50 protein-coding genes (1 of these 50 cut by a window edge) are annotated in these 57671 nt (G+C 48.2%); 15 read left to right on the top strand and 35 right to left on the bottom strand.

Translation table 11 applies throughout. From position 1 onward, the window contains the following. Nucleotides 1–132: 132 nt before the first annotated feature. From GQF01_RS09875 to GQF01_RS09890, 4 genes are all read left to right on the top strand, one after another. Nucleotides 133–828, top strand: coding sequence for a response regulator transcription factor (locus GQF01_RS09875; RefSeq protein WP_161406626.1), 696 nt, complete (start codon nt 133–135; stop codon nt 826–828). Then, nucleotides 821–1831 (top strand): sensor histidine kinase, encoded by a 1011-nt coding sequence (locus GQF01_RS09880; RefSeq protein WP_161406627.1) that lies wholly within the window; start codon nt 821–823, stop codon nt 1829–1831. The genes GQF01_RS09875 and GQF01_RS09880 overlap by 8 nt, the downstream gene beginning before the upstream one ends. A gap of 98 nt (nt 1832–1929) precedes the next feature. Further along, nucleotides 1930–2691, top strand: a complete 762-nt coding sequence (locus GQF01_RS09885) for an ABC transporter ATP-binding protein (protein WP_161406628.1) — start codon at nt 1930–1932, stop codon at nt 2689–2691. Then, on the top strand, nt 2681–4627 hold the full coding sequence (locus GQF01_RS09890) for an ABC transporter permease (RefSeq protein WP_161406629.1): 1947 nt from the start codon (nt 2681–2683) through the stop codon (nt 4625–4627). Before GQF01_RS09885 ends, GQF01_RS09890 begins: the two co-directional genes overlap by 11 nt. 20 nt (nt 4628–4647) lie before the next feature. Here the strand turns inward: GQF01_RS09890 and GQF01_RS09895 are convergent, their stop codons facing one another. The 5 genes from GQF01_RS09895 to GQF01_RS09915 form a co-directional block, all read right to left on the bottom strand. Further along, nucleotides 4648–5574: an RNA polymerase sigma-70 factor gene (locus GQF01_RS09895; protein ID WP_161406630.1), complete on the bottom strand. Its 927-nt coding sequence runs from the start codon at nt 5572–5574 to the stop codon at nt 4648–4650. A 26-nt stretch (nt 5575–5600) separates the two neighbouring features. Next, nucleotides 5601–6905, bottom strand: coding sequence for a phytoene desaturase family protein (locus GQF01_RS09900; RefSeq protein ID WP_161406631.1), 1305 nt, complete (start codon nt 6903–6905; stop codon nt 5601–5603). Nucleotides 6906–7071: 166 nt separating this feature from the next. Then, on the bottom strand, nt 7072–7860 hold the full coding sequence (locus tag GQF01_RS09905; protein ID WP_161406632.1) for an ABC transporter permease: 789 nt from the start codon (nt 7858–7860) through the stop codon (nt 7072–7074). Nucleotides 7861–7863: 3 nt separating this feature from the next. Next, complete coding sequence (locus GQF01_RS09910) at nt 7864–8658, bottom strand: ABC transporter permease (protein WP_161406633.1); 795 nt, start codon at nt 8656–8658, stop codon at nt 7864–7866. Further along, on the bottom strand, nt 8651–9706 hold the full coding sequence (locus tag GQF01_RS09915; RefSeq protein WP_161406634.1) for an ABC transporter ATP-binding protein: 1056 nt from the start codon (nt 9704–9706) through the stop codon (nt 8651–8653). The genes GQF01_RS09910 and GQF01_RS09915 overlap by 8 nt, the downstream gene beginning before the upstream one ends. A 206-nt stretch (nt 9707–9912) precedes the next feature. On the opposite strand from GQF01_RS09915, the gene GQF01_RS09920 reads away from it, so the two are divergent. The 4 genes from GQF01_RS09920 to GQF01_RS36260 all read left to right on the top strand — a co-directional run bounded on the left by GQF01_RS09920 (nt 9913) and on the right by GQF01_RS36260 (nt 18145). Then, nucleotides 9913–10950 carry an LCP family protein gene (locus GQF01_RS09920; RefSeq protein WP_161406635.1) on the top strand — a complete coding sequence of 346 codons (1038 nt, stop codon included), beginning with the start codon at nt 9913–9915 and terminating at the stop codon, nt 10948–10950. 398 nt (nt 10951–11348) lie between these two features. Then, nucleotides 11349–12695 (top strand): glutamate-1-semialdehyde 2,1-aminomutase, encoded by a 1347-nt coding sequence (locus GQF01_RS09925; RefSeq protein ID WP_161406636.1) that lies wholly within the window; start codon nt 11349–11351, stop codon nt 12693–12695. Nucleotides 12696–13318: 623 nt separating this feature from the next. Beyond that, entirely contained in the window at nt 13319–17869 is a 4551-nt protein-coding gene (locus tag GQF01_RS09930) for a glutamate synthase-related protein (protein ID WP_235959358.1), read from the top strand. A 150-nt stretch (nt 17870–18019) separates the two neighbouring features. Continuing rightward, a complete protein-coding gene (locus GQF01_RS36260) occupies nt 18020–18145 on the top strand; it encodes a DUF6254 family protein (protein ID WP_235959360.1) in 126 nt (41 codons plus the stop codon). A 62-nt stretch (nt 18146–18207) separates the two neighbouring features. On the opposite strand, the gene GQF01_RS36605 is transcribed toward GQF01_RS36260, so the two are convergent. The 12 genes from GQF01_RS36605 to GQF01_RS09985 form a co-directional block, all read right to left on the bottom strand. Continuing rightward, nucleotides 18208–18336, bottom strand: a complete 129-nt coding sequence (locus GQF01_RS36605) for a hypothetical protein (protein ID WP_268894341.1) — start codon at nt 18334–18336, stop codon at nt 18208–18210. A gap of 493 nt (nt 18337–18829) precedes the next feature. Next, the gene (helD, locus tag GQF01_RS09935; protein ID WP_161406637.1) at nt 18830–21247 is read right to left on the bottom strand and encodes an RNA polymerase recycling motor HelD; all 2418 of its coding nucleotides are present in this window, start codon (nt 21245–21247) and stop codon (nt 18830–18832) included. 221 nt (nt 21248–21468) lie between these two features. Then, nucleotides 21469–22353, bottom strand: a complete 885-nt coding sequence (locus GQF01_RS09940; RefSeq protein ID WP_161406638.1) for a DinB family protein — start codon at nt 22351–22353, stop codon at nt 21469–21471. A gap of 4 nt (nt 22354–22357) precedes the next feature. Next, entirely contained in the window at nt 22358–23020 is a 663-nt protein-coding gene (locus GQF01_RS09945; RefSeq protein ID WP_161406639.1) for a bifunctional 2-keto-4-hydroxyglutarate aldolase/2-keto-3-deoxy-6-phosphogluconate aldolase, read from the bottom strand. Between the two features lie 32 nt (nt 23021–23052). Then, complete coding sequence (locus GQF01_RS09950; protein WP_161406640.1) at nt 23053–24030, bottom strand: sugar kinase; 978 nt, start codon at nt 24028–24030, stop codon at nt 23053–23055. A 202-nt stretch (nt 24031–24232) separates the two neighbouring features. After that, the gene (locus GQF01_RS09955) at nt 24233–25093 is read right to left on the bottom strand and encodes an inositol monophosphatase family protein (RefSeq protein WP_161406641.1); all 861 of its coding nucleotides are present in this window, start codon (nt 25091–25093) and stop codon (nt 24233–24235) included. A gap of 216 nt (nt 25094–25309) precedes the next feature. Further along, nucleotides 25310–26080, bottom strand: a complete 771-nt coding sequence (gene fabI / locus GQF01_RS09960) for an enoyl-ACP reductase FabI (protein WP_127455090.1) — start codon at nt 26078–26080, stop codon at nt 25310–25312. Nucleotides 26081–26181: 101 nt separating this feature from the next. Continuing rightward, nucleotides 26182–27138 carry a UV DNA damage repair endonuclease UvsE gene (gene uvsE, locus GQF01_RS09965; RefSeq protein ID WP_161406642.1) on the bottom strand — a complete coding sequence of 319 codons (957 nt, stop codon included), beginning with the start codon at nt 27136–27138 and terminating at the stop codon, nt 26182–26184. Between the two features lie 82 nt (nt 27139–27220). Then, on the bottom strand, nt 27221–27511 hold the full coding sequence (locus GQF01_RS09970) for a hypothetical protein (RefSeq protein WP_161406643.1): 291 nt from the start codon (nt 27509–27511) through the stop codon (nt 27221–27223). A 584-nt stretch (nt 27512–28095) separates the two neighbouring features. Next, on the bottom strand, nt 28096–28413 hold the full coding sequence (locus tag GQF01_RS09975; protein WP_161406644.1) for a hypothetical protein: 318 nt from the start codon (nt 28411–28413) through the stop codon (nt 28096–28098). 6 nt (nt 28414–28419) lie between these two features. Next, on the bottom strand, nt 28420–29562 hold the full coding sequence (locus tag GQF01_RS09980; RefSeq protein ID WP_161406645.1) for a D-alanine--D-alanine ligase: 1143 nt from the start codon (nt 29560–29562) through the stop codon (nt 28420–28422). 43 nt (nt 29563–29605) lie between these two features. Next, nucleotides 29606–30625: an amidase domain-containing protein gene (locus GQF01_RS09985; RefSeq protein ID WP_161406646.1), complete on the bottom strand. Its 1020-nt coding sequence runs from the start codon at nt 30623–30625 to the stop codon at nt 29606–29608. Between the two features lie 291 nt (nt 30626–30916). On the opposite strand from GQF01_RS09985, the gene acnA reads away from it, so the two are divergent. Together acnA and sleB are read left to right on the top strand one after the other, a co-directional pair. Further along, nucleotides 30917–33634, top strand: coding sequence for an aconitate hydratase AcnA (acnA, locus tag GQF01_RS09990; RefSeq protein ID WP_161406647.1), 2718 nt, complete (start codon nt 30917–30919; stop codon nt 33632–33634). 195 nt (nt 33635–33829) lie between these two features. After that, nucleotides 33830–34492 (top strand): spore cortex-lytic enzyme, encoded by a 663-nt coding sequence (gene sleB / locus GQF01_RS09995; protein ID WP_161406648.1) that lies wholly within the window; start codon nt 33830–33832, stop codon nt 34490–34492. A gap of 74 nt (nt 34493–34566) precedes the next feature. Here the strand turns inward: sleB and GQF01_RS10000 are convergent, their stop codons facing one another. Both GQF01_RS10000 and GQF01_RS10005 read right to left on the bottom strand, forming a co-directional pair. Then, nucleotides 34567–35457, bottom strand: a complete 891-nt coding sequence (locus GQF01_RS10000; protein WP_161406649.1) for a cation diffusion facilitator family transporter — start codon at nt 35455–35457, stop codon at nt 34567–34569. Between the two features lie 94 nt (nt 35458–35551). Beyond that, on the bottom strand, nt 35552–36295 hold the full coding sequence (locus GQF01_RS10005; protein ID WP_161406850.1) for an IclR family transcriptional regulator: 744 nt from the start codon (nt 36293–36295) through the stop codon (nt 35552–35554). Nucleotides 36296–36619: 324 nt separating this feature from the next. Between GQF01_RS10005 and GQF01_RS10010 the strand changes: the two genes are divergently transcribed. Beyond that, nucleotides 36620–37621, top strand: a complete 1002-nt coding sequence (locus tag GQF01_RS10010; RefSeq protein WP_161406650.1) for an alpha/beta hydrolase — start codon at nt 36620–36622, stop codon at nt 37619–37621. A 324-nt stretch (nt 37622–37945) separates the two neighbouring features. Here GQF01_RS10010 and GQF01_RS10015 read toward each other — a convergent pair whose 3' ends face one another. The 12 genes from GQF01_RS10015 to GQF01_RS10070 all read right to left on the bottom strand — a co-directional run bounded on the left by GQF01_RS10015 (nt 37946) and on the right by GQF01_RS10070 (nt 49141). Then, on the bottom strand, nt 37946–39265 hold the full coding sequence (locus GQF01_RS10015) for a deoxyguanosinetriphosphate triphosphohydrolase family protein (protein ID WP_161406651.1): 1320 nt from the start codon (nt 39263–39265) through the stop codon (nt 37946–37948). 235 nt (nt 39266–39500) lie between these two features. Next, complete coding sequence (folE, locus tag GQF01_RS10020; protein WP_161406652.1) at nt 39501–40091, bottom strand: GTP cyclohydrolase I FolE; 591 nt, start codon at nt 40089–40091, stop codon at nt 39501–39503. Between the two features lie 27 nt (nt 40092–40118). Then, on the bottom strand, nt 40119–40697 hold the full coding sequence (locus tag GQF01_RS10025; RefSeq protein WP_161406653.1) for a TetR/AcrR family transcriptional regulator: 579 nt from the start codon (nt 40695–40697) through the stop codon (nt 40119–40121). Between the two features lie 136 nt (nt 40698–40833). After that, nucleotides 40834–41043 (bottom strand): YneF family protein, encoded by a 210-nt coding sequence (locus GQF01_RS10030; protein WP_161406654.1) that lies wholly within the window; start codon nt 41041–41043, stop codon nt 40834–40836. A gap of 90 nt (nt 41044–41133) precedes the next feature. Next, nucleotides 41134–42165: an HD-GYP domain-containing protein gene (locus GQF01_RS10035; RefSeq protein ID WP_161406655.1), complete on the bottom strand. Its 1032-nt coding sequence runs from the start codon at nt 42163–42165 to the stop codon at nt 41134–41136. A 66-nt stretch (nt 42166–42231) separates the two neighbouring features. After that, entirely contained in the window at nt 42232–42786 is a 555-nt protein-coding gene (locus tag GQF01_RS10040; protein ID WP_161406656.1) for a methylated-DNA--[protein]-cysteine S-methyltransferase, read from the bottom strand. Beyond that, complete coding sequence (gene queG / locus GQF01_RS10045) at nt 42783–43907, bottom strand: tRNA epoxyqueuosine(34) reductase QueG (RefSeq protein ID WP_328803437.1); 1125 nt, start codon at nt 43905–43907, stop codon at nt 42783–42785. The genes GQF01_RS10040 and queG overlap by 4 nt, the downstream gene beginning before the upstream one ends. Before the next feature lie 91 nt (nt 43908–43998). Further along, a complete protein-coding gene (lepB, locus tag GQF01_RS10050; RefSeq protein WP_161406658.1) occupies nt 43999–44604 on the bottom strand; it encodes a signal peptidase I in 606 nt (201 codons plus the stop codon). Next, entirely contained in the window at nt 44605–45159 is a 555-nt protein-coding gene (locus GQF01_RS10055; protein WP_161406659.1) for a DUF402 domain-containing protein, read from the bottom strand. It abuts the gene before it with no gap. Nucleotides 45160–45300: 141 nt separating this feature from the next. Beyond that, nucleotides 45301–45732, bottom strand: a complete 432-nt coding sequence (locus tag GQF01_RS10060) for a GNAT family N-acetyltransferase (protein ID WP_161406660.1) — start codon at nt 45730–45732, stop codon at nt 45301–45303. Between the two features lie 643 nt (nt 45733–46375). After that, nucleotides 46376–47578, bottom strand: a complete 1203-nt coding sequence (locus GQF01_RS10065) for an MFS transporter (protein ID WP_161406661.1) — start codon at nt 47576–47578, stop codon at nt 46376–46378. Nucleotides 47579–47785: 207 nt separating this feature from the next. Beyond that, the gene (locus GQF01_RS10070; RefSeq protein ID WP_161406662.1) at nt 47786–49141 is read right to left on the bottom strand and encodes a TrkH family potassium uptake protein; all 1356 of its coding nucleotides are present in this window, start codon (nt 49139–49141) and stop codon (nt 47786–47788) included. Nucleotides 49142–49354: 213 nt separating this feature from the next. Here GQF01_RS10070 and GQF01_RS10075 point away from each other — a divergent pair, with 213 nt between their 5' ends. Further along, a complete protein-coding gene (locus GQF01_RS10075) occupies nt 49355–51229 on the top strand; it encodes a PAS domain S-box protein (protein WP_161406663.1) in 1875 nt (624 codons plus the stop codon). 358 nt (nt 51230–51587) lie between these two features. Here the strand turns inward: GQF01_RS10075 and GQF01_RS10080 are convergent, their stop codons facing one another. Genes GQF01_RS10080 through GQF01_RS10090 form a run of 3 tightly spaced genes read right to left on the bottom strand, consistent with a single transcriptional unit; the run spans nt 51588 to nt 55371 of the window. Beyond that, nucleotides 51588–52751 carry a Ger(x)C family spore germination protein gene (locus GQF01_RS10080; RefSeq protein WP_161406664.1) on the bottom strand — a complete coding sequence of 388 codons (1164 nt, stop codon included), beginning with the start codon at nt 52749–52751 and terminating at the stop codon, nt 51588–51590. After that, nucleotides 52703–53812: a GerAB/ArcD/ProY family transporter gene (locus GQF01_RS10085; RefSeq protein ID WP_161406665.1), complete on the bottom strand. Its 1110-nt coding sequence runs from the start codon at nt 53810–53812 to the stop codon at nt 52703–52705. The genes GQF01_RS10080 and GQF01_RS10085 overlap by 49 nt, the downstream gene beginning before the upstream one ends. Next, complete coding sequence (locus GQF01_RS10090) at nt 53812–55371, bottom strand: spore germination protein (RefSeq protein ID WP_235959362.1); 1560 nt, start codon at nt 55369–55371, stop codon at nt 53812–53814. The genes GQF01_RS10085 and GQF01_RS10090 overlap by 1 nt, the downstream gene beginning before the upstream one ends. 151 nt (nt 55372–55522) lie before the next feature. Here GQF01_RS10090 and GQF01_RS35895 point away from each other — a divergent pair, with 151 nt between their 5' ends. From GQF01_RS35895 to GQF01_RS36840, 3 genes are all read left to right on the top strand, one after another. Further along, the gene (locus GQF01_RS35895) at nt 55523–55744 is read left to right on the top strand and encodes a hypothetical protein (protein ID WP_145669027.1); all 222 of its coding nucleotides are present in this window, start codon (nt 55523–55525) and stop codon (nt 55742–55744) included. 87 nt (nt 55745–55831) lie between these two features. Continuing rightward, nucleotides 55832–56443 (top strand): superoxide dismutase, encoded by a 612-nt coding sequence (locus GQF01_RS10095; protein ID WP_145669030.1) that lies wholly within the window; start codon nt 55832–55834, stop codon nt 56441–56443. A gap of 194 nt (nt 56444–56637) precedes the next feature. Beyond that, nucleotides 56638–57321, top strand: a complete 684-nt coding sequence (locus GQF01_RS36840; RefSeq protein ID WP_161406666.1) for a Crp/Fnr family transcriptional regulator — start codon at nt 56638–56640, stop codon at nt 57319–57321. Between the two features lie 81 nt (nt 57322–57402). Here the strand turns inward: GQF01_RS36840 and mutY are convergent, their stop codons facing one another. Then, a protein-coding gene (gene mutY / locus GQF01_RS10105) for an A/G-specific adenine glycosylase (RefSeq protein WP_161406667.1) crosses the window boundary here: on the bottom strand, nt 57403–57671 show its final stretch. 853 nt of this gene lie beyond the right edge of the window; only the last 269 of its 1122 coding nucleotides appear in the window; its start codon lies off the right edge, out of view — the gene reads right to left on this strand; its stop codon occupies nt 57403–57405.

A 57671-nucleotide genomic window follows, 5' to 3' on the forward strand; every position in this document is an offset into this window, starting at 1 on the left:
TTGATTCCCACATTCCGTGGAGATTAAGGTTCTTTTGCACTCGGCGCCCGAGGCTGTCCGTTCGCATTCGCACTTACCGCTTTTTTCCATTAGAATGAATGTTAGAAATTTATCGCAAGCAGGTGACTCCTTATGTTTAAAATATTGCTGATCGAAGATGATGCCACTCTCTTCACGGAAGTGAAGGACCGCCTTGCTCAGTGGTCTTACGATGTGCATGGCATAACAGATTTTGGCCGGGTCATTGAAACGTTCGCAGCCATGAAGCCGGATCTCGTAATTATTGATATTCAACTCCCGAAATTCGACGGCTTCCATTGGTGCCGAATGATTCGAACTCACTCCAATGTCCCCATTGTTTTCTTGTCCTCACGCGATCATCCAACGGACATGGTGATGTCGATGCAGCTTGGCGCTGATGATTTCATCCAGAAGCCGTTTCATTTCGACGTGCTTATCGCCAAAATTCATGCCATTCTTCGCCGGGTCTATAACTACAACACAGAGCCGCTCAAGCTGAAAACCTGGTGTGGTGCTACGATCGATTACGAAAAAAATACGGTGACTAACGAGGCTGGTACGATCGAATTAACGAAAAATGAAATTTTCATTCTTAGATTCCTAATTGAACGTAAGAATACAATCGTTACCCGGGACATCATCATTAACAGCCTCTGGGACGACCAGCGGTTCGTCAGCGACAACACCTTAACTGTGAATGTTAATCGTCTTCGGAAAACGCTGGACGAGCTCGGGTTAGGCCGTTTTATCGAAACAAAGGTCGGACAAGGCTATATGGCCACGGAAGAGGCTCATTTCCATGATTAGACGCTATCTCGTCGAAAGAAGAAGCTGGCTCCTTTTCTTTTTATCCGTACAGACCCTTGTTCTCCTTATTGCCTTTCTGGATAAAGCCATTCCATTTGGACCTATTCTCTACATTGTCTTTCTGACCACAACGTTATTTCTGATCTTTTTCGTTTTTCGCTATAACAAAGAAACTCACTTCTATAAGCAGCTTGAGCAGCGAAATAACAACCTGGACCTTACCAGTATCGAAGGTGCGGATACTCCCTTGGAGTCTATCGTAGAGACCAGCATGAGGAATCTGTCCGAACATCTCCGTCAATCCGCGTCTTGGCATCAGGTGGCGTTGGAACAAGAGAAGGACGATTTGCTCGCATGGATTCATGAAGTCAAAACACCGCTAACAGCCATGCGGCTAATGATGGACCGTCTGGAAGATGAGACGATGAAAACCGCATTAACCTACGAATGGCTAAGGATTCACCTTCTCTTGGACAGGCAGCTTCATCAGAAACGACTCCCGTTCATGGAGAACGACCTGTATATCGAGCAGGTGAATTTGGAATCATTGACCTATGCAGAAATTAAGACGCTCAAGACATGGTGCATCCAAAAAGGCATCGGCTTCGATGTTGATTTCGAAGTGACGGAAGTGCTGAGCGATGCCAAATGGCTCGCTTTCATTCTGCGTCAGTTGGTGACGAACGCCGTGAAGTACAGTGATCCTCATGCTGCGGAGATCATTATCCGGAGCCGGCGCGACAACGAACGGACGATCCTTGAGGTCATCGACCATGGCCGCGGGATCGAGCCTAAGGATCTGTCGCGCATCTTCGACAAGGGCTTCACCTCCACAGCTTGGCATCAAGATAGCGCCGCTACGGGGATGGGCCTCTATTTGGCGAAGAAAGCTGCCGAGTCGATGCTTATTCAGATCACCGTAAGCTCGGAGCCTGGCTCCGGCACAACCTTCACCCTCACCTTCCCACAGCCGAATGAGGTCATGCGCATAACAGGCATGTGACAGCTTTGTCACATGCCCTTCTTCTTTGTTCGCCCAATCGAGGGAATAATGGGTCAGCTCTTTTTATAATAAAGCTAACGAATAAAGGAGTGTGTGTAATGACAATTCTCGAAGCAGTGAAAGTTCATAAAAGCTACGGCAACAAATACAACAAGCAAGAAGTGCTGAAAGGTCTCGATATCCGTATTGAAAAAGGGGAGTTCGTCAGTATTATGGGGGCGTCAGGCTCGGGGAAAACCACCTTGCTGAATGTGCTTTCCTCTATTGATAAGGTTAGCCAGGGCTCCATTCAAATCGAGGGCAAAGAGATTACGACTTTGAAGGAAAAGCAGCTAGCCGAGTTTCGCAAACGGCATTTGGGATTTATTTTCCAGGATTATAATCTGCTCGATACCTTGACCGTCAAAGAAAACATTCTTCTGCCGCTTTCCATTACCAAAACTTCGAAACAGGACGCCGAGACCAAATTTCATATAGTCGCGACTGAGTTGGGCATTTATGAAATCAAGGATAAGTACCCGAATGAGATTTCGGGCGGGCAGAAACAGCGGACCTCCGCGGCCAGAGCGTTCGTTCATGAGCCAGGCCTTATTTTCGCAGACGAACCGACGGGGGCACTCGACTCCAAATCCGCATCGGATTTACTGCATAAGCTGAGTAATATGAACGAGAAGCGGAAGGCGACCATCGTCATGGTCACGCACGACTCCGTCGCTGCCAGCTACGGGAGCCGGGTTATTTTCATCAAAGACGGGCAAATGTACACGCAGCTTTATAAAGGGCAGGAGTCCAGACAAACTTTCTTTCAAGATATTATGAAAACTCAGGCAGTTCTAGGCGGTGTTCAGAATGAGCATTAACCAGCTGATTTTTCAAAATTTGAAAGCGAACATCAAGCATTACTATTTGTATATATTTGCTTTGATGTTCAGCGTCGCCCTTTACTTTGCATTCGTCACTTTGCAATACGATCCCGCTTTGGATCAGACCAGGGGCTCCATTAAAGGAGCAGCCGCCATCAAATCAGCATCAGTCCTGCTAATCGCGATTGTCGCCATCTTCAACCTGTATGCCAACAACATCTTCGTCAAAAGGCGCAGCAAAGAAATCGGCTTGTTACAGCTGATCGGCATGACGAAAACGTCGATTTTCCGTATCCTCAGCACAGAAAATTTCATCCTGTATTTCAGTTCCCTGCTTATAGGAAGCTTCATCGGGTTCTCCGTGTCGAAGTTGATTCTGATGGTTTTATTCCAAATTACAGGTGTTAATGCGATCGCAACGCTCCACTTCTCGACTCAGGCGTTAGTCCAGACACTTGTTGTGTTCGTTGCCGTCTATTTGCTTATCATGCTAGTTAACTATGTGTTCATTAAAAGACAAACCATTCTGTCATTGTTCCGAGCTTCCACCTCAACAGAGATCAAAGTAAAGCGGATGTCCTATACAGAAGCCGTCCTTGGTTTGATTGGCCTTGCACTCATTCTGCTAGGGTATTACGTTTCGTCTAAGTTGTTCGGTGGTGATTTCACCACGATGGTCGAGCTGTTCTCAGCGATGATCTTTATTTTGGCTTCGGTTATTATCGGCTCTTATCTATTTTATAGAGGCTCTGTTCGCATGCTGCTTAATGTCATTCGCAAGAAGAGAAACGGTTATTTGAATGTTCGTGAAGTCCTTTCACTCTCTTCCATTATGTTTCGGATGAAATCCAATGCCCTGCTGCTAACCGTCATTACAACCGTATCCGCATTAGCCATCGCTTTGCTGTCTTTAAGCTACATTGCCTACTATTCTGCGGAAAAAACAGCAAAAAACGATGTACCGGCCCATTTCTCCATCATTCAAAAGGAAGATGCCGACAAGTTCAAGGCAGCGCTGGATGGCCGCCACATTTCGCATAGCGATACGAACATTGAAGTGATACAAACAAAAGCTAACATAAAGGGCATTCTCGCGGGAAATATGAACGGGCTTATGGTTGATCCGAGCAGCATGATGCTTTCCGTAATCAGCGATGTAAATACACCTTTCTACAACGTGACACCCGAACAAACTATATTCACTGGAACCAATGATCTGTTGAGTAAATTTATGAGCTTTAAAGAAGCCGGGCAAATCGAGTTAGCCGGACAGCAACGCACTACCCCGCTCACCTATTTAGGCTCGAAGAAGACGTCCCTGGTCTCTTGGTACTTCACAAATGGCGGCATGCCCGTTGCCATCGTAGACGACTCCGTCTTTCAGCGGCTAAAACAGGATCTAGTTCCCTCGCTGCAAAAAAAGTCCGCAACGTATCAGGGCATCGATATTGTGAACGGGGCTGAGCTGCAAACAGCTAACCAGATTTTCGGAGAATTAGGCTTAGATATAGATGATCGCGGAGATTCCCGCTTAACTAGCATGCTTAACCAGAAGAATAGAATGGGACTTACGATGTTCATCGTTGGCTTTCTGGGTCTTACTTTCCTGATCACATCAGGCTGCATCCTCTATTTCAAACAGATGGATGAGAGCGAAGACGAAAAACCGACCTACACCATTTTACGAAAACTCGGCTACACGCAGGAGGATTTATTAAAGGGAATTCGCCGCAAGCAGCTATTTAACTTCGGAATCCCGCTTGTTGTAGGCCTTTCTCATAGTTACTTCGCCGTTCAATCCGGCTGGTTCATGTTCGGAGCTGAACTGTGGACACCCATGATATTGGTCATGGTGCTGTATACCGCCTTATACTCCGTCTTCGGATTCCTTTCCGTACAGCATTATAAGAAAGTTATCCGCAGAGCGCTTTGATAGACGATTTATCCAATTATTTAAACAGTTTCATCCGCTACATGTCTTAACTTATCAGGGTTCACAACCAAATAGACAGCCGCAATCTGGCCATCTTCAATATGGAAAGTCATCACATTGTTCGGCTGTCTATCCTGATATGCAACGACACCCAATTGTCCATTGACAGTCGCCAACTCAAAGCTAAAGCCACTCGGAACTTTGGACAATACGCCTGATAGAAACATCGCAATACGTTCTGCTCCCTCAATAGGCCGAATTGCCGCTCTAACCTTGCCCCCACCGTCGGAATATAGGACAGCTTCTGTTTTCACGATGCTTAGCAATTGAGCCATATTGCCGGAAATTAAGGCATGGACGAATTGCTCAACGATAGCGTTAGCCTGATCCTCCACTGGCTGTTTAAGCCTTATGCTCCCCATCCCCATATTCTCGTCATCCTGATTGGCGAAGGCGCTAATTGCGCTTTTGGCTCTGCGGAAAATCTGACGGCAGTTCACGCTGCTTTTTTCAACAATGTCAGCAATTTCCTCATAGTCATATTGCAGTACTTCCCTTAATAGGAAGACTGCTCTCTCTACCCAAGTTAGCTGCTGCAGCAGTAACAGGTAAGCGGTGGATAAGGACTCTTTTTGCGTATAAAATAGTTCTGGCGCATCGCGCGCTCTCTCCGTCCCCACAAGTGGTTCCGGCAGCCACGGGCCTACATAGACTTCGCGAATTTTGCTCGCGGAACGCAGGTTGTCGATGCAGCGGTTGGTCACCATTTTGCATAGATAAGCTTTAGGATTCTGGATACCCTGCGGATTTCTCTCATTCATATATAGAAAAGTTTCTTGGACGATATCCTCGGCATCCATAACGCTACCCAGCATCCGATAAGCTAACGTGAACAAAAGCGGTTTATACGCTGTATACATCTGCTCGGCATTCCCAGCAGTTTCCATAGCTCACACCTCCTGCTATTGCCATTTTACGCCATGCGGCTGCTCTTTAAAATAGCGGCCGCAGCCCGCTTGGCGCTTGCTGCCGATGCATCGGCGAGCATTTCGCCGTGCGTGACCCAATCTCCGGCCACATAGAGGCCGCCGACCCCCTCAACTGCCGGCCCCGTGAACCGGCTCGACCTTCCTCGATGCAGCGTGTCGTGGACAACGGTGATATTAGGAAGGAATTGCCGTGCCACTACCTCATCTTCCCAACCGGGATGGAGGGTATTCATCGCTGCGGTGAGCATGCGCTCATCAGCTTTCGGATCACTTTCGCCTGGACCATTATACTTGACCAAATGCACAACCAAGGTGCCATTGTCGCTTAATTGCGCGTTCAACGTATGGTGAGAGAAGAAAATTGGTTGATCAAGACCCATAGCAACGTCTCGCCCGCCTTCAGGCAATTTCCTCAATCCAAGATCCAAGCATGCCGCCATGGATGGACGAGCTTCATCCTTCCACTGTTTGAGCAGGGTCCGATCAGCCGCATCGCTTACTAACTTATAAGTCTCTGACGGCGAGGCGGTGCTGATGACATTAGCTGCTTGGATATGCTCCCCCTCGGCAAGCATAAGTTTTTTTACCCTACCATTTTCCAGCACAATTTCTTTGACATCTTTCCCGCTTATGAGTTGTACACCCGCTTGGATGGCTTTGTCTCTTAGCTGATCCACAATCGTTTGCCAACCTCCATGAAGGTAAAGGACACCCTTTAAAGCACGCTGCAACTGAGCCAACGCCGCCCCAGCTAGCTGAAAGTCGGGATCCTGCGCGTAGGTAGCCGTTCGGCATAGCGAGTAAAAGACGTGACGGACCATCGGGTCCGAAATCTCGGCCTCCGCCCAGTCTCTCAGGCTCAGGTCAGGGATGCGGTTGGCATCCATTCTGGCAAGCTTCATCACGAGCTTCATGAGCTGCATTTTACCCGACCACGTCAGCAGCTTCGAAGTCAGCATACTGGTGAGACTTGCAGGCATGGGAACAATTCGGTTGTTCCACATCGCCTTAATGTTGGATGAAGGCTTTCCTCCATCTAATTGGATTCCGAGCTCCGTCAAAACCGCATACGCTTGCCCTGCACGATACAAGGCATGCCCGCCCAGATTAAAAAAGGCGCCGTTCTTCTTATTCGTCATCGCCCGGCCTCCCAAGCGCGCAGCTCTTTCAAATATAACCACCTTTTGCCCGCCCTTTGCCAGTTCGATAGCTGCGATTAGTCCTGCCAAACCACCGCCTATTACCGCTGTGTCGTATTGCTTTAATTCGGATTTATGCAACTCCGTCATGCTCCATCGCCTCCGTTTTATCTTTTCATTACATATGGCGAGTGAGGCTGGCGTTTTGTGACAGTGGGAGCAGCTGAACGGATCGTTTCTACTGTCCGAGTCCCCGCGAAGCACAAAAAAACCTCCAACCCGCATAAGCAGAGTTGGAGGCCAAAGCGAAGCGATTCTACGATCCCGCGCCGCGGTAACGTTTCACGCCAATATTCCAAACCGTAATACCAATAAAGCTGAAAATAACACCCATGACCGGCGTCAGCAGCGCGAACCACTTCCAGTTGGCCGGATCTATGAAGTACGCCGCAGGATAAAAGCCAACGAACGCGAACGGCAATATCCACGTCAAAATACTGCGAAGCAGCTTATTGTAAATCGTAGCCGGATAACGTCCATAGTTCTGGATGTTCCAAATCAGCGGCAGAATGCCCGTAGGCGCATCAGAGTAAAAACCAAGCGCCGTCAGCGAGATGTACACACCAGCATAGATCAGGATCGAGCCCACAACCATCAGGATAAAAATCAGCGGATCATGCCAATGGAATGGAAGCCCTAACTTGACCCAAGAGTAGATCATAACAATCAGCCCAGCCAACGCACTGAACAAAGATGATGGACTGAGATTCTCCAGCATCAGCTGCCATAAGTTGTAAGCCGGACGGGTGAGAATGCGATCCATTTCCCCTTTAACAATATATCGTTCACTGAAGCCCCACAGATTAAAAAAAGTGATGAATATGCCATAGGGGATCATAAAATAGCCGTAAATGAACAAAATTTGTTCTTGATTCCAGCCGCCGAGCGATTGTGTTTGCAAAAAAACGACGAGAATGAAGAATAAGTTGAGCCCATTGAACATCAAATCGGAAATCACATCAATCCAGAAGTCGGATCGGTAGGTGAGGCGGGTTTTCATGTAATTTTTCAGATACTCAACAACTAGGGAGACATAGAACGCCATGTGTTAACCCCCCTGTACGAATAAACGTGTTTTGGATTTGACCCAGAGAACAACCATGGGTACGAGCAGCAGCAAGAACCAAAGAACCTGTATACCGAGATTTTGAACAATGGCGGCACCCGCAATTTTCCCTGTGAACACTGCGCTCGGCAGGTACGTAATGGCCTGAAACGGAAGCCACTCAAGAATCGATTTGGACCATCCCGGGAAAAAGGAAATCGGAATAATCAACCCTGAAAATAAGTCGACCGCAACGCGCTTCATGCGCATTAAGCCTTCGTTATTTTCCAGGAAGAAAGCAAACAACCCGGTGATGATATTAAGCTGCGTATTGATCAGGAAACTGAAAAACAGCATAACAAAGTAGATCACCCATAGGCCTGGATCGCTTGGGAACTCAATCGGCAGCAGCAGCCATATGAAAATCATGCCCGGCACGGTGAAGAGCAGCAAGCGGAAGACACCTTCTCCGAGTCCCTGCATCATTTTCACAAATACATAATTATATGGTCGAATGAATTGGATCGCTACGCTGCCGTCTCGAATTTCATTGGCAATTTCCCGATCCAAGTTATTGAAGTAAAACGCGCGCCCCATCCAGGAAACCGCGACATACGTCGTCATCTGGCCTAGGGTCAGGCCGCCGATCATCTCTTGACCGCCATAAATGGCTTTATAAACAAAATAATAGGACCCAATATTAAGAGCATAGATCAAAATGCCGCTATAGTAATTCACCCGATAAGCAAGCATCATGAGAAAACGCATGCGAATAACCTCTAGATACGCACTAAGCATGTGTGAAGGCTCCCTCTGGCTGCTTTGTTTCCTCTGGACGTTTCACATCAGCTGAACCTGCTTTATAGATTTCTCGTACGATGTCATCTGTGTTGGTTTCGTTGATTTTGATATCTTGAATTTGCAGAACACCGACCACTCGGCCTAGCACTTCAGATACGTTCGCACGCTCGTAAGGAATGAACACCTTCGCGGACAATTCGTTCTCAAGCTGCCACGCCACATCCAGACCACTTGTCAGCTCTTGCAGACGTGGTAATGTAATCGGATGCTCGAACTGGAGCACCACTTCCTTGCCTTTGCCCCACTTGGCTTTCAGCTCTTCCAGACCGCCATCATAAATAATACGGCCGTCATCGAGCATAATAACACGCGAGCAAAGCGCCTCAATATCCTGCAAATCGTGCGTGGTCAGCAGGATCGTTGTCTCATAGCGCTGATTGAGTGATTTCAGGAATTCGCGAATTTCTGTTTTCACAACGATATCCAAACCGATGGTTGGTTCGTCTAAGAAGAGAATCGCCGGATTATGAATCAGCGAAGCCGCAAGCTCGCAGCGCATCCGCTGCCCCAGACTCAATTTACGGACAGGTCGTGACAGTAAATCGGCTAGTTGCAGGCGGTCGACAAGTTCGTCGAGGCGCTTTTTGTAGTCGGCTTCAGAGACACGATATACCTTTTTCAACAATTGAAAAGATTCTACAACACCGATATCCCACCAAAGTTGACTGCGCTGGCCGAACACGACGCCGATCTCGGCAACGAACTTCTCGCGTTCTTTAAATGGAACGAAACCATTGACCTTGATACGGCCAGAGGTCGGTACGAGTATGCCGGTCAGCATTTTGATCGTGGTTGATTTACCGGCGCCATTTTCACCGATATATCCGCAAATTTCGCCCTTTGGAATTTGAAAGCTGATGTCCTTCACGGCTGTAACATGTTTGTACTCTCTATGGAATAAATCTTGGAAGGCGCCCTTCAGCCCCCCACGGCTCTGCTGAACTTGAAATTCTTTGCGAAGCAATTCTACATCTATGGCTAACATGAACTTCCTCCTGTCTAGGTAGACTCGGCTACACTTGGCTACATATAACGGCAAATTTCGCCGTAACTTGCTATCGAAGTTTCGTAGCATCTATAATATGGATCATAAAGATAAAATGTACAACAACTGCACCAAACCCATGATACATGAATTCTGTAAGAAAAAAAAGTACAGATAATCCCTACCTTAGAAAGGAGCGCAGAACCATGAGAATTATTAAACGAACCTTGCTCCTGATCGGCTTACTCCTGATAGTGGTGGCTGGTTATTATTCCTATTCCTTTTACCATTTTGCGCAAAATATTTCTAACAAACCGGATGCGCCCAAAGGCAGCACACCCCTTATTGCCCAAGCGGTTAAGGACAAGGGTGACAAATACACACCTCCCAAATGGGAAGGTAAGAACCGCGTTAACATCTTACTACTAGGCGGGGATTCCCGCGGCATGGTGAAGAATGAGCTGCCCCGGTCCGACAGTATTATGCTCGCGTCAATTGATCCTGTGACCAAGAAGGCTCACCTCTTCTCCATCCTTCGTGATACATATGTGAAAATCCCCGGCGAAGGCGAAGACCGCATCAACACAGCGATTACGACAGGCGGTCCGAATTTAGCCATGAAAACCGTCAGTGATTTGCTTGGCATACCGGTGCAGTATTATGTTTATACCGATTTCAAAGGGTTCATCGCCCTCATTGATGCCGTAGGCGGAATTGAAATTGACGTAGAAAAGGATATGAAATATACCGATTCGGAAGATGACCATGTGTATGATATTAATTTGAAAAAAGGGCTTCAGCATCTCGATGGCAAAACAGCCCTGCAATACGTGCGCTTCCGGCACGATGCTCTATCGGATTTCTCTCGTACAGAACGTCAGCGGAAATTCCTAACAGCCGTTGCTCAAAAAATGCAAACTACGTCATCTCTCATTAAACTGCCAAAGATATTGAACGCAATGGATCCTTACATTGATACGAATCTTAGCGTGACGGATATGCTGAAGCTCGCTTCCTTAGGCTATGAAGCCAAGGCTGATGGAATCGTCTCGTCTCAGCTGCCGCCGAGCGGGCTACTCGTCGAGAAGAACGTTCGAGGAGCTGCGGTTATTACGGCAAACAAAGATAAGCTGCAGCAGTATGTGAGAGACTTATTCGCTGGCAAGGCGGATGCGGATACAGGTCCAACGAAGCCATCCCCATCGCCTACACCGAAGACTTCCGTGAAAACGACGGCGAAGTAAGTAACTGGAAGCTTACGGAGGAATAATAGCAAAGTGAGCGACTGGAAGCTCATGAAGAAAAAACGGCAAAGCAAGCGACTGAAGATTAAGATGCCTCTACTTGGTATAGGGCTTTAGCCCCTCAAGTAGGGGCTTTTTATGAGATCATTAAGGCCTCGATTCGTCCGTAACGGACTCCACTGCCGCTATTTGGGCTTTTAGTGGCATTAACAAGCAGGTTCGGACACCAGAGCCGTTATCAGCCACGAATCCAGTAAAAACAACATTAGAAACATCAATTAACGGCATTTCAGTCCGTTACATCCAATATTTACGCTTAATCATGGAAATAACGCCTCCTGAGTCCGTTAGTTACCGTCCAATATACATACTACTTAATAAAGGAATGATTACTTCTTATGAATCGCAAAAACTCCGAGCAATTATATCAAGAAGCGCTGCAGCACATCGTGGGCGGGGTCAACTCCCCTTCCCGCTCATTCAAAGCCGTAGGCGGCGGCGCCCCCGTCTTCATGAAGCGCGCGCAAGGCGCACACTTCTGGGATGTAGACGGGAATCGCTTCATTGACTACCTCGCCGCCTACGGCCCGATCATTACCGGTCACGCGCATCCGCACGTGACCGAAGCGATTTGCCGCGCCGCACAGAACGGCACGCTGTACGGCACCCCAACCGAACTCGAGATCGAGTTCGCGCGAATGCTGAAGTCCGCGATCCCGTCGCTGGACAAAGTGCGCTTCGTCAACTCCGGCACCGAGGCCGTGATGACGACGATTCGCGTGGCGCGCGCCTTCACCGGGCGCACCAAAATCATTAAGTTCGCCGGGTGCTACCACGGCCACTCCGATCTAGTGCTTGTGGCGGCCGGCTCCGGGCCGTCCACACTCGGCACGCCGGACAGCGCCGGCGTGCCTGCAAGCATCGCGCAAGAGGTCATCACCGTGCCGTTCAACGACATTCCGGCACTGGAAGCCGCTCTCGAGCGATGGAGCGATGAGATTGCCGCGGTGATGGTGGAACCCATCGTCGGCAACTTCGGCATGGTCATGCCCCATGCCGGCTACCTCGAGCAGCTCTGCGCTGCTGCTCACAGATACGGAGCCCTCGTCATCTACGACGAGGTCATCACGGCGTTCCGCTTCCACTATGGCGCGGCACAGACCTACCCCGGCCTCCCTCTTGTGGAGGGCGACCGGGCAGAGGCGGCGGCGCGCTTCGCCGCCGTCGAGCCAGACCTTACGGCCCTAGGCAAAGTGATCGGCGGCGGACTGCCGATCGGAGCCTATGGGGGCCGCAAGGCCGTGATGGAGCAGGTCGCTCCGCTCGGACCTGCGTATCAAGCCGGTACGATGGCGGGTAATCCCGCCTCCATCTCGGCCGGCATCGCCTGCTTGGAGGTGCTCCAGCAGGCAGGTGTTTACGCCAAGCTCGAGCACCTTGGCGCGACGCTTGCAGGCGGCATCGTGGAATCCGCTGCGAGACACGGCATCGCCTTGACGCTGAATCGTATCGGCGGCGCGTTCTCAACCCACTTCTGCGATCATCCCGTCACCAACTATGACGAAGCGCAGGATACAAACGGCGAACGCTTCGCGGACTTCTTCCGGCTCATGCTGGAGCAAGGGATCAACCTCGCTCCTTCCAAATATGAAGCCTGGTTTACAACCATTGCCCACACGGAAGAAGACATCGCTCAGACACTCGATGCGGTGGATCATGCTTTCAAAATCATGAAAACAAGATAAGGTTAAATTTTTTCGAAAATACACACAATTAAAGTGATTACGTATAAAAAAACATCAAATAAGGCCCCATCGCGCTAGGAATTTTCTGTTACCGATTCTGATGGACTTGCCCTAGAAACGAACTATGATCCTATTAGGATCATAGTTCGTTCGTATTTTAAGTAGCCACCAAGCAATAAAAGAATTACCTTTATTCACCATTATACACAAAAGGTAACGCTTACATTTTTGTTTTCGCTCTGCAACTATTGTCGGATGCACATTTTCGTGCTATTCTAAGATTACTTTTACCCTTTTAACGAAAAGTCTTGTTTTCGCAGTATTTTCCTAGAAAGTTAGGGCATGATTTACAAATTCACGTTCGTTTTTTGTATACGATGCCTTACTTTATGACGGGTCGATTCTTGACTGATTTCAAGGGAGCCATTTCCTCGAAATTGGCATGCTATTCAGTTAAATTGCATTTTTATTCAAAATCTCGCATATTTCGTTTTTGATCACTTTCCGGTCATCCATTGAAATTGCTAAGAGTTGCGGGCTCATCAAAGCCAAAATGCAAGAAATGTAGTGAACGAGGAGTTAAATATATAGGGGAGGTGACGGTCAGGCGACTGACCTGAGCAATGAATGAAATTATGCGTAATGAAGGCCGTTTTCAAGATCTACTAGGAACCGAACACGACAGCTGCGGTATTATTTGTATTATTGAAAAGAACGGTCATCCTACCCGTGAAAACATCCAAAAAACGATTGATGCCCTTGTAAAAATGGAACATCGCTCAGGATTTATTAACGGCGAAGGCGACGGTTGCGGTATTTTAACTGACATTCCACGCGCTCTTTGGGAAAAGAAATTAACAGATGCGGGTCAAGACGGCAAGCTTGCTTATGATAACCGTTTTTCTGTTGGACACATCTTTGTTCCGCGCAAACTTGACCTGACCGTTACCGAGATTCAGAATGGCATCCGTGAGCTATTTGCTTCCCACGATGTGTCCATCATTCTCGAGCAAGAAAACCAAGTAGACAGCAACGTTCTTGGTCCTAATGGATTGAACGATGAGCCTACATTCTGGCAAATCGCTGCCATCAGCAACAAAACAGAAGGCCAAGTCGCTGATCACCTTTTTGAGCTCCATATTGCGATTGAAGATCGTTACAACGTTCACGTTGCAACATTAAGCAATGTAACTTCAGCTTACAAAGTGTTAGGCGCAGCAAGCATTCTTCCGAAATATTTTAACGACACGCGTGATCCGCTTTTCGCATCCCAAGTTACAATCGGTCACAACCGTTATTCCACGAACACACTGTCCAGCTTCTTCCGCGTTCAACCATTCTCCCTACTCGGGCACAATGGCGAAATCAACACGGTTAAGAAACTTCGTCTCGAAGCAGACATGGTTGGCGTTCCACTGGTTAGCGGCGGATCTGACTCCCAAGACATGAATAGAACGATTGAAACGTTCATTCACCGTTTTGGCTTATCGCTTTTCGAAGCCATGGAAATGGTTTTCCCTCCTATTATTAATGAAATGAAACAATTCCGTCCGGAACTTCAAGATTTGTATGTTTACTTCCGTCAAGTTTGGGGTCACTTCGCCCAAGGTCCAGCAGGTATCGTTTCCCGTTACGGCAACGAATGTATTTTCAGCGTGGATGCGCTTGGTCTACGTCCTGTTTGGATGGTTGAGAGCGAAACTTCCCTGTACTTCTCCTCGGAGCAAGGCGTTATCACGGTTGGCGACATGGTTGCTGATCCGAAGCCTATCGCACCAGGCGAGAAAGTCGGCGTTGTGCTGACACCAGGTGAACATGTTCAAGTCATTCCTTACCATGAAGTACAGACTCTTGTATATGAACGCGCAAGCAAACGTCTGAATATTAGCGGACTTCGCAAATATCTGAATCCTTTGAAAACAGACGCACAAGCCGAGCTCAACGAAAACATGGTAGCAACGGATCAATTGTACAGTGCGTTTGGTTGGGATCGCGACGGTATTTCTTATATCGAAACGATGTCTGAAACAGGCGCCGAGCCTATTCGTTCCCTGGGCCACGATTCCCCTCATGCTGCTATTGCTTGGGAACGTCAAAACGTGCCTGACTTCATTAAAGAGAGCGTTGCCGTTGTTACGAACCCAGCGATTGACCGTGACCGTGAAATGGAGCATTTCTCGACACGTGTTATTGCAGGTTCACGTACGCCGGTTTACGCTCAGGTTGATGACAATCTGCGTCTAGAGCTTCTAGCTCCCCTTGTACTTGAAGGTACGAACGGTGTAGACAGCGAAGAGCATCTGTCCCAGCCTTCCTATGAGCAATTAGTTGCTTTGTTCCGTGCACAAGGTGATAATGCTGTAGCTGTGCTTTCCACGACTTTTGCAAGAGGAACTTCTCTTGGCGCTGGTTTGGACACTTTGGCTGCTGACGCTATTGCTGCTGCTCGAGCTGGCGCTGCACTTATTATTCTTGATGATTCAGAAGCTCACCAAAACGATCGCTTATGGCTTGAGCCTCACTTAGTTGTATCCAAAATCGATATCGCGCTTCGTGCGGAAAAGCTTACGTTCGGCGACAACCTGCGCCGTCACGTTACATTAGTGCTTCGTTCCGCAGCCATTCGCAACCTGCATGATATTGCTGTAGCTTGTGGTGTTGGCGCTGACGTTATTTCACCTTACTTGTTGTTCTCAACTGCTTCTGATAAAGAAGGCAACGCGGCAGCAGCACGTAAAGTATATGCAGCTCTTACGAAAGGTCTGGAGAAAGTTATCTCCACGATCGGTACGCATGAGCTACGCGGTTACACACGCTTCTTCTCCTCCATCGGCTTCCACCCGGAAGTGGCTGAGGTGCTTGATATCGTGAACTACCTTGGTAGTGAAAAAGCTGGAACTGGCTTTGCACAGCTTGAAGCTGACGCGGAAGCTCGTTACAACGACTTCACCAATCCAAAAGCAAAAGCAGCGAAAAACTTCCGTTTCTTCCAACGTATGTGGAAAGCGCTCGGCGACGCGGCATCAGGAGCTGCTTCTTACGGCGACTACCGCGACAAACTGCGTGAAGAAGAGAAGAAGAACCCAATCTCCATTCGTCACATTGCTGGATTCAATGTGGAGAAAGCACTTGGAGAAGGTCGCAAAGCGCTTGATCCATCGAAGGTTGATATCTCCATTGGCGGTCATTCCTTGCCGATGCTGATTTCCTCCATGTCCTTCGGTTCACAAAACGAAACAGCTTTCCGTGCCTACGCTGAAGCCGGCGAACGCCTGAACATGGTAACCATGAACGGCGAGGGCGGAGAAATTAAAGATATGCTCGGACGCTACAAAAAAACGCGCGGTGCACAAGTGGCATCCGGACGTTTCGGGGTTAACGTTGAACTAGCTAACGCGGTTGCCTTCCTTGAGATCAAAATCGGTCAAGGTGCTAAACCGGGTGAAGGCGGTCACTTACCTGGCTCCAAAGTTACAGCCAAAATCGCTGCAGCACGTAACGCAACAATTGGCTCTGACCTGATCTCCCCTTCGAATAACCATGATATCTATTCGATCGAAGATTTGGCTCAAATCATTTCCGAGTTGAAAGAAGCTAGCGGTCGCAAAGCGAAAATTATCGTGAAAATCCCAGTCGTACCAGGTATCGGTACAATTGCGGTGGGTGTTGCCAAAGCAGGCGCTGACGTTATTACACTGTCCGGTTTTGACGGCGGTACAGGTGCAGCTCGTATTCACTCCTTGACACACGTTGGTCTTCCTACTGAAATCGGAACGAAACTTGCCCATGTAGCTTTGATCGAAGCAGGTCTTCGTCACCGCGTTGAGCTATGGTCCGATGGCGGTCTGAAATCAGGATCTGATGTTGTTAAAATGGTTATGCTCGGTGCAAACCGTGCAGGTTTCGGTAGTATCGCTATGCAATCGATCGGTTGTACAACATGCCGCGGCTGTCACTTAGACACTTGCCACGTTGGTATCGCAACACAAATCGATTCCTTGGAAGAAGCAGAAGAAAAAGGCCTTCGTCGTTTCGTACCTCGTCAATTTGACGTAGCTGTAGACAGCTTAGTTCGTTTGTTCGGTGGTATTGGCGAAGAAGTACGTGAAGTTGTTGCTTCTCTTGGATTCACAAGCTTGCAAGACCTTGTAGGCCGTTCTGACCTACTTGAGCAAATCAGCCACTTGGATCGCATTGATCTGTCTGACATTCTTCGCCCTGCTCCGCTTCAGTTCGTTTCTGATGCTGAGAGAGCTATGGAAGAAGCAGCTGTCTCCTCTGATATCCGTATCGCGGCTGGTGCAGAAGGTCTCGAATTCTTCCCTGAATCTTTGGCGTTTGACGCTCCAATCGTTCGCAACTGGTCCAAAGTGGATGCAGAGTCCCGTATTCTCGGAACTCGTTACTCCAGCCATCGCGTAAGAGACCGTTTCGACGGCAGCTACGATGAACTGCCATCTATCGCTCTGAACCTCGTTGACGGATCTGTTCCAGGTAACGGCTTAGGTGCATTCAATGCCCGCGGCGTTGACATCACCGTTCAAGGTGGTGCCGAGGATGGTCTTGGTAAAATGGCGTTCGGCGGTAAAGTCGCCATCGTGAAGTCACTTGGCAAAAACAACACGTTCATCAACGGTAGCGTTGGTAAATCGTTCGGTTACGGCGCACAAAAAGGCTTGTTCTTGATTCAAGGCAGCGCAGATACACGTGCTTGTATCCGTTTCTCGGGTGCTGACGTTGTCTTCGGCGGCGAAATCACGACACCGTTGCGAGATGAGCTCGGCGGACTCGCTGCACGTGCGAACCTCAAAGGCTTTGCGTTCGAATACATGACAAACGGCCGTGCCGTTGTTATGGGCGATCCAGGTCCATGGATTTGTGCAGGTATGACAGGCGGAGTTATCTACCAACGTCTTGTACCAGAAATGGGTCTAGACCAAGCAGCTATCGAACGTCGTATTGCCAAAGGCGCAAAAGTTAAAATTGAAACAATCGGCGTACAAAGTATCAAAGATCTTACTGAGTTGCTCACAGCTTACCGCACTGAGCTTGCTAACTCCGGTCAAACGGATGCAGCAGTCAAAATCGACGGTCTGCTAAGCAATCTGGAAGCTAACTTCATCCGTATCTCCCCGGTCAACATGCAAGCTGACCAATCCGTTGCTACGGAATAGATAAATGAAAGCTCCACAGGACCCTCAAGGTCTTGTGGAGCTTTTTTTATATCGAGGCCGAGAAAACCACGAATGCCTGTATAAAAGAGTCGCGCAAATCACACGTTATTAGGGCAACACCCATCCGCATACCATAGGAGGTTTTGTGCTATGAGCCAATCGAAACGCCGCGAAGAAGCTGCATGGAAAAGCCGCAAACAAGCTAGACATCCACATGGTAAGGTGAAGTCTCTGGCCGAATTCGCCAGTGAGTACGACGCGGGACGCAACAAGTAACGGAAAACCCCCTCCAACGTTAAAAGAGGGACCAACTCAAAGCAACCCGGTGATCGCGCATCCTAGGATACGCGGCCGCCGGGTTCTTTGAGTTCGCGGTGGCTATTGCCACTCTCCCTTTCGCTCAGATTGCGGTCTGATTGATACTCACTATCGGCACTATCCCCATCTTTCAGAATACGGTTTGACACTCACTATCGTCACTATCCCCATCGCTCAGAATACAGTTTGACACTCACTATCGTCACTATCCCCATCGCTCAGAATACAGTTTGACACTCACTATCTACACTATCCCGATCGCTCAGAATACGGTTTAACACTCACTATCGTCACTATCCCCATCGCTCAGAATACAGTTTGACACTCACTATCTACACTATCCCGATCGCTCAGAATACGGTTTGACACTCACTATCGTCACTATCCCCATCACTCAGAATACAGTTTGACACTCACTATCTACACTATCCCCATCACTCAGAATACGGTTTGACACTCACTAACTGCACTATCCCGATCGCTCAGAATACAGATTGACACTCGCTATCTGCACTATCCGCATCGCTCAAGGAGGGACTCTGGCAACCTTTCACCGACACTACTCCATTAAATTTCATTCAATCTAGTTGTATCAGCATATTCTCCTGACTCTTGGGGATAGTGCCCATAGACCCCTTCACCCTAACTAATAACATCCTCGGCGCTGTCCGTAAGCACATAAGTATCTTGCGGCTGACCCGTAATAAAATGACACGGGTCCCCAAGCGCGAAGATGTACAATTCGTGCATAGCCCGCGTGCAAGCCGTGTAAAACAGCTTGCGCTCATTCTCATGGCCGTACTGATGATGGGAACCATCATAAATAAGTACGGCATCGAACTCGACCCCCTTCGCCAGATACGAAGGGATGACGAGCACGCCCGACTCGAAGGTCGGGCTGTGTTTGGTGACACGCCCCAGCGGTACCCGCAGGAGGGGCGTAAGGGCTTGATGCGCGAGCTCAGCTTCGCTCGCGGTTTTGGTAATGATCGCAATAGAGGCATAGCCTTCTTCCAGCAGCCGCGTTATTTCGGCTGCCTGCAGGCTATGCAGCGATCCGCGATCGCTGGTCTGAATCACCCGCGGCTTGCTGCCGGCGCGGGTGAAGGGCTCTATGGCATCGCCGCCAGGCACGATGCCGCGGGTGAACTCCACGATCTCGCGCGTGGAGCGATAGCTGCGGAACAAACGGATGACTTCCGTTTGTTCCGGCCCGTACAGAGCGGCGATCGGATCGATTTCGCTGTACGCGGAAGCGTGCGAATAGATCGCCTGGTTCAGATCGCCGAGCGCTGTCATGCGGCAGCGCGGGAAGAGCCGTTTCAGGTAAGCCAGCTGAAACGGAGAGTAATCCTGCGCCTCGTCGATAATGACGTGGCGCACGGCACCGTTCGTCTGGAAGCCGCAAACAGCTTCCAGCAAATACAGGAACGGCGTAGCGTCCTCGTACGGCAGCCTGGCTTGCGCCAGCTCCTCCAGCGTCCGCCCGCAGATGTCGGTCCAATAGCGAGGTTTCTCCGCTATCAGCTCCCGGTCACCTGCGCCTGCCCCCTCACTTTTTCTAAACAACTGCCCATAAAGACCAATCATATCAACGAATTTAAGCTGTTTCACCGCGCTTCGAACAGGTTTTACATGCTCTTTCATGACGGTTCGAGCGAGCATATGCCTTTCTTGCTCATAATCATCGAAAGAAGAATCAATTACCTCTTCCATTTTGCGCAGCTTGATGTGGGCACGATGGTACTCATCACTGCTGAGAAGTTCGATCTCTTCATCGACCCAAGCTTCCTCGATCTCAAGCTTTGCAAAAAGCTCCAGCTGCTCTACGATCCATTCTTTCATAAGCTCCAAGCGGTTAGGGAGCCGAGTCGCGGTATCATAGCTGTAGAAACGCTCCACCAAACGAGCCGCGCTAAGTACCTCTTTGTCACGAAACTTAATAGGGTTAAATAACATCCCCATTTGCTCAAGCTGCTTCTTATAAGCTTCTATAACAGCAAGAAAAGAAGTCGAAGATTTATAATAAATTCCGCTCAAACGAGCTTCATAGGCTTCTATCATCTCTGGTGTTCTCTCAGACGCATCGTCGAGACTGCCCCTCGTCAATACAAATTCCAGTTGTGTAAAAGAGTCCTCCACCTCAAACATCTCACCCAAACGATGCTCCAAATAAGCTTGATAGGTCGTTTGCTGCATATTTTCTTCACCTAGCTCTGGCAGCACTGTCGACACGTAATGATTAAACAGTGGATTAGGCGAAAACAAAACCATCTGATCCGAACTCAGCTTATCTCGGTGTTTGTACAGGAGGTAAGCGACTCTTTGAAGCGCAGCTGATGTTTTACCGCTGCCCGCGGCTCCCTGCACAATCAGCATATGGGCGCTGTCGTTGCGGATGATGCGATTTTGCTCTTTTTGAATGGTCGCTACGATCGTCTTCATGTGTACATCCGAGCTCCGGCTGAGCACTTGCTTCAGCAGTTCATCACCGATGGTTACACCGGTATCGAACATAAGAGTGATGTGACGGTCACGAATGACAAATTGGCGCTTCAGAACCATTTCACCCTCTACCGTCCCATTCGGTGTAGTAAATTGTACTTCTCCCGGTGCAAAATCGTAATACAGGCTTGAGATTGGAGCACGCCAATCATAGATCAGATACTGACCGACTTCCTCATCCAGAAAAGATGAAATACCCAAATACACAGCCTCTTCTTCCCGCTCACCACGTTCAATGAAATCTATTCGGCCAAAATAGGGCGATTGGACGAGCCTTCTCAGCTTGCTTAATGTTTTGGCTGCTTGGCGATGCGTTCGTTCCCGCTCAGACAGCACCTCTGATTGCTGTCTCATGCTCGCGATGGATTCTACTGCATCTTCCGCCGTACTCATATCCATCGTGACTTCGTCCCAATAATGCTTACGAATCTCAACAACATCTGATTGAACCAGACCGACCTGCTCTTCCAGTTCCGCGATTTTAACGGCTATCTGCTCTGTGACTTTCTGCACTCTTTGCTTTTCTGCTGCCTTTGCTTGATCTGTTAGACTCATTCCAACGCCTCTTTTCTTACCATTTTATTACGATTTGACATGGGGGTTGTTTTGGTGCTATAATTAAATTAGGATAAAACTGTTTATAATTAAAAATATTTGAATCAATCTTTATTTTAACAATTAACTCTCCAAAAATCAATAAAAACCCTAGGTCTTTGACCTGGGGTTTTCTGGCATTCTTTTTCAGCTTGACTATTAAGCTCCTTGCTCCTGAAATCTCAGCAGCCATGCAGCTCACGAATTTGATTCACGGCTCGGATATGATGATTGGCGTGGCCTGCCATCATTTTCAGCAATTGCGCCACGGACTCTTCACGGTTCTTCGAGGTGACGGTTCTCTCAAGCGCATTAGGCAAATGCTCGCATAACCCAAGAATATGCTGCCTCATAGCCCTGAACAGCTGCACTTCAGCATGAATCGGCCGATTCCGGTAATCCAGTCCAGCGCTCCAATCATCTTGTGAAAAGCTGTTGCCCTGATAACTCCGACCCGGCTCTGCCAAAGCGAATTTCACCTTGTGCAGTGTAACCAGCTCTAAGTCGATCAGATGCAAGGTCTGCTCGCGAATGGACCATTTGCCAGGGGCTTGCGCGAAGCTAAGCTGCTCCTCCGTCAATCCCGCTATTGCGTTCTCTAATTCGTCAGTACCTGCTTCATACATCTCTACAATCTCAGCATGGGTAGCAGCTAACTCCTCCCAGTACACAAACGTATGTCCATTAATGTCAGACACAAACAGCTTTCGAATATGACCAGGATTCTCTTCTTTCCGCAGCTCCTTACAGCCTTTGGCTTGCAAGTTAAGCTCCACAGCATTCACCGAAGTTACGCCAACGTAGATGAGATCTCCTTTTTTTGGCGAGGTGTGTTTGCTCTGCAACCAGCCTACTAATAACTCCGTCTGCTCTTCCGTTACCAACTGAGCAGACGGTTCTTTTTGCTGTATCAACACGACGTCATAGTCTGTCGTGATTCGCAGCAAGGCAACTGGACCGGAAGCGGCTCTTTCGAGCAGCTCCCAGCCCAGTTGTTTCGTATAAAAGGCAATCGATGCCTGTAGATCATCTACCTGCAACAGCAGCTTCGCCCCGTTATGTTCCATCGCTCTACTTCTTGGCCGCTCGATAGGCCTCAATATATTGTGCAGCCCGCTTGGCAACTAGGCTGTAATTGCCTGTTTTGACTGCTTCGCTGGTCAAATCCGAACCGATGCCGACAGCAACGGCGCCGGCCTCAATCCATTCACCGAGGTTGCTCAGCGATACCCCGCCGGTTGGCATAATGTTCGCCTGCGGCAGCGGACCTTTAATGGCCTTAATCATCGCCGGCGAATAGAGATTACCGGGGAAGAGCTTCACGATATCGACGCCAAGCTCCAGCGCCGTCTGAATCTCTTGAATTGTCATGCAGCCAGGCATGACAGGCACGCGGTAACGGTTGCAGAGAGCAACCGTGTTCGGGTTAAGCGATGGGCCGACAACGAACTCGGCCCCGCTCAGGATCGCTGCACGCGCTGTCTCCGGGTCTAGGGCTGTGCCCACCCCGATAATCGCGTACTTGGAAGCGTCCTGCGTTGTACTCGAGTAGCGCTTCGCCAGCTCCTCGATGGCGCGCAGCGCGAATGGCACTGTCATCGTGACTTCGATGACTTTAATGCCGCCTGCAATGGCTTGATCCGCCATTTCAACGACTTCTTCCGGCGTCTCTCCGCGCAGTACGGCAACGACGCCTTCACTTGATATTTGCTGAACAAGTTTCAATTTCTTCAATGGAATCTTCCCCTTCTTATGCAAGCATGAAATTAGCGTTCTATATGTTTAACATCGTTAAGAATTGCGTCTACTTGCTCCCAAGTTGGAGCGCCTTCCCAATCTCCTTCGGTCTGAACAATCAAAGAGCCCACCAGATTACCGATACGCACCGCTTCCGCATAATCGTACTCTTTGGATAAGCCTACCAAAAATCCGGCGCAAAAACCATCGCCTGCGCCAACCGTATCCACCACATGTTCTGCTTTGAAATAAGGAACCGCTGTGATCGAATCTTGTGTTACGACATAGGTTTCGTTCTCTCCACCTTTGACGATAGAAACAGCGGACAATTCACGCAACTTGCCCACGATGACATCCCAATCTTCCGTCTGGTAGAGCAGCTTCAGCTCATCAAGGCCTGGCAGGAAAATATCCGCCAGCTTGGCAAGCTCAAGAAGCACAGGGCGCGCTTCCTCTATCCCCCAAAGTTTCAATCGCAGGTTAGGATCGAAACTCACTTTAACGCCATGCTTGCGGGCCAAACGAACTGCTTCAAAAGCAGCCTCTTTGCAAGACTCGCTGAGCGCCGGCGTAATACCCGTGATATGAAGGATTTTGGCCCCTGCAATATAGCCTTCATCCAAATGCTTAACGCTCATCTGACTTGCTGCTGAGTTTTTGCGGTAGTAGTAAACGGACGTTTTGCCCATGATCATTTCACGCATCATAAGGCCTGTCGGCGCTTCTGCCGTCAGTTCAGCACGGGAGACATCGACACCCTCTCCGCGGATTTTTTTGTAAATCAGACGGCCCATCGGATCCTTGCCTAAACGTCCAAACCAGCCTACTTTGCCTCCAAGGCGGGATATGCCGATAGCCACGTTGCTTTCCGCACCCCCAAACAAGCTGTGCAGCTCAGACGAGTACTCCAGTCCCTTCCCGTTAGAAGGCATCAACAGCGCCATCGTTTCGCCAAAGGTAATAATGTCAGGTCCGGTAACCGATTGCGATTGCATATTCGTCGTCATATGAGTTCTCCATCCATTTCCTGAACGTTAATTGAAACGTTTAAATAATACATATATCTCATATTATAGTGTATAACGATCATTTGTACCAGATAGTAACTAGAATCTGTCGCCCCGTAGTTCCGTCCCCAATGAGCTCCCTCCCACAAAAAGAAGAAAAAACCTCAGACTAATGTCTCAGGTTTCTTCTGTCCTATGACAGCTAAAATCCGGTAGCTTCAGCTTTAATCAATTCTTGCTTCAGTTCATCATGGATCTCGCCGTTCGTGGCCAGGATGTTGCGAACCGCCAAATTGTAAGGTCTGCCTTCGGTATCGGTCACTTTACCACCCGACTCTTGGATCAGCAATGCGCCTGCTGCAATATCCCAAGCGTTCAGACCAATTTCCCAGAAGCCGCTCAGGCGTCCTGAGGCCACATAAGCCAAGTGAAGCGCGGCTGAACCTGCGATCCGAAGGTTGCGCACTTGAGGTGATAGCGCCTGAATACCTTTCAGGTTAATCGGTAATGCCCCATTACGGTCCGCTGGAAGGCCTGTTGCCACCAGACTCGTAGATAGCTGTCCATCCAGTGAAACGACTGTCTTTTTGCCGTGCATATAAGCACCTTTCCCCTTCTCAGCAACGAACAGCTCGTCACGAGATGGGTCATAAACAACACCAACGATGATCTCGCCCTTGTGTGCGAGTGCAATCGAAACAGAGAAGAACGGGAACCCGTGAACAAAGTTCGTAGTGCCATCAATAGGATCCACGATCCATAAGTATTCTTCCTCGCTCATGGCTTGAAGCGCTTTGGCCGATGCTTCCGGTCCAGGCTCTACCCCTTCTTCACCGAGAATGGAATGATCGGGGAAATGCGTCATGATCAAGTTGCGAATCAGCTTTTCCGACCCTTTATCCACTTCGGTCACCAGGTCCTGCGGAGAAAATTTCGTATCAATACGGCTGATTTCACCCATTTTGCTCTTGATCCATTGCCCAGCCTTGGCTGCCGTATTGATAGCCACTGCCGTAAAACTCTTACTGCCGATGACGAACGGCTCCGCCCCACCATTTACCACTTATATCAACTCTTTCTTTTTTATTTATTTAGATTTAGAAGTAAGTTAAGTATAGTAAATTATACGTTTTAAATACTAGTGCGTTTCATCCCAAAATATTCGTACATTTATACATTTATTAATAAAAAAAGGAGATATTCAGAAATTTACAAATAAAAAACCATACTGCCACGTAGGCAATACGGTTTTGGAATGTCATAAGACATTAAAATTGCTTTAAATTCCAACGATGTGGTAACCACCGTCAACATAAATAACTTCACCTGTGATGCCGCGGGACAGGTTGCTCATCAAGAACATCGCTGTATCGCCAACTTCTGCTGTTTCCGTTGTTTTGCGCAGCGGAGCTTTCTCTTCTACTTGACGCAGGATCGAGTTGAAGTCTTTGATGCCTTTGGCAGCCAAGGTACGAATCGGACCTGCGGAAATCCCATTCACGCGAATACCGAATTGGCCTAGATCAGCCGCGAGATAGCGCACGGATGCTTCCAATGCAGCTTTGGCAACGCCCATGACGTTGTAGTTCTTCATTGCGCGCTCTGCGCCAAGGTAGGTCATTGTCATGATGCTGCCGCCTTCTGTCATTAGCGGATAAATCCGTTTGGATACAGCAACAAGGGAGTAGGCGCTGATGTCGTGCGCTAAGGCAAAGCCGTCACGCGATGTGTCAACGAATAGTCCATCCAGCTCTTCCGTTCTTGCAAATGCAATACTATGTACAAGGCCATGCACGACACCGAATTTCGCTTTAAGCGTATCAGCTAGAGTATCAATTTCTGCGTCTACCGTTACGTTACAAGGCATAAGCGTTGAACCTGGAATCGTGTCAGCCAGCTTGCGCACGCGTTCTTCAACACGCTCGTTTTCGAAAGTAAACACCAGATTTGCTCCTTGTGCAGCTAAGGATTGAGCAATAGCCCATGCGATGCTGCGATCATTGGCAACACCCATGACAAGTATATTTTTTCCTGTTAACAGTTGACTCATGGCCGTGAAAAACCCCTCTCAACATTGGATTATGCGTCATTCATACCCATTCTCCAAAGTACCCCATTTTGCCAAACAATTCAAGAAATAAATCTGAATCGCTATAGCTGGATCGAGGCTTGATCGAGGATCACGATTCCTTCCTGGAGCTTAAAATCTTCCATAAGACGAAATAGCGCCTCATCCTTCATTTTCGCTTCAATCATGATATCGAGCTTAGGTGTCATAGGAGCTATCGCACGAAGAAAAGATAGGAGTGGCTCTACCTCCACGTAATCAGCGTGACTTCTTGGATCGCTCTCGCTTTTGGGGCTCGAGACGTGAATCTTCGGTGGGAGTTCGTTTGTCCAGGTTTGTTGAATACGCGGCCACAGCTCGGCGACATCTTCGCCCTCGTTGTTCACCGCATGATGATGAACGTCCAGAACCATTGGAGCTCCTACGGTTTCAGCAATTTCCAGCGTCTCTAACGCATTGAATGTTTTATCGTCATTCTCTAGCGTAATCCGCTTTTGGATTTCGGGGCGCAGCGTGGAAAAGTTTTGGATAAAACGTTTTGCGGCCTTCTTCTTATCCCCGTAGGATCCGCCGACATGAATGTTGCACATGGCCTCCGTGCCAAGTCCCATCGCGTTTAGCATCGCGTTATGCCGCTCCAAATCCTGGATGGACTTCTGCAGCACATCCTCTTTGGGAGTGCTCAGAACAGTGAAGTGGTCTGGATGAAAGCTGACGCGCATCCCCGCTTGTTTGGCATAGGCGCCAAGCTCCTCGAATTCCGCTGAAAGCGTTGGGATGGGGTCCCAGTCCCCTAACATTTCATGCCCGATCAGGGGGATGAATCTAGAGGAGAAGCGGAACACCATGATGTCATGTGCCCGGTTATGTCGCAGCAACCTCAATGTGTTATGCAAGTTTTCCGCACCCAAGCGTTCCAGCTTCCGGATGGCTGCTTCCCGGTCCAGGAGCTTGCTGAAGCTCGTGACTGTCATTGTTTTGGACGGCGAGGCATTTTTGACAACCGCCGACATCGCCACATACCCAAGGCGAATAATCATGCACATGTAACCCCCAAGAAAGTTCAGGTAAAAATCCTGTGTTAGGTTACCCTTATTCCGGCTGTCACATTCACTAGAATGACTAGGAAAGCGCAGCAATGATTTTAAAACCACAAAAAGCCGTTATGGCAATAGGTAAAGGACTTAGAGCAAGCATACCAAGCTTAGTGGCGTGGTCTTCTTTGCGCAAAGTTAGCAGATTGCCGAACAACCATATCAGGAGGTAGAGGAGCAGTACCCCTGACGCTGAGTACTTTTGATTGATGGAAGAAGGGCCCATGAAACCGTAAAATCCGAATATCATATAAATAAGCACATACGGTGTCGGTATACCCAGTACGATATTAAAAAGCCAGTAGGCGGTAAATTTCATTCTATTCATCCCTTTGCTTTGGAATCTACTTAATTAAATTGTAGCTCCGGTTAGCATGGAGAATAAGTACTAATTTCTTGTAGTACCTTTGCTGGCTTATCTTCGCGGAAATGCTCCTAGACCGCCGTTCCCGCCTCCGTAGCGATGTTTTTCACCGCTAACGCATGCATAACGCTCCAACTGCCTGCTGTAACGACGTAAAACATGCTTAGCTCTCACGGAAATGGCCCAAGACCACAGCTGTACTAATCTCTGCAGCCAGCACATTGCACATTGTGCAACGTCATGACCGCAAATAGCCCACCGTCCGCCCCTATAGTGTACTTAGTACAACATTATGGTTTGCAAATTGCGGATTTTCGCGCTATACAGCGTCAAAATGCTTGCACTTTGTGCAACGAAGCACACGATTGCAAGCAATACACCGCATTCACATTGCACAAAGTGCAAGCAAGCACACACACCACCACGGCTCCACGGAATCACCGAGGAGCCCTAAACCAAAAAAAGACACCGTCCTCACGGACGATGTCTCCCTGTACTTCCTCTTTCTGTTCTTCCGCTTTCTGTTCCTCCGCTGCTAACTAAGCTTGCTCACCAAAAAACATCTCATAAGCAAGTTTCGTCTGCACCTGTGCCTCTTCCTCTGTCAAACGACGAACGAGCTCCATCTCCACTTGCGTCACTTCTTCGCCTTGGAAATTGATTTCCGCGATGGAAGCAAGGATTTTGACGATGGCGATCGCTTGATTCTCAGGGGTGTAGGCAATAACCTTCTGTCCTGTTGGGAACACGCGGAAACCGCTTTTCACCATTTTGCCGCGGCCATATTCTAGAAGCTCGAAAAGCTCCTGCGCGGACTTGAACTTACAAACTGAGTTAAACTCCGATTGGAATCCCATTGGCATCTACTCCACATCAAAAGAATATTGGATACTTTGCTTCGCTGTATGCCGCTCAACTGCTAGACGAATGAGATCATCCAACAATTCTGCATAAGGTTTGCCGGATTCCTGCCACAGCAGCGGATACATGCTGTAAGGCGTGAACCCAGGCATCGTATTGATTTCGTTGATATAGATCTTCTGATCAGCTCTGCCAAGGAAAAAGTCAACGCGGGATAAGCCGCTGCCATCAACAGCCATGAAGGCTTGAAGCGCAAGCCGTCTAACTTGCTCAGCTGTTTCAGCTGGGATATCAGCTGGGATAACCATAGCGGATTTCCCATCGATGTATTTGGCTTTGTAGTCGTAAAAATCATTCGAAGAAACAATTTCACCTACAACTGATGCTTGTGGTTCATCATTCCCAAGAACAGCTACTTCAATTTCGCGGGCATCGATATTTTCTTCTACAATGACTTTACGGTCATATTGGAAAGCGAAATTAACCGCTTGAATAAGTTCATCTTGATTTTTCGCTTTGGAAATACCGACGCTGGAGCCCAAATTAGCCGGCTTCACGAAGCATGGATAACCGATCGCGGTTTCCAGTTCAATGAGGTGATACGCGCGATTCTTCTCCCATTCCGTCCGAGTGAAATGACGGAAGATACATTGTGGAAGCCCCTCTTGCGCAAATACTTTCTTCATCGTGACTTTATCCATACCGACTGCAGAGGCAAGTACGCCTGCTCCTACATAAGGGATATTTGCCATTTCGAGTAAGCCTTGAATCGTGCCGTCCTCACCAAATGTACCATGTAAAAGGGGGAATACAACATCTAGGCTTGTATCTTTCGTTCCAGCCGCGGCAGATGCGATAGCGACATCACCTTTCGCATGAACAGCTCCGAAAATAGGTGCTAAAGCATTTGAAACAGGTGCATTCGCAGAGTCTCCACTGCTGAAGGTCAGTACCTCTTTCGATGTAACGGGTGCCAAGAGAGGTGCGCCGCTTTTCCACTCCCCTTTTTTGGAGATGTAAAACGGTACCACTTCATATTTGGTGAAGTCTACGGCTTTCATAACGGCCATTGCGGTTTGCAAAGATACGTCATGCTCTCCTGATTTCCCCCCATAAATTAGTCCAACTCTTATTTTGCCGCTCATTGCGTACCTCCGTCTAGTCGTTCTATTCCTTCAAATATTACGTTCACATTTCATCTGCAACCCGAACGAAGAAGTATTTGGTCCGCTCCGTCCATGCCGGTGAATCTTTATAAGCCCAATAGCGATTGCGGCTATTATACGTGTGTGCATTGACCAGTGGCATGCCGTTAGCATCTTTGCCGGTAACAACAACGTTATGCTGATAACGGCCATCGCCGTCCCAGTCATAGCAAATCGTGTCGCCAGGCTGAAGTTCGCGCGGGTCATGAACCTCATGACCGTGCAGCCCTTTGCGGCTGTGCGCCAAAAAAGATTGCAAGCTATTGGCAACTGCCCAACTGAAGCTCCACAACTCTTGGTTGCCTCTTTTGCCAGCGTACCACCAGCCCAAATCCCTTTTCCCAGTATAGTCCATTGGAGCCCCGCCTGCAAAGAGGCATTGCGATACAAAGTTCGTGCAATCCACTTCAAATTCTTCGTATTTCGGGTTCGGTGTTTGCCACCATGTTTCCGCATATTGGACGACTTTGTCACGATTATAAATGATTTGACGAGGAACGAATTCCTGGGCTCCGCTGTTGAGTATACTATGGTTGATATACGGGAGTGACGGTGCTCTGCGAAGGCCATCCACAAATTCCGCCTGCTCAGAGAAAAAGACGCTCCGCGGCTTGTTCGGAAGCGATTGTTCACCCTGTAGAGACTCTGTGCTTCTGACCTGCCAACGATTCGCTGCACTGTCAATGATGACTCGTTCCGGCTCAATACGCTCCTCCAGGTGGTCGATTGAACCAATTCGGTAATGGATAAACCGATGCAATACGATATCCGCGATAACGCCATGCGCAGATTCTCTAACGCCGGTAAGACGCAGCTTCGTTTCCCCTCGCATCAGTTTGGCATCGCGATCGCGAAAACTTTCCAAGAGCCTGCGAACCCTGACATCCTGCTTGCGTACATAGGCGCTGTCTGACAAATAGGCTTCCAAAGGTGCTGCAGAGCCTTCGAGCTCTGACTGATTTTTAGCATGGACGTAATTGTAGAGCGCTGTTTTCCAGGACATCGGGGTTACCCTCCTAAAAAGTTTTTGCTAGGAATGTTGAGTGCGCTGCAACTTGCTTTGTTTCAAACTTTTATTTATGGAAAGGACATTTTTGCGGCAAAATAACAGTCATCATAGGACGAGCCCGATTTGCTTTGAATTGATTCAATATATGACATTTGCATGGTAAAAATGATTGAAATAAATCTTTACTCATACACACCGAAACGCTATACTTGAGTTAGGGGATTAATGAAATTGAGTTTCACTAGATGAAACCAATGGATGAAGATATTAAAGGAGGAATAACCTATGTCCAACAAGGACACTTTTTCTGTGCGTAAGCAGTTAACTGTCGGAACAAACTCGTTCCAATACTACAGTCTTCCTGACTTCGAAAACCAAGGTCACGGTACTGTAAGCAACCTTCCAGTTTCCATTCGCGTTTTGCTTGAAGCAGCTATCCGTCAATTCGACGGCCGTGCAATCACAAGCGAACACGTTAAACAAATCGCAGGCTGGGCTGAAGGCCGCGACGAGAACAAAGAAATTCCTTTCATCCCAGCTCGTATCGTTCTTCAGGATTTCACAGGTGTACCTGTCGTCGTTGACCTTGCGGCAATGCGTGCGACAATGGCTCGTGAAGGTGGAGATCCTAAACGGATCAACCCGCTTGTTCCTGTAGACCTTGTTATTGACCACTCTGTCATGGTTGACGCTTTCGGTTCCCCGGATGCGCTTGACATGAACATTAACTTAGAATTCGAAAGAAACGAAGAGCGTTACCGTTTCCTTCGTTGGGCACAAACAGCATTCGATAACTTCCGTGCGGTTCCGCCTTCAACAGGTATCGTTCACCAAGTTAACTTGGAGTACCTTGCATCTGTTGCTGCTACAAAAACGATCGATGGCGAAACGGTTGTATATCCGGATTCCCTCGTAGGAACTGACTCCCATACAACGATGATTAATGGTTTGGGCGTTGTAGGTTGGGGCGTCGGCGGTATTGAAGCTGAAGCTGGTATGCTTGGACAACCACTTTACTTCGTAGCTCCAGACGTTGTTGGTTTCAAATTGACAGGCCACTTGGCAGAAGGCGCTACAGCGACTGACTTGGCTTTGACTGTTACACAAATTTTGCGTAAAAAAGGCGTTGTTGGTAAATTCGTTGAGTTCTTCGGTCCTGGTCTGAGCAACATCTCCTTGGCTGACCGCGCAACGGTAGCGAACATGGCTCCTGAGTACGGCGCAACAATCGGTTTCTTCCCAGTAGACAGCGAAACATTGAACTACTTGAGAGCAACAGGCCGTGAAGAAGATCAAATCGCGCTTGTAGAAGCTTACTACAAAGCACAAGGCATGTTCCGTACTGACTCCACACCAGATCCAGCATTCACAGATGTGCTTGAACTTGATCTTGGTTCCGTAGTACCGAGCTTGGCTGGTCCAAAACGTCCGCAAGACCGCGTTGAGCTTACGAATATGAAAGAGTCCTTCAACTCCATCATCCGTACGCCAATCGACAAAGGTGGATATGGTCTGACTGAAGAGAAAATCAATGAAGTTGTTGATGTTGTCTACCCAGGCGGCGAGACTGTTAAAATGGGAACTGGTGCCGTTGTAATCGCAGCGATCACTTCCTGTACGAACACATCGAACCCAAGCGTTATGCTAGGTGCGGGTCTTGTGGCTAAGAAAGCCGTAGCTCGCGGTTTGAGAAAACCGGCATTCGTGAAGAGCTCCTTGACACCAGGTTCCCTGGTTGTTACTGAGTACCTCAAGAAAGCTGGCTTGCTTGAGTCCCTAGAAGCACTTGGCTTCCACGTTGCAGGTTACGGCTGTGCAACTTGTATCGGTAACTCCGGTCCGCTTCCAGATGAAGTGAGCAAAGCTGTTGCTGACAATGATATGACAGTAGCTGCCGTTATCTCCGGTAACCGTAACTTCGAAGGACGCGTTCATGCTCAAGTTAAAGCGAACTACCTTGGATCACCTCCACTTGTTGTTGCTTATGCTCTTGCAGGTACAGTGAACATTGATTTGGCTAACGATCCAATCGGTTATGACCAAAGCAATCAACCTGTCTACCTGAAAGACATCTGGCCTACAAACCAAGAGATTCAAGAAGCTCTTGGCATCGCTATGAGCCCTGACATGTTCCGTGATAAATACAGCAACGTATTCCGTGCGAATGAGCGTTTCAACGAAATCGCGATTCCTGAAGGCGATCTGTACGAATTCGACACGAATTCCACATACATTCAAGAGCCTCCTTTCTTCACTGATTTGGGTACAGTTCTTGACGATATCGCAGATATCCGCAGCGCGAAAACTTTGGCACTCATGGGCGATTCCGTTACAACGGATCACATCTCCCCTGCAGGTAATATCAAAGTTGACAGCCCTGGAGGTCAGTATCTGATCAACCATGGTGTAAAAAGAGAAGACTTCAACTCCTACGGTTCCCGTCGTGGTAACCACGAAGTCATGATGCGCGGAACGTTCGCGAACATCCGTATTCGTAACCAAGTGGCACCAGGAACAGAAGGCGGCGTAACAACTTACCTGCCAACTGGTGAAGTTGAGTCCATCTACGATGCATCCATGAAATATCAAGCTGCAGGCCAAAACCTCGTTGTTATCGCGGGTAAAGAGTACGGAACTGGTAGCTCCCGTGACTGGGCAGCTAAAGGTACATTCCTACTTGGCGTAAAAGCTGTTATCGCTGAAAGCTTCGAGCGTATTCACCGCAGCAACCTGGTAGGTATGGGCGTTCTTCCTCTTCAATTCCTTGATGGAACAAGCTGGAAAACACTTGGTATCACAGGTCGCGAGACATTCGATATTACGGGACTCAGCAATGATGTTCAACCAGGATCGACTGTTAAAGTGACTGCAACTCGTGAAGATGGTACAACTTTCGAGTTCAACGCACTTGTTCGTTTGGATAGCTTGGTAGATGTGGATTACTACCGTAATGGCGGTATTCTACAAACCGTTCTTCGCCAAATTTTGGCTGAGAAAAACTAAGATAACCATTAACAAAGCAATACACACACACTTACGAAATCCGAGATTGCCTTATGGCATTCTCGGATTTTTTGCAATTATGGAAGTGGCTGTATCCTTAGAGCCACAAGTGATTGACTTACATTGGTAATAACTGCGGGTTGAGACCCCCTTCCTACCCACCTATAATGGGTAACAGCGAAAGGGGAGATGAAGATGAACTCATTAAAAAGGCTCGTCCTAGTCATGCTGATCGCTTCGATTGGTTTAGGTTTTTCAGTAAGCGAATGGAGCCAACCAGCTTCAGCCGCATCGGCTACCACGTTGCAGTCAGGTAGTCAGAACGGTGATGTCTGGGATGCTCAGTTCCGTCTTAAAGTGTTAGGCTATTACCAACAGCCGCTAGATGGCGTGTACGGTCCAGTTACCGCCGCAGCTGTACGTAATTTTCAATATAATTATGGCTTAACAATAGATGGAATTATTGGTGCTAATACATGGCAGAGCTTACGTAAGTATTCGGTAAATCAAGAGGATCTTGATATGCTGGCGAAAGTGATCTACAGCGAGGCACGCGGTGAGTCCTATGAAGGACAAGTCGCTGTAGCAGCTGTCGTCATGAATCGTCTTAATTCAAGTGAATTTCCGAATACAATCGAAGGGATTATTTTTGATTCAGGAGCTTTTACCGCAGTGGATGACGGACAATACTGGTTGACGCCGGATAGCACGGCCTACCGAGCAGCCGAAGAGGCTGTACGAGGCTGGGATCCAACTGGAGGCGCCCTGTACTATTTCAATCCAAAAACGGCAACAAGCAAATGGATCTGGACACGTCCGCAGACCGTTCGAATCGGCAATCATATTTTTGCCAAGTAAAATGAAAAACACCTCTCATATGGCCGCTCCGAAACGGAGTCGCCTAGTGATAGGTGTTTTTTCATTTATCCCAGTTAAATAGGCTCCTTGTACCAAGGATTCAAATGCACAAGGACCTCGTCCACATCGTTATGGGCTGATTTGATCTTTTGTTTAATGCCGCGAATAATATCATGACCTTCCTGAATCGTCAATGTGCCCGAAACACCCAGCCGCGCGTCGATTAATATGTAGTGTCCGTGCTCGCGTGCTCTCAAGCGGTCAATCCGCTTGATCTCGGGTACAGAACGGATTAGTGCCGCGTACTCTTCAATCTGTGTCATGCTCACACTTCGCTCCATAAGAATACCGAATGAGTCTTGTCCCATTTCATAAGCCAATTTCAATACCAGGATCGAGACAATAATTCCCGCTACAGGATCGCCGTATGCTAGAAATCCGTAGCCGAAGCGATCACCAAGCAGCGCCAAACCAATCCCGACGGAAGCGGCAATTGACGCGTAAACATCAGCCAGATGATCATAGGCTGTGGCGATTAACCCCTTGCTGTTCATATTCTTGCCAATCCGCATCGTGTATACATAAAGAATTTGCTTCCAGATTAACGAGATGACCGCTGCGATAAAGGCAATCACATGCGCCTCGCCCGCTGGCTTGAATAGAGCATGAATGGAATGGTAACCAATGTATACAGCAGCTCCGGCCAAAATAATCGCGACAATAAAGGCGCCAAGCACCTCCGCTTTGCCATGGCCGTACGGATGATCCCTGTCGGCTGGTTTGGAGGAAACCCGCATGGAGCTGTACGCGGTCGCCGTGGCAATGACATCACCGGCATTATGGATGCCATCGGCTATGAGCACTTGGCTGTTAAATAGAAGGCCAACGATAATTTTGATGGCGGTAAGCACGACATTGCTGGCAAGACTAATCCAGATCGCCAGCATCGAGGCTTTCTTCTTCATACTTGCCACTCCCTTTCCCTCTTCTAGTATGGCCTCCTAGAAGCAAAAAATCCTCTATCCAAGTACTCGGATAGAGGATTGCGAGGGCGATGCGCTAACGCAGCATCGTGCCCATGCGCCGCGCCGCTTCCATAATGAGCGGCGCCTGCTCTTGCATCAGCTCCAGCGTAAGCCTGTTCGCTGGGCCAGATACGGCGAGGGCGGCCACCAGCCGGCCCCCGCGGTCTATAATCGGCGCGGACACGGCCGCTGCGCCGGGTTCGCGCTCTTCCACGCTCGTGGCGAAGCCAGCGAGCTTGGTGTCGGCCAGCTGCTGCAGGAACGCCTGCTGATCCAGCCCGGTCGGCCAATCGGCCGAGGCTATCAGCTGCTGCTGCACAGCGGGTTCCGCGAAGGCGACGAGCACCTTGCTCGAGGCGCCGACGTAAAGCGGCATTCGCGCCCCTACAGGGGCTACACGGCGAATGGCATGGTTGCTCTGCACCGCTTGGATGCGGATCCGCTCCAGCCCGTCCTGCACGTAGAGCGAGATCGTCTCGCCGAGAAGATCTCGCAGTCTTTCCATCTCCGGCAGCAGAATGATGCCGGGGTCTCCCTCTTGCGAGAGATTAGCGGACAGCTCCCACAACCGGTAGCCTAGCCTGTATTTATCTGTGGCTGCATCGCGCATAATAAAACCCTTGCCTTCTAATGAAGCAAGAAGGCGATGCACCGTACTTTTATGTAATTCCACCCGACTTGCAATTTCTGTCAACGTCAGTTCGGTCGATTCGGTAAAACAGAGCATAATATCCAAAGCACGCTCTACTGCTCGCACCGTCAGCTTATTATCTTCCATGACGAACACCACTTTCATAGTCACTCTGCCTGCGGAAGCATCAAATAGTTTCACTATATGAAACCCAGTTATATCTAGTATAACCAAACTACAACGTTGCGTAAAGGTCAAACATCACGCAAACATCTGTTTCTTGAATTGTTACAGAAAGGTTACAGCGGCTTTACATTTCCCGCACCCTCATTGACTTGTAAGCGCATTCAGAATAATATTAAGATAATAGATTACTTATCTGAAAATTTAGATAATTATTCCTTTCTCCTTCTAACATCTCAGAGCAGCCTATTTGAACACACACTACTTTTCTGGAGGGAGGGTACTGCGATGTCATCAACATCACTATCCCCAGGCTCACTTCAACCTACGCTCGATCAGGTCGTTACCCGTCCGCTTTTACGCAAAAAAAGGCTGGTTCTCACCATCCTAATTTCATTCCTGACGTTATGTACCTCTCTGTTGCTTGCTTTTCACGCCTATATTGCCTGGACGCTGGCGCGGCCGCATATTGATCCGCTTCATTCAGATCCTATGAGAGCAGTTGGTCTTCCCTACAGCAGTGTTACGTTCCCAAGTATGAACGCATCCTCGAATTTAGATGGTTGGTTCATACCCGCTCCTTCCGACAAAACCGTGATCTTCTCGCACGGCTACGGCGGCAATCGCGAAGAGTTGTGGGTCCCGCTGTATAATCTGGCCCGCGAGCTGCATTTGCAGAACTATAATGTGCTGATGTTTGATTATGGGTATGTTCACCCTGGCAACGAACACGTTATGACCGGTGGCATACAGGAATCACAGGAGCTGCTCGGAGCGATTAACTACGTTAAGCATTTATCAGGTGGTCCTATCTATGTTTGGGGCTTCTCGATGGGGGCTGGAACAGCGCTGCAGGCAGCACTCCAAAATGGTACGGATATCTCAGGGATGATCTTGGACAGCACATTCATGCTGAATCCGGATACTCTCTATCACAATATGAAGCAAGTGGTGAATGTTCCGAAATTCCCATCTCTGCCGCTTGTCCGCTTATTCTTCCCGCTTCTGAACGGGGTGAGCTTGCATGAAGTACCTTATAAGAAGGTTACTTCTACCGCTTATTCGATGCCTATTTATTTCATTCATGGAACCGAGGACTACAAAGCTCCATATGAAATGGTAGAGGATATTTTTAAGGTGCAAAATAACGAGCAATCGAAGCTTTGGATTATCCCCAAAGCACAACACGAGCTGTTATACCGCGCAGAACCCAAAAAGTATGTGCGCAGCACGCTGAGCTTCCTTAATGGCCTGACACCGACACCGAAAGAAGCTGTAGCTGTTAACTGACTCTGGTATTCCCTCCTCCCTATAAAATCGACCCCTTGCGGGGTCGATATTTTTTTGCAGGGATACCTAGTTTGGGGCAGATCACACCGCCGCCCAGCTCCGGGACATGAAATTGTATTTTGTACATCAAAATTCGTGTTACCCGCCCACTCGCGAGTAGAATCATGCATTTTCTACATCAAAATCCAACTTTTCAGCCCCATACACGCCGCCAACGTCAATTTTGATGTACGATTTACATCTTTTCCTGGATATAATCCCATTCTCCTAGGATTTAATGTACTTTTTGCAGGATGTCACAAGGCGCCGCCCTCTACTTAGCACCTAGTCCATCTCATAGATCGAGCCGGACTTGCTCGCAAACAGCTCTGCATACACCTTCTCAGCGTAAGCATCGGTCATACCCGATATATAGTCCGCTACGAACCGCGGCCAGCTCCAGCTGCCCATGCGGCGCTCGTAGCTATCGATCCAATCGGGTGGAATGATCCACATTCCCCTGTCTTGATCGATAAAGCTTTCCCACAGCCGCTCGACGATAATCTCGCTGCGCTTCTGAAGGCGCAGTACCCGGAAATCCTTAATCAGCGTGACCCACGCCAGCTTCTTCAAGATTTCCATGGTCCGCAGGAGGTTCATATCCTCTGCCCCGTCTCTGACGAGAGCTACCTTCTTCCAGCCCCGCTCAGGGTCGTCCAGAATGTCTAAACGGCTTGCGAACGAACTCACCCAGCGGGCTTTCATCTCTCTGCGTGTACGTGACTCTTCCCGATTGCATTCGGCGAAAATCTGCTGCCACTGTTCCAGGTAGTCGGTCAGCACCTTCCTAACCATTTGCTCGATATCGACTTGCTCCCAGCCGAACCTATGCTTGTTGGGATCGTTCAAAATCTCCATAACCAAGTGGCGTATCAATCGTTGATCCTCAAAAAATGTAGCGTTCATCTGAATTTTCCCAGCTCGAATGCCGTCTTCAATATCATGCGTCGAGTACGCGATATCATCGCATAGATCCATCAATTGCGCTTCCAAGGTGGAGCAGCCTTCCGGCATGTTCCATTCTCTCCGCAGCTCACGGATAATCTCCCACTCAGAGGCATATACCCCCTTGAGGCGGCCCTCTTCTTCCAGCAGGAAAGGATATTTATTAATCCCGAGCAGCACAGCCGCGGTGAGATCCAGACCACTTTCACTGCCTGCCCTCTTTTCGAGAAACATCAGGATTCGGAAATTCTGGGCATTGCCCTCGTATTTGAGGCCATGATCCTTCAGCAGGATGTGGTTCAACACCTCTTCCCCTTTATGACCAAATGGCGGATGGCCAAAGTCGTGTGCAATGGACGCACACTCCACAACGGTAGGGTCAATAATGAGACCCGGATGCTCTCTTTTTTGCAGAAAAGGATTCGTCCGTTCCAGTCGTTTCGCTACTTCTCTCGCGATTTGGGCTACCTCTAGCGAATGAGTCAGCCGTGTCCGATAGTAGTCGCCCGAACCGGCTCCGAACACCTGTGATTTGCCCTGCAGCCGCCGAAAGGTCGGCGATTGGATCAGCCTTGCGTAATCCCGCTCAAATTCATCCCGTTCTTCACTCACTTTAGAGGAAGCGGCCTCACCGGGCCGAAATTTTCGTATGTTGTTCATCAGCTTGCCCCCTCTGGTACTCTTGCCAACCCCAGGATTTATACACCTAGCGATTCGTACACTTCCTATTATCAGTTTATGCTATAGCATGTACGCTAGTCACCGTGGAGCTATTTATTTATAAAAGAATACTATATTCCTCTATTCATCAACAAGCCATGAACGCACATTCCCTACCAAAAAAGGGATGCTGCACAAGACAATTGTCTCCATGCACATCCCTTTTAATCACTAATTACCTATTGATCAAAGATAAAAATTCGGAACGCAGCGTTGCATCCGTACGGAACGAACCGCGCACTGCCGATGTGATCGTCTCACTGCCATACTTCTTGACGCCTCTGGAGCACATGCACATATGCTCGCCTTCTACAACGACCATCACGCCGTGAGGCTTCAGCACTTCATCGAGAATATCGGCGATTTCAGACGTTATTCTCTCCTGCACCTGCAATTTGCGGGTAACGACATCGACTAGACGAGCAAATTTGCTTAACCCCGCAACTTTACCGCTCGGCAGGTAACCTACATGCACTTTGCCGAAGAATGGCGCCATATGATGCTCGCATTGGCTGTAATAAATAATATCTTTAATAATCACCAATTCCTCGTGCTGCTCATCGAAGGTTACGCCAAGAACGTCCCGCGGGTTTGCCTCATAACCCGAAAATATTTCTTCATACATGCGCGTTACGCGTGCAGGTGTGTCCAGCAAGCCTTCCCGGTCCACATCCTCCCCGATCAAACGCAAAATTTCGCGCACATGCTGTTCAATTAGCTCACGATTCTCAGCTACTCTCGCATTTTTGTATTCAATAGATGCCAACTGCTCCACTCTCCTCATTCATATCCTTTAGCCCATGCAGACTGTCAAAACTTTGATCCCGTCCCTCATAGCTCTACTGTCTTTATGCGTTTTGGTTAGCAGCATCCCGCCCTGCCAAAGAGAAACGATAGGTGCAGCCAGCTCGACGGGGCTTAGCCCCTGCAGCGATAGCTCTCCTTGCTTACGTCCTTCTTTCAGACAAGCCTCTATCTCTATCTCCATCTCGCTAAAAAAGCGGCTTAGCGGCTTACGCAGCTCCTCTGAGGAGTCGCTAAGCTCTAGCGCCAAGTTCCCGAAAAAGCATCCCTTACGGCACTCGTTCTCGTCGCAGAAGCTTAACATGCGTTCAAACAATTCCAGCACGCGCTGCTTTGGCGATAGTTTAGTATTGCCCAGACTTGGCTCTAACACAGATTGCCGCATTTCATTAACCTTACGCTCAATTACCTTCAAACCCAGTTCTTCTTTGCTTTTAAAATGATAGTAAAAATTGCTTTTACATACCCCGCTGCTCGACAAAATGTCCTCTAGTCCCGTTCCTTGGTAGCCATGATCATGAAAGAGATCCATTGCGGCTTCCAGAATGCGGTCTTTGTTGCTTGCCATCGACTAGCCACCTCTGAATCGTACTGGTATGTCCTAATTTTTACAAAACCTGACGATAATACGAAGGGCTCCTGCTATCAGCCGGTTGTTACGGTTTAGATAGCAAAGCCCTTTGAAGGGGTATTCTCACCCCATATTATTTCCTCTTTTGGTTTTTCATCATTTGCTGCGCTTTGTTTAACTGCTGCTTATTCATGTTGTAGCCCATTTGCTTCGCCATTTTGGCTAGCATCTCGGGATTATTTTGCATAGATTCCAACTGTCTTTTCAAATAAAACACGCCGATAAAAAATCCCCCGACTAAGCCCACAATCAAAGTGAGAATAGGAATAAGATAACTCCACATAACGTTGCCCCCTGCAAGTGTTAATTGGTTAGATTGCTTGCCTTATCATACCATTTCTACTTATCGCTTTACAAATGACTTGACCATAAATCATAGAACCTGTTCAATAAAAACCGTCGTATGTTTGGCCAGATCAATTTCCTTAATGTCCAGTTCTCTGTCCATCTGATCCTGCTTAACGATTCTGACGATCGGACGGCTCGGCAATCCGCGATGCTGTCCAACGACGACACCTGTCTCCCGATTCGACAGTCGAACCGAAGCCCCTGTCGGATAGATGGAAATGATTTTCAGAAATTGAATCAAAACATCACGATCCAGCTTCGTTCCTGCTAACGCCATCATATGCTCACATGCCTCATAGGGCAGCATTCGGCGGCCCAAGGAAGTATCGAAGAGCAAGTTATCGTACATGTTCGCAACAGCTGTAATTTTGGCATAAATATGTATGTCATCGCTGGTCAAACCTCTTGGAATGCCCTGGCCATTTAATTCTTCATGATGTTGGAAGGCTACATGCGCAATAAGCAAGCTGAATTCACGCTTGTTTTTCAAAAGCTCGAATCCGCGCCACGTATGGTGCTTCCTGCTGTCAGAAGATTCATCGTCATAGGTAAGCTCGACCTTCCCCACATCATGCAGAAGTGCGCCAATGGCAAGCTCTTTCAGTTGACTCTCATTGAACCCCATATTAATGCCTACGAGCACGGCCATCATACAGACGTTGGTAGCATGGACGTACATCTCGTTATCCTTGGTCCGAATGTCGGTCAGTTGGACGAGCACATCCCGATTCTTCATAACCTCATCGAGCAATGTATTGATCGAAATGCTCATAGCGCGAGAGTTGAATTCCTTGCCGGATTGAAGCGCCGCGAAGGTTTGTCCCATTTGCTGCATAACGATACGTTTCGTTTCTTCAGAAATGATTTCGGGGATCTCCACATCTTGCAGGTTCGGATCCTTGATATAAATCATCGTAACACCGATTCGATTCAGCGTATTGATCATGAAAACCGTTAACTGCACGCCCTCAGAAAGCAAAATCGAACCATTGCTGGCAAATATCGTGCGACCTAAATATTGACCCGACTCAACGGAATCCAAATGTACATATTTCATAGGATCACTCCACGGTTAGTTATTGTTTGGGTTCATATGCGGTCGTTCCATGCGATCATATGCGGTCTATGCGTTGCGTTCTGTGCGTTCTGTGCGTTCTAAATCAAGCAAATGTATTTTCATGTCCAGTCCCCCGGCATAACCTACCAGGTCGCCGCTTACGCCAATGATACGATGACAGGGGATGATGACTGGAATCGGATTTTTATTATTCGCGCCGCCTACCGCTCTAACCGCTTTCGGTGATTCAATCGCCTCAGCAATGTGCTTATAGGAAGCTGTCTCTCCGTAGGGGACGGCAAGCAGTGCAGTCCAAACTTTCTTCTGAAACTCCGTTCCCTGCAAATCCAGCTGCCCATCAAAGCTTAACCGTTCGCCCCTAAAATACTCCTCCAGCTGCTGCACGATTGGCGCTAGATTGGCTGCATCTTCTTGGAGCTCCGTCCCCTTGCCAAACCAACGGGGGATCCATACTTGCAGATCCTCTTGATTCTGAGCCAAGGTGCCAAAGGCGACACGGCATAATCCTTTCGAGCTTGTAATAAGAAGAAGCGCACCTATAGGTGTAGCAACCTCCGTGTAGGACAGGACGTTCGAAGCAGCTTGCAGATTTTCTGTCATCTCGGATTCTTCTCCTCTACATGCGAGCAGGCAGTGATCGCTTTCTCAATATCTTGCTGCACAGCTGGCTCGTGCTCGGCTCCCTGAGCTTTGGCCAGAGCAGCAGCGGCATCTTCGCCGCCAATGCGCCCCAGCGCCCACGCAGCCGTTGCCCTAATCTCAGGGCGCGGATCCTGTAGCAGCAGCTCAGTAAGGACAGGCACAGCGGAGCTGTCCCTGAAATTCCCCAGTGCGATGATCGCATTACGCTGAATGGGCTTTTTGCCCCGCCAGGATGCTGCGATGCGGCCGTACTGCTCTTTGAAATCCTTGTTCGACATGGTGAGCAAGGGAATTAGAAGCGGCTTGACCTTCTCAGGGTCAGGCTCGAACTCCGGATGATGCGTCCAGTTCATCCCCTTGTTCTTCGGGCAGACGATCTGACAGGTATCACAGCCATAGAGCCGGTTGCCGATCTTGAGCTTGTATTCATCAGCGATATATCCCTTCGTTTGGGTGATGAAGGAGATGCAGCGCGATGAGTTCAGCTGTCCCGGGCCAACGAGCGCCCCAGTGGGACAGGCATCGATACAGATCGTACAATCACCGCATTGATCCATAATCGGTTTATCGGGTCCAAACGGAATATTCGTTATAATTTCGCCCAAATAGACCCATGAGCCCCATTCCGGCGTAATGACGGCGCAGTTCTTGGCGGACCAGCCGATGCCGGCCCGCTCTGCAACAGCCCGGTCGACCAGCACGCCGGTGTCGACCATGCTTTGCAATCGCGCGTCAGGCATGCGCTCCGCGATGAAAGCCTCCAGCTTCGCGAGTCGGTCGCGAAGCACATCGTGATAGTCGCTCCCCCAAGAGGAGCGCGAAATGATTCCCCGATACGCCCCTGGCTCGGATCGGGGAGGGTTTGCCAGCTTCGACGGGTACGCCACCGCGATGGAGATGATCGACCGCGGCGTGTCGAAGCTCAGCTCGGGATGTACCCGTTTCTCGATATCCGGCTCCTCGAAGCCGGATTCAAACCCCTTCTCCCGGTGACGGAGAAGGATGTCTTTCAGTTCTGTGAACGGCTCTGCTGACGTGAAGCCGATCTTATCTATACCGAGGGACGGCGCGGCTTCCACGATCTCTTGCTGTAGTTTTCTGATATCTGTCTCTGACGCTGTGACGATGGAAACCGCCAAAACTCCCTCACCTCTTTTATGTTCGTTTCTATTAAAGCTTTCCGGCCATGGCGAATGGCCACAGGATGTACTCGGCCTGGCCTTGAATCAGGCTGACCGGAACTTCCCCGAACCTGCGGCTGTCCGCGCTCGCTGCCGCATGGCGGTTATCGCCCATCACGAAGACGCGGCCCTCCCCGATGTGCACGGGGCCGAAATCGCCGTCCTCGATGGCCGAATCTGTATACGGCTCGTCGACCTTCGCGCCGTTCACATACAAAGCGCCGCCTCGGCCTTGCACCTCGTCGCCTCCAACGGCTACCACCCTTTTCACTAGGAAAGGGTGCTGTGTAAAGGCATACTCCTCCGTCTCCTTCAGGATGACGACTTCACCGCGTTGCGGCGATTTGAAGTAGGTAATCGCCTTGTTCACAAACAGCCATTCTCCTTCTTGCAGTGTAGGGTCCATCGAATGCCCCCGAACTGTAGACAGATTAAATCCAAACTGATGTACAAGAATAACCACAAGAAGAGCTACAAGGATGGATTTCGTCCAATCCCACAGCTCATGGGTGAGGCTTCTTACCTCTGCCTGTTTGACATTCCTGGGCTGTGAAGCTGCTTGATTCGATTCATTGCGGCCTACAAAGAAGCTCATTTATGCTCCTCCGTTCCTATGCTTTTCCCACTGCTCGTAATAATGCATTACCAAGTCATCTCGAAATGGCGGGTTGTCCGCACTTGCCAGTTCCAAAATGGCGGCAAGCCCATCCTTCACTTTTGACTCAACAAGTGTTGAATAGTGATAATTCAGTTTATGACGTTCATATTCATCCTGATCTACGATATGCACGGAACGATCCGGCATTCGAATCACATCAAGGTCGTAGTCGATATAAGTCAGCACTTGGCCAGTTACATACATAGGAGATGCCACGTTGCAGTAATATCTCACTCCTGTATCTTCAATAAGAGCAACAATATTAAACCATTGCTTGGGAATAAAAAAAGAAACGCCCGGAATACGGCTGACCCATTCCTTACCGTCAGCTTCCTGAATCTTCGTCTGACTGTTAATGAACACCATCATGTCTAGCTGGAGATGATCGGCATGCAGGATGTGCGGCGGCACTCGCCAATTCGTGAGCCACATCCGGTGCAAATGTCCGTCATGTTTGAAGCTTTTTATCACATACGGCGCGAAATTATCCATGTCTCAAAGCTCCTCTATTGATAGCTGCCGATAAGTTCCCCTATTATATAGAAAAGCATATCTGACCCCCAAATGCAATGGCGGCACAGATATGCTTCCCTAGATTTAAATCTATTCGATTTCACTCACGTCACTCCGTGGCTACACGCTGACTTTCTTCACAATGCTCAAGCGATGCGCCGCACGGGAAAAATCCGATGTACTATAACCTGCCGACTCATAGACAGGAAGTACGACTTCATTATGGACGTCTACCGTTACCATAATTTTGTTCACGTTCCGATGGAGGAACCTCATTTTCATTGCTTCGATCAATGCTTTTCCGATACCTTTACGCTGATACTCTGTGGCAACTGCAATTCGATAGTAATAGCCATTGTTGTTATCGATGGTGCCAATAATCATGCCCACGATTTCTGATTCTTCTTGTGCAACTAGCACAAGCTCCGTATCCCAAGAAAGTTGACGAGCAAATGCTTCCATCGTTTCCTCATAGCAGGTTTCCGACAAAACATCCTGTAAAAGTGATGTCACCGAAGACGTATCACCAAGCTGAAATGAACGAACATGCATACGGTTCTCTCCCAATCCCCTATTCATTTGTTAGGATTAATTTTATGGTAATTTAGTAAATACGACAAAAAAGGACGGAATCCTGCTGAAAATGTGTTAAAATTCACAAAAATCTTTGTTTTTTTCTAAAAACCTCGTGAAAGCGCTTAAATGCAAGCGTTTTCAACAAATTGCGCATGATTTGGATGCAGGTTGAGGGCACATAGCGTATTTGAGTGAGGTTTTGACCGCCGTCATTCGTCGGCTACACCTCGCGCCCATGATTCGCGGCTCGGCATCGATACTATTCAGGATCGTTGGGCTCTAAAGGAACTGGAGTCCTCTAAACGAGGAGTTTCCTGTTTGAGCGGAACTACAGGGTCTTATCCGGCCTCCATGGCACGTTTGACGGATGAATTTGGCAAAACAGCGGACTGGAGTTCCCTTTCAGGTGGAAAATGTGCCTTTTCGCAGAAATAGAGGAACATAGTTCCCTCGGGAATGACTCCTCTTGCTTCAATTAGCCTTCCGCCAAACTTTGATACTAGCTACTTTCCCCACCTTCCACCCTTCAATCACGCTATTCACCATACCGCCACCTTCCACTTCACCCAGCAAACAAAAAAGCCTGACGGATCAAACTCCGTCAGGCTTCGGGTGCTAGCTAAGTCACTGTCGACTCTTTAACGACCGCTTGCGGGCCGCGATATTTGTAGAAAAATGCCACGCCAATCAGCGCAAGTCCATTGATGGCAAATACGAGTGGAATCCCCAGCCAGCCACCCAAGAAACCGCCGATGATCGGCCCGCTCATCGTCCCAAGCTGCGTAGCAGATTGGTTCAAGCTGAAGGCCCTGCCCCGAAAGCTGGGGTCTGTAAACTTCACAATCAAAGCATTTAGCGCCGGATAGACCGCCGCGAAGAACAGCCCATAACTAAACCTTAAAATACCGAATGCCAGCAAATGATGAGTGCCCAGCTGCAGCAGATTGCCAATTCCTCCGCCTAGCAGCCCGATGAACAGTGTTTTGGAGTAGCTGAGCTTTTGCCCAAGCTTGCCCCATCGAGGCGCAGCAATGACTGTAGCTACGCCAACCGCGGAGAAGATGATGCCTGAGCTTAGCGACGCAGAGCTCTGGGTGCCTCCCATTTGGAGCACATAGATGGTAAGCAGCGGCTCAACGATCATGACCGAGGTAGCCACCAGCATGGTAACGCCGAGGATCATCATGAAGGATCGATTGTGCGCAGCCGATTTCAAATCATCCCAGACGCTGGAGCGCACGGCCGAGCGGTTGAAGTTTTTCTCCTTGGCTCCGAGCAAGCCGATGAAGGCTGCGACCAATACGACACAGCCTGACACCAGAAAGGACTCCCTGTTCCCTACCCAGTGGCTGACGAAACCGCCAACTAGCGGGCCTATCACACTTCCTGCCGCTCCTGCCGTAGACATAACGCCAAGGGCATAACCAACTTCTTTCTCCGGCGTGTTCGTGGCAACCAGCGCAATGGCGGCGGGAACGAAACCAGCAAGCAGTCCCTGCAAAATGCGCACACCTAAAAACACATAAGGATCATGCACGAAAAACGTCGCAAAATAAAGAACGCTTAAACTGAACCCTGAACGTATAAGCATCGGTTTGCGACCATATTTGTCGGCAAGCGATCCCCAGTAGGGTGCAATTAAAGCGCTGGCTAGAAAAGTAATCCCAAATGTTATGCCCGACCATGCTTCGAGCCCTTTATCAATCCCAAGCTCCGTATGCAGGAATATCGGCAAGAATGGAACCGATATGGTATAGGCCATCCCGCAGAAAAAAACGCCGATCCATAATGTAACCAGATTTCGCTTCCAAGAAAACTCCATGTCATTTCCCCTCCTAATGATTCTTTCTGCACGTAAGTGCTCGTCCACTTCTCTTATCTCTCCCGACAACCGCGAAACGATAACCTTATTTTATCATCTTTAACCCGATAGTAGAAATTTTAAATCAACCAAAGAAAAAAGCCACCTGATTTCAGTGGCTCCGAGCTTTATATTCCCTCAGTAGTTGAAGGCTCTGTATGCAATAAGCTAACCAATCGTAATCTTCCCTTCCGGGTAGCGATAATGCTCTTTCTCCGGCAACGGAATCAAAATGTAGGCGAGTGTAACGGGTCCAAGCCGCCCAATGAACATCAGAATAGCAAGAAATATCTTGCCGAATTCCGTGAGCTGCGAAGTGAGTCCCATCGACATCCCCGCTGTGGCATAAGCCGAGGTGACCTCAAACAATACGCCAAGGAACGGATAGCTCTCTGTTATTGTCAGAACAATGGTGGCAATGACAATCAATGAAAAGGAAAGCAGCGTAAACGTAATTGCCTTATAGATCCGCTCCTTCGAAATACGACGGCGGAACAGCACAATCTCCTCGTTCCCCCGCATCATCGCGATCACCGCGCCGACAAGGATAACGAAGGTCGTCACCTTGATGCCCCCTCCGGAGGAACCAGGCGAAGCCCCGATAAACATCATGATAATGATGAAGAACTGCGTCGCCTGCCGCATGAATGGAATATCGATCGTATTAATGCCTGCTGAACGCGACGAAACTGACTGCAGCAGCGAGCTGAGCAGCTTGCCCATAGGAGAGAGCGGTTGCAGCGTATGCGTATTCGTGAACTCGAATATAAAGATGACCAGCGCACCGATGAAGATGAGCCCAGCGGATGCGCTAAGCACCACCTTACTGTGCAGGGTCAGCTTTTTATTCTTGGGATAGGTCAGCAAGTCGGAAATCACGATAAATCCAATTCCGCCTAGAATGACGAGAAGCATAGAAACGATGTTAATGATGGGATCCTCGACATAATGCATCAAACTGCCGGGCCGTTCAGGCAAGCTGCCAAATAGATCGAACCCAGCATTGTTGAATATCGAGATGCTATGGAAAATGCCGAAGTACACGGCCTTGCCAATAGGCATCTCAAACGACCAGCGGATCGTATACAACACGGCGCCAGCCAGCTCAATGTAGAGCGCGTAGATCAATACTTTTCGAACAAGCCGAACAATGCCTTCCGTTGACTCATGGTTCATCGCTTCCTGCAGAATCAGACGTTCCTGGAAAGAGATGCGTCGACGCAGAACGAGTGCAATGAGTGTGGACATGGTCATGAAACCAAGACCGCCAATTTGAACAAGAAAAATGAGGACAATTTCCCCAAAGTTAGATAAATGCGCGCCTGTATTGATGACAGACAACCCCGTTACGCAGGTGGCAGAGGTTGCCATAAAGAGGGCGTCGTTCCAGGTCATTTGGCCCTCCCCCTCTAAGGAAATGGGCAAAGACAGCAGGATAGATCCCACGAAAATAATTAATACAAACCCAATGGCGAGCACTTGAGGGGGACTTAAGCGGAATTTCTTTCTCGAATTATTTATCATTGCGGGCAGCTCCGTACGTAAAAGAGTTTGCGACAATTGTATAATTTGGTAGAAGCAATGTAAAGAACTGTCAGTTTAAGAGGAATCCTCGCCTCACACTAAGGCTTTTCACCTAAATTATAAGTCGCTGAGGCAGGAAAAAGCCCCTTCCTGGTAGAACACTTCATTGGAATCATGCGTTAAGTTAAGCCCGTAGCGGAGGTAGTTTTGGCCATGTCCATAGACCAAAGATTAATAAATGAATCTTTATTTATACAAGCTTTTAAATATGCTCCAATCGGCATGGTTCTGGTTGCATTGAATGGGCGCTTTCTCAAAGCTAATCCAGCTATTTGCTCCATCTTAGGGTATACGGAATTGGAGTTGTCCACCCTTACTTTTCAAGAGATCACCCATCCAGAGGACTTGGTCCTCGATCTACAATTCATGACAGAACTGCTTGCTGGCGAGCGGGATTCCTACCAAATGGAGAAAAGGTACTTTCATAAAGACGGACGTATCGTCTGGTCTCTATTGGCTGTTTCCCTTGCTCAGGATGAGGATGGTCACTCCCCTTTCTTCGTCTCTCAAATTATCGATATCAGCGATCGAAAGCAAGCGGAAATCGAGCTGCGCGAGAAAGAACGACTTCTCCATGAAAAGGACGCCCACTATCGTGTCAGCATGATGATACATTTGGAACAAGTCCATGAACTGTATCGGATTATTTCTGATCATGCCCTGGATATCATTACGATTGCCTCACCGGATGGCGTCACACGTCATATTTCACCCGCTGTTCGTAATTTGTTGGGCTATGATATGGATGAAATTGTAGGAAAAAGAATGCTTGATCTCTGGCATCCGGAAGATCTGCTTGCTTTGGATGAGCGTTGTCTTCTTAAATACTCGGATGTCGATATGTTTATATGCCGGGTTCGCCATAAAGAGGGCCACTACGTTTGGTTCGAAACAACGGTCAAAATGATTCGCAATGAAATTGGCGATGTCGAGAAGATCGTTGCCGTCGGCCGAGATATTACGAAACGGAAGCAAGCCGAAGATGAACTCTGCGCCACCAAGGAGCGACTTGAATCTTTCATCAAAAATAACGGGGATGCGATCTGGGTCATCGACCGTGACGAAAAGATCGTAGAAGCCAATGCGGCATTCGGTAAGCTATTCCAGTGGAAATCCGATGAAATTATTCATCAACCGCTGCCTATAACTCCGCCAAGTCTCGTTGATCAGACAAGGGAGCTTCACGAACAGGTCCTCTCCGGGCAATCGGTGATCGGTTTCGAAACCCTTCGATTGCGCAAAGACGGAACCCTGGTGGATGTGAGCACAACGCTGTCCCCTATTCATGACACGACGGGTCATATTATTGGCATAGCCGGTACCTGTCACGACATTACGGAAAAGAAACAGGCTGAGCAGCTACTGATTAACTCGGAGAAGCTGTCTATCGCCGGTCAATTGGCTGCGGGAATCGCCCATGAGATCCGTAATCCGATCACAGCGATTAAGGGCTTCATTCAGCTCATGAAATCGGGCGTTTCCGAGAAGAAATTGTATTATGAAATTATGTCATCGGAGATCGAGCGCATCGAAATGATTCTCAGTGAGCTGCTAATTCTGGCTAAGCCTCAGATGATCCACTCCGATCGCAAAGATATTCGCAATCTTCTGGCTCAAGTCACTACCTTGCTAGAATCCCAAGCGATTCTTAATAATGTCGAAATCATAACGGAATGTGAATCTGATCTTTCTCCGATCTTGTGCGATCAGAATCAATTGAAGCAGGTTTGCATTAATTTCATTAAGAACGCGATAGAGGCTATGCCACTTGGCGGAACCCTCCTCATTCAAGTGAATACACGGAACGAGAACTGCCTCATTCTGCGTTTCATCGATCATGGCTGCGGAATCCCCGAACACATTTTGGCAAAGCTTGGACAGCCCTTCTACACAACTAAGGAGAAAGGCACAGGCCTTGGATTCATGGTCAGCAAAAAAATTATTGAAAGCCACCATGGAACGGTAAGCGTATTCAGTAAAGAGAATGAAGGAACAACGGTCGAAGTTTGCCTTCCGACCTTTAGCTAAGAAATGAGGTTGTCCCGATAGTCGTTAAATGACTCAGGGGCAGCCTCTTTCTAAACTTTGGGAGCGTCTCTTTAGATGAACAGGAATTACTACCGCTAAATCGCCCAATAACACACTACAGTCATGAATAAATGGAATTTCTCCTGTTAATGCGGACGGTTGAACCTGGAAACAAAGAAAATGGGGTGAATTAACAGGAATTTTTCCAGTTATTGGGTTTGTCTGGCGAAGGCTTGCTTGAAATAAAGGAAGTTTTTCCCGCTATTCGATTCGGCTCCATAAAAAAGAAGCTGTCCCAAGTCCTCCAATGACTGGACCCGAGCGCACGCGGCACGGCCTCCCTCTCCCCTTCACTATGCTACTTAACTTCACCTACATCTTTAACTACCGCATTTACATGGACATTTACTTCCGACTTGGCAAGTACTTCTCCCCAATGATCATCCACCTTCTTCCATGCTTCATATTCATGAGCACGTGCGAACAAACCAAGCCCTATTGGATCGATTTGGTACTTCTGAAATTTGTCGATGAGTTCTTTCATTTGCGTGTCCAATTGCGTCTTGATCATCTTTTCCAGTTTCTTGCCTTCCTTATCTACATCCAAAGCGAATAACTTCTCCGTTATGAAAATAGGCAGATTTAACACGACATCAAAATGGAACTGATCTTGTGAATAAGTCACCTTCACTTTCCTCGTGAAATGCATGATATAAAAAGTAACCGTACCTTCGGAAAAAAGGTCGTCGCTGCTTTCTTCGGGCAATTGAAGAGAATAGGTAAGACTTCCTTTTATCCCTCCTTGAAGCAATAGCAGGAGCTGATTCTCTCTTGCATTCAACTTCGCTACATATTTTCCTTTCTTATTCAGCAGTGCAGTCCCCGTCGCGACAATTTCTCCATCTTTGCGCAATTGCGGGAGGTATGGCGTTATTCCCTTTTCATACTCCTGACTGTGCAGATTATGAAGTGTTGTCGCCGCAATCAGATTTCTCTCCTTTGCTGTATCAATAAGCGTAGCTACATGCAGAGGAAGTCTCCGTTTATTTAGGGGCTTGAAGAACATGATGTCCTCAACTGAACCCTCAACAGCAATAACCTTCGCCAATATATTCGATTTGGAATCTCGGAAGCAGAGGTCCAGCAGCTTGAACCATCCCTCGTGCTCTAGAACGCGTGATCCAACAAGAATACTTTGGACTTTACCAGAACTTATAAGCGCTGAAACACGAGCATCCAATTCATTTCTTGCTCCTCTCACAGTTGGGGAATACACCTTGGTTTGCTCATTTTTTTCCTTCGCTTCCTTATTGAAGACAGGACTTGAAGAATAAAACACAAGATTATTGTCCTTGTCCAGATCAATACCCAACATAAGAAGAAGGGAAATATCCTCCAAGTCAGTCCGATCATCACATCCTGGAAGTACCAACAGCACAACAATCAGGAGCAGTATTGCTCTTCGAACCCGCATCAATTCCGCCACCTTACTATCCAATTCCTCATGATAAGAAGTCCCCATAGAACAAAAGGAAGCAAGTACGCTACACCCACTCCAAGCTGATTAAATCGCGCAATCCAAACTTTACTTTCGTGCCAACTCAGATCCCAAAAGAAGCTGAATACGATCATCCCAGCCAACAAAACGATCATATGTGCATTTGTTTTCCCTCTTGCAACCAATTGTTCCGTGCAATGTACGGCAATATGAAGAGCAGGAAACCATGTTTTACAAATCAGAAGTGTATACAAGGATAAAAAAATAATATCGAACCTCTCCAGAAAACGAAATTCGATGATTTTGGCAGCGGAAAGCGGCGCTAAATGATACTGGGTGATTTCATCCGGACTGAAGACAACAAAACAGATGATCGTCACAAATAAGTACACCGCAAGAGTTAGGGTGTTAGCAATTACCACGTTGGCGGAAGCTGTTTTTTTATTTTCTAAATAAGGGTAAAAAAACAACACGCCTTCAAAACCCAAAAAGGAGAGGATCGTTGAGCTTACACTGTGCCAGACTGGCATCCAACCCTCTTTCAGAACCGGAAGCAGATTGATCCAATTTGCCTCCTTAAATACATATAGCAGGATGAATGGCATCCATATGGTGCTTAAAATCACGACTTCCGCGAAACGTCCTAGGCTTCGAACGCCTCCCTTCACGACCATAAAGGCTGGAACAACAAACAACAACATGAGTACATATGTATAAGATTGCTGCATAATCCACGTTTTAATGAGTAAAGCCATTCTGCCAAAAATTAAATAGGCGAACATCATCATATAGGCCGCAAAGATTATCGTTAAAAGGGTGCCGGACCATTTACCAAAGTAATGCCTCACCAACTGAATAACGGTTCCATTAGGGTATTTTTTCATAACCTGGATCATAGCAAGACTCGCCACAATAGAACATACCCAGCCCCCAAAAATTGCGATCCATCCATCTGTACCGCTAATTCCTGCCAATTCAGATGGCATCGTTATCACGCCTACGCCTACCTGCATCCCATGAATCAAAAAGATAAACTGTAAGCGTGTTATTTTGTTGTCTATATAGGTATTTCCTGTCTGTGGCATTAGTTGTCATCACCTTCTGCGCGTTTTGGAGCCATCTTCTTTTTCTGAAGAGTTTTTATACTTTGGGGGCGCATAACCATCTTCCACAGTGGCAAACGTACGAAACTGTCTTTCCAATCTCCTAGACGTATGGGAGCAATCGGTGAGGCATAGGACTGACCAAGTGATTTTAAATTAATGAGGTGCGCGACCAGAACCATGTATCCCGCTACGATCCCGACAATGCCAAAAATAGAGGCAATAATCATCATCGGAAATCGGATTAACCGAATGGAAGAAGCCATGTCATAGTTAGGCAGGATGAAGGATGCCACCGCGGTGGAGGCCACGATCACAACCATAAGGTTGCTGACGAGCCCGGCTTGAACAGCCGCTTGTCCGATGACAATCCCACCCACGATGCCTACGGTCTGCCCTACAGGGGCTGGCAATCGAATTCCTGCTTCACGGAGCATCTCTAGCATAATTTCCATGATTAATGCCTCAATAAGCGGCGGATATGGAACAGCAGCCCTGAACTCACCAATAGATAATATGAGATCTAAGGGGATCACTTCATGATTGAAGGAAATGCAGGCAATGTAGATCCCTGGCAGGAATGCGGCAACAAAGCATGCCAAAACGCGCAGCAGCCGAAGAAAAGTCGCCACGGGCCAGCGCATGCTGTAATCATCAATTCCTTGAAAGAAAGAGACCAGATTCATCGGCGCAATCAAGACGCTTGACGAGCGGTCCAACACAACACAAATTCTTCCTTGCAAAATCTGAGAAGCCGCCGTATCCGGGCGCTCCGTCGTTATAAACTGCGGAAACAAAGATAAGGTACTATCCTCGAGATACTCCGCTAACTCTCCTGTATTCAGGATACAATCAATATTCAACTGAGATATCCTGGTCTCCATTTCTTGCAATAACTCTGGAACAGCGACATCTTCTAGATATAAAATAGAAACTTTGCTTTTGGCTCTTTGCCCTACGTAATACTCTTTGATTTTCAAATCCGTGCTGCTAATATACCGGCGGATTAATGCGATGTTCTGACCGTCTGTCTCGACAAATCCTTGGTGAGCTCCTTTTAGTGAAGCTTCAATTTGCGAATCCGTTATCGCCCTTTGCGGCCATCCCTGCGTATCCATGGCATAGGCTTGTTGAAGTCCATCGATGAACAGGACGCTATACCCGTGCAAGATAGAGGTCTCTATTTGTTCCCATGTCGTTATGGTGCTCATAAGTCCAAGCGTTACAGGCAGTTCATCCTCTAGCGCCTCTACCTTGTGAAACATAAGCTGGTTCAAGACATTGTTGTTGATGGCATTTTTATCTACAAGCCCAGACAAATACACGAGTGCCGCTTGGCGATCCGTTTGTTTATAAATGAATGTACGGACAACTAAATCTGGTGTTTTGTTAAAAATCGTCTGTAATGCCATAACATTCTCTGTAAGAGTTGTATGCAGCTCATTGCTCGCTGGTACAAAATTGCTGTTCTGCCCCGGTTCAGCCGCCTCAATGAATATTCGGTTGGTCCAGCGAAATAATCGGCGAACAAAACTCATCATGTACACCCTCTTACCTCATCCATTGTTGTCGTCTCATTTTCCCTTCAATTCCCATGGATTATTCATGTCTTTTAAACGGGACCAGAGAAATTCAGCTTTCTGCAGATTACCGTGTATAAAAAGTGGTAAAATTTCGGATGTTATAGGAGGAATGCGAGGTGAAACCATGTCTACCCATGAGGAATCCAATTCAGAATATCCGCGGAAAATCCGCGACTTCCAAGTACTAAGCACGATAAAGCCCAGTGAATGGACGGAGATTGAACTCCACAACAGCCACAGGCAAATGAGTGATTTATCCCCTTGGCTCAATGAGCAGGGCACCCATATCCACAGTCAAGTCATTCAGGAAATCGAACGTCGCGGCGTCTGACTTAGTAAACATAGATGTTGCTTTATTATCGAAATTCCTTCATAATGAAGAAGTTGAATCTACATAATTTTAGGAGGTATTTATACAATGGCACATCAACTACCAGCTCTTCCTTATGCGAACGATGCACTTGAGCCACACATCGATGCTAAAACGATGGAAATTCACCACGATCGTCACCATAACGCTTATGTGACTAACTTGAATGCAGCTTTGGACAAACATCCTGCTCTGCATGATAAATCCCTTAACGACCTGATCGCTGACCTGAACAGCCTTCCTGAAGATATTCGCACAGCTGTTCGCAACAACGGCGGCGGACACGCGAACCACTCCCTATTCTGGGAAGTTATTGGACCAGAAGCTGGCGGAGCACCTACAGGTACGCTTGCTGCAGCTATCGAGAGCGAGCTTGGCGGTTTTGACAAATTCAAAGCTGACTTCGCTGCAGCTGCAACAACACGCTTTGGTTCTGGCTGGGCTTTCCTAGCTGTTGACAAAGCTGGCAAATTGAAAGTATACAGCTTGCCTAACCAAGACAGCCCGATCATGGAAGGCGAAACGCCAATCCTTGGTCTTGATGTTTGGGAGCATGCTTACTACCTGAACTACCAAAACAAACGTCCTGATTACATCGCAGCGTTCTGGAACGTTGTGAACTGGGCTGAAGTTGGCAAGCGTTACGACGCTGCGAAATAAGCTAGTTATACAAGGGGCTGTCCTACAAGTAGATCTTTCTACTTGCGGGGCAGCCCTTTTTCATTTGAGGCACAGGGCGGTGGCCTAGCGACATCCTCCTTTGGGACTATTAATGGTGGAAATTGTTTACGGTTTTTCGGGAAAGTAGTACGATAGCGGTAACCAATATTATCCTGAAATGAGATGAGAGCCCGGTGAAAACAATCGTCCCCCTACTTCAAAACGTTCCTCTTTTTCAAGAACTCTCACAAGCTGATTTATTAGGCATTGCCCCTCTATTCGTAGAAAAGAAAGTAAAGAAGGGCAGCATTCTATTCTTGGAAGGCGATGCAGGCGAGGAGCTATTCCTGATCAAATCAGGTGTCGTCAAAATATATCGGTTGGATGAAGCCAAGGAAATCATTCTGGCTTTGTTTCGGGACGGGGATTTTTTTGGCGAGATGTCTCTGATAAGCGCTGGACTTACCCGATCAGCAACTGCTGAAACGCTGGAAGCCTGCACACTCTATGCTTTGAAACGCACCTCCTTCGTGCAATACATGGAAAAGAGCCCTAAGCTATGCTTAAAGCTCTTGGAAACCACTATGGGGCGACTGCGTCAAGCCAATGACCAAATCTACGATCTAACGTTTCTCGGTGTACGCTCACGAATTATTAAAACGATCATCCGCCTCTCTGAGCAGCATGGTATTCCTGCACAGGACGGCCTGCTGATTAATGTCAAACTGACGCATCAGCAGCTCGCCAATATGGTTGGCACCGTGCGGGAGTCCGTTACCAAGGTGCTGCAAGAGCTGCAGGACGATGAACTCATACAAATCGATAAAAAGTTAATCACATTAATCAATGTGGACGCTATTAAGGCCGAGATTCGCTAAATCCAGAGGATTGGGAGCGATGGAGCAGATAATAATGGAGCAAAGGATCATAGAGCAATAGAGAAATGAATCGGAGAGCGCCTACTCGTTGCTCTCCTGCCACTCTTTCATAATTCGAATGAACACATTCGGGAAAGCGTACTGCTGCAGCTCATCCGGGCCTACCCAGCGGTAATGGAAAGGGATCCATTCCCCACCGTTCGTGGGATGGCTCAAGCTGGTCAGCTTAGCGCGAAATACTTTCATTTTCCAAACAATATGACTGAAAATATGCTCTGTATCCATGAACCATTCGCCAGGCTGAATGATGATTTGCTCCTGATCTGCAAGCGCCTTGCGCAGCACATCCT

Origin of the sequence: Paenibacillus silvestris (genome assembly GCF_009882985.1) — a bacterium.
Lineage (GTDB): Bacteria > Bacillota > Bacilli > Paenibacillales > NBRC-103111 > Paenibacillus_E > Paenibacillus_E silvestris.

Excerpts from the sequence above, each read along its gene's own strand:
- GQF01_RS09875 (WP_161406626.1), top strand. The coding sequence starts at position 133 with ATGTTTAAAATATTGCTGATCGAAGATGATGCCACTCTCTTCACGGAA.
- GQF01_RS09880 (WP_161406627.1), top strand. The coding sequence starts at position 821 with ATGATTAGACGCTATCTCGTCGAAAGAAGAAGCTGGCTCCTTTTCTTT.
- GQF01_RS09885 (WP_161406628.1), top strand. The coding sequence starts at position 1,930 with ATGACAATTCTCGAAGCAGTGAAAGTTCATAAAAGCTACGGCAACAAA.
- GQF01_RS09890 (WP_161406629.1), top strand. The coding sequence starts at position 2,681 with ATGAGCATTAACCAGCTGATTTTTCAAAATTTGAAAGCGAACATCAAG.
- GQF01_RS09895 (WP_161406630.1), bottom strand. The coding sequence starts at position 5,574 with ATGGAAACTGCTGGGAATGCCGAGCAGATGTATACAGCGTATAAACCG.
- GQF01_RS09900 (WP_161406631.1), bottom strand. The coding sequence starts at position 6,905 with ATGACGGAGTTGCATAAATCCGAATTAAAGCAATACGACACAGCGGTA.
- GQF01_RS09905 (WP_161406632.1), bottom strand. The coding sequence starts at position 7,860 with ATGGCGTTCTATGTCTCCCTAGTTGTTGAGTATCTGAAAAATTACATG.
- GQF01_RS09910 (WP_161406633.1), bottom strand. The coding sequence starts at position 8,658 with ATGCTTAGTGCGTATCTAGAGGTTATTCGCATGCGTTTTCTCATGATG.
- GQF01_RS09915 (WP_161406634.1), bottom strand. The coding sequence starts at position 9,706 with ATGTTAGCCATAGATGTAGAATTGCTTCGCAAAGAATTTCAAGTTCAG.
- GQF01_RS09920 (WP_161406635.1), top strand. The coding sequence starts at position 9,913 with ATGAGAATTATTAAACGAACCTTGCTCCTGATCGGCTTACTCCTGATA.
- GQF01_RS09925 (WP_161406636.1), top strand. The coding sequence starts at position 11,349 with ATGAATCGCAAAAACTCCGAGCAATTATATCAAGAAGCGCTGCAGCAC.
- GQF01_RS09930 (WP_235959358.1), top strand. The coding sequence starts at position 13,319 with ATGAATGAAATTATGCGTAATGAAGGCCGTTTTCAAGATCTACTAGGA.
- GQF01_RS36260 (WP_235959360.1), top strand. The coding sequence starts at position 18,020 with ATGAGCCAATCGAAACGCCGCGAAGAAGCTGCATGGAAAAGCCGCAAA.
- helD (WP_161406637.1), bottom strand. The coding sequence starts at position 21,247 with ATGAGTCTAACAGATCAAGCAAAGGCAGCAGAAAAGCAAAGAGTGCAG.
- GQF01_RS09940 (WP_161406638.1), bottom strand. The coding sequence starts at position 22,353 with ATGGAACATAACGGGGCGAAGCTGCTGTTGCAGGTAGATGATCTACAG.
- GQF01_RS09950 (WP_161406640.1), bottom strand. The coding sequence starts at position 24,030 with ATGACGACGAATATGCAATCGCAATCGGTTACCGGACCTGACATTATT.
- fabI (WP_127455090.1), bottom strand. The coding sequence starts at position 26,080 with ATGAGTCAACTGTTAACAGGAAAAAATATACTTGTCATGGGTGTTGCC.
- uvsE (WP_161406642.1), bottom strand. The coding sequence starts at position 27,138 with ATGATTATTCGCCTTGGGTATGTGGCGATGTCGGCGGTTGTCAAAAAT.
- GQF01_RS09970 (WP_161406643.1), bottom strand. The coding sequence starts at position 27,511 with ATGAAATTTACCGCCTACTGGCTTTTTAATATCGTACTGGGTATACCG.
- GQF01_RS09975 (WP_161406644.1), bottom strand. The coding sequence starts at position 28,413 with ATGGGATTCCAATCGGAGTTTAACTCAGTTTGTAAGTTCAAGTCCGCG.
- GQF01_RS09980 (WP_161406645.1), bottom strand. The coding sequence starts at position 29,562 with ATGAGCGGCAAAATAAGAGTTGGACTAATTTATGGGGGGAAATCAGGA.
- GQF01_RS09985 (WP_161406646.1), bottom strand. The coding sequence starts at position 30,625 with ATGTCCTGGAAAACAGCGCTCTACAATTACGTCCATGCTAAAAATCAG.
- acnA (WP_161406647.1), top strand. The coding sequence starts at position 30,917 with ATGTCCAACAAGGACACTTTTTCTGTGCGTAAGCAGTTAACTGTCGGA.
- sleB (WP_161406648.1), top strand. The coding sequence starts at position 33,830 with ATGAACTCATTAAAAAGGCTCGTCCTAGTCATGCTGATCGCTTCGATT.
- GQF01_RS10000 (WP_161406649.1), bottom strand. The coding sequence starts at position 35,457 with ATGAAGAAGAAAGCCTCGATGCTGGCGATCTGGATTAGTCTTGCCAGC.
- GQF01_RS10005 (WP_161406850.1), bottom strand. The coding sequence starts at position 36,295 with ATGGAAGATAATAAGCTGACGGTGCGAGCAGTAGAGCGTGCTTTGGAT.
- GQF01_RS10010 (WP_161406650.1), top strand. The coding sequence starts at position 36,620 with ATGTCATCAACATCACTATCCCCAGGCTCACTTCAACCTACGCTCGAT.
- GQF01_RS10015 (WP_161406651.1), bottom strand. The coding sequence starts at position 39,265 with ATGAACAACATACGAAAATTTCGGCCCGGTGAGGCCGCTTCCTCTAAA.
- GQF01_RS10025 (WP_161406653.1), bottom strand. The coding sequence starts at position 40,697 with ATGGCAAGCAACAAAGACCGCATTCTGGAAGCCGCAATGGATCTCTTT.
- GQF01_RS10030 (WP_161406654.1), bottom strand. The coding sequence starts at position 41,043 with ATGTGGAGTTATCTTATTCCTATTCTCACTTTGATTGTGGGCTTAGTC.
- GQF01_RS10035 (WP_161406655.1), bottom strand. The coding sequence starts at position 42,165 with ATGAAATATGTACATTTGGATTCCGTTGAGTCGGGTCAATATTTAGGT.
- GQF01_RS10040 (WP_161406656.1), bottom strand. The coding sequence starts at position 42,786 with ATGACAGAAAATCTGCAAGCTGCTTCGAACGTCCTGTCCTACACGGAG.
- lepB (WP_161406658.1), bottom strand. The coding sequence starts at position 44,604 with ATGAGCTTCTTTGTAGGCCGCAATGAATCGAATCAAGCAGCTTCACAG.
- GQF01_RS10055 (WP_161406659.1), bottom strand. The coding sequence starts at position 45,159 with ATGGATAATTTCGCGCCGTATGTGATAAAAAGCTTCAAACATGACGGA.
- GQF01_RS10060 (WP_161406660.1), bottom strand. The coding sequence starts at position 45,732 with ATGCATGTTCGTTCATTTCAGCTTGGTGATACGTCTTCGGTGACATCA.
- GQF01_RS10065 (WP_161406661.1), bottom strand. The coding sequence starts at position 47,578 with ATGGAGTTTTCTTGGAAGCGAAATCTGGTTACATTATGGATCGGCGTT.
- GQF01_RS10070 (WP_161406662.1), bottom strand. The coding sequence starts at position 49,141 with ATGATAAATAATTCGAGAAAGAAATTCCGCTTAAGTCCCCCTCAAGTG.
- GQF01_RS10075 (WP_161406663.1), top strand. The coding sequence starts at position 49,355 with ATGTCCATAGACCAAAGATTAATAAATGAATCTTTATTTATACAAGCT.
- GQF01_RS10080 (WP_161406664.1), bottom strand. The coding sequence starts at position 52,751 with ATGGGGACTTCTTATCATGAGGAATTGGATAGTAAGGTGGCGGAATTG.
- GQF01_RS10085 (WP_161406665.1), bottom strand. The coding sequence starts at position 53,812 with ATGCCACAGACAGGAAATACCTATATAGACAACAAAATAACACGCTTA.
- GQF01_RS10090 (WP_235959362.1), bottom strand. The coding sequence starts at position 55,371 with ATGATGAGTTTTGTTCGCCGATTATTTCGCTGGACCAACCGAATATTC.
- GQF01_RS35895 (WP_145669027.1), top strand. The coding sequence starts at position 55,523 with ATGCGAGGTGAAACCATGTCTACCCATGAGGAATCCAATTCAGAATAT.
- GQF01_RS10095 (WP_145669030.1), top strand. The coding sequence starts at position 55,832 with ATGGCACATCAACTACCAGCTCTTCCTTATGCGAACGATGCACTTGAG.